The organism is Flavobacterium difficile (assembly GCF_011392115.1).
Lineage (GTDB): Bacteria > Bacteroidota > Bacteroidia > Flavobacteriales > Flavobacteriaceae > Flavobacterium > Flavobacterium difficile.
Window position 1 is genome coordinate 115,344 of sequence record NZ_JAAJBT010000007.1, and the last position, 57,671, is coordinate 173,014.

Here is a 57,671-nt window from a genome sequence, read left to right on the forward strand (position 1 = left end):
AATTGTCAAGCTGAACTCGTTTCAGCTTCTCCTTTAAATTAGATCCTGAAATAATCACGAAGCTTCGGGACAGGATGACAGATTGATGGTTTTACACTTCAAAAAAATCCACAATTTTTCTATCGTTACTCAATCTTGGCAATTTGTTTTGTCCACCTAATTTTCCGATGGATTTCATATAGTTTTGAAATCCGTTTTTACTAACTTTTGTTATAACAATTGTTCGTAATACGTTTCCTTTAATTAAATCGTCGTAATACACATTTTGTTGGCGCATTTCGTGATCTATTTTTAAAGCAAAAGCTTCCAAATTTTCTGGTTCCGAATCGAATTCTATGAACCATTCGTGATACGGCAATCCGTTTTTTGGATTAATTTGTGGTGCAACAGTAAATTCGTTAACGCTTATATTTGTTCCTGAAATCGCTTTTTGCAACGCTTCTTCCACTTCTTTTCCTATAACATGTTCGCCAAAAGCGGAAATATAATGTTTGATTCTTCCAGTAACGACAACTCGAAATGGTTTTATAGAAGTAAACGCAATTGTATCCCCAATATTGTAAGCCCAAAGTCCGGCATTGGTAGAAATAATCAAAACATAATTTACACCAACTTCTACTTCCTTGATTGTCAGTCTTTTTGGGTTATCTGTAAAAAATTCATCGGCTTTTATAAATTCATAGAAAATTCCAGAATTTAACAATAATAACATGCCTTTTTCTTTTTGAGAATCTTGATAAGCAAAGAAGCCTTCAGAAGCTGGAAATAGTTCAATAGAATCGACTTTTCTTCCTATTAATTGTTCAAATTTAGCGCGATACGGTTCGAAATTTACACCGCCATAAATGAACAAATTGAAATTTTTAAACAAGTCGCCAACCGGTTTATTAGCTTTAACTTTTAACTTTTCAAAATACATTTGCACCCAACTCGGAATACCAGAAATCACTGTCATGTTTTGAGTAAAAGTTTCTTCTACGATTGCGTCTACTTTCGTTTCCCAATCGGCAATGCAATTGGTTTTCCAACTTGGTAAGCGGTTTGTTTGTAAATATTTTGGAACATAATGCGCTACAATTCCAGAAAGTCGCCCTAATTTGATTCCGTTTTTTTCCTCCATTTCAGGACTACCTTGTAGGAAAATCATTTTTCCATCAACAAAATCGGCTTTTCCTGTTTCGTGAATGTAGCTTAAAATGGCGTTTTTTGCAGCTGTGATATGAAATGGCATTGATTCTTTTGTAAGTGGAATGTATTTCGCTCCTGAAGTGGTTCCAGAGGTTTTAGCAAAATATAAGGGTTTACCTTTCCACAAAATATCAGATTCACCTGCTACGACTTTATCCACATAAGGTTTCAATTGTTCATAATCTCGAACTGGAACTTGTTGAGCAAAATCTTCAAATGATTTGATAGTTGAGAAGTTATGGTCTTTTCCAAACTGTGTTTTTTCCGCTTGACGGATTAAATTTGCAAATACTTTTTGCTGCGTTTCAACAGGATTGTTAACCCATTTTTGAGTTTGATTATACACTTTTTTGGCTAGTATTCTGGCAGCTATAGCTTTTATTGACATGTTATTCGAAATTGATAAATTGAATTGGATTTATTGGAATTCCGTTTTTCCATAATTGAAAATGGATTTGATTTTGAGAAGCATTATCACCCGAAATAGCAATTACTTCACTAGACTTAACAGTATTTCCAACCGATTTAGTTGTAGAAGAAAGATTTTTATATACTGATAAAATCTCATCTTGATGGCGAATAATTACCACAAAACCACTTGATGGTGTCCATTCTGAAAAAATAATGGTTCCAGACGCAATTGCCTTGACTGGTGTCCCTTTTGCTACAGCAATATTAACTCCAAAATTTTTAGAAGCTACAGTATAACCTTTTGTGATTTTTCCAGAAACAGGTGCAAACAACACATAAGAAACTTTCGATTCTGCTTTTTCGAAAACATTGTATTTGTCATCGTTAGCCACTTCATTTCTTAGTTCTTTTTCTTTTTCAGAAATGGAAATATTTATTTGTTCATTAATTTGTTCGGCAACTTGAATGGAATCTTTGTTTAACTTCGCGTATTCTAAATCGCCATTTAAAACTGCCTTTACTGAGTTGATATAAGCATTGTTTTCTTTGGTAACTTTTAATAACGAATCGGATTTTATAGTTAATAAAGTTGCTTGTTCTTTCAATTGTGTAGAAGCATAACCCGGAATGTATTCTCGTAATGGTGTAAAAGCGATAATGAAAGTAGTTACAAAAATGATTAAAATGGCACCTAAAGAGGCCACAACAAATACATTCATTAAGGTTAATTTTAGCGAAAATGATTCTGCCAAAGTATCTTCATTATAAATAATGAAACGTCTTTTACTCAGTAATTTTTGCTTTAGTGCTTGAAATTTTAGTCTTTTTTGAGACATACCACCTGATTTTATACAAATATAATACAATTCGCCAATGTGCCAATTAGTTAATACACCAATAAAAATATTCTTTTTTATTGGTGTTTTGATTTTTTATGTACCTTTGTAGTATATTTTTACATTAAAAAATAATTCAATCATGGGAAAATTAGGAACATTTGAAATTATATTAATTATAGCGGCTGTTTTATTACTTTTTGGAGGTAAAAAAATTCCAGAATTAATGAAAGGACTTGGTGGAGGAATCAAGGAATTTAAAAAAGCAGCTAAAGGAGAAGATGAAGCTCCAACTGCAAAAAAAGAAGAAGAAACCACAAATTAATACTTTATATATGGACGTTTTATTTTTATTAAAACGCCTAGTAATTTTTCTGAATTATTGTTTGCCCGCTCTAACAATTCTACTTCTATTTTCTTTCGACATTGTTCGATGGATTAAGAAAAAATTAAATACAAAAAAACCATTAGTGTACAAATACTAATGGTTTTTGTTTTTTACAAAATCATCGTCAACTGAATACGCTTTCTAGCTTCGTCTACCTCAACAACTTTCACTTGCACGTGTTGGTGGAGTTTTACGACTTCATTCACATCAGAAACGAAACCTGCTTTTAATTGGGAAATGTGTACCAAACCACTTTCTTTGGTTCCGATATCCACAAAACAGCCAAAAGCGGTAATATTATTCACAATTCCAGGTAAAATCATGCCCGTTTTTAAATCTTTTATCGTGCGAACATTTGGGTCGAATTCGAAAACTTTTGCTGCTTTTCTTGGATCTAATCCTGGTTTTTCAAGTTCTTTGAGAATATCTTTTAAAGTTAGAATTCCGATTTCTGAAGTAATATATTTTTCTGGAGAAATTTGTGTGATTTTTTCTTTATTTGCGATTAACTCATGGGTTTTGATGCCTAAATCTTTGGCCATTTTTTCAACAATTGTATAAGCTTCTGGATGAACTGCCGAATTGTCTAACGGGTTTTTTCCGTCTTTAATTCGAATAAAAGCTGCTGCTTGTTGGTACGCTTTTTCACCTAAACGTGGTACTTTTTTCAGTTGTTTTCTGTCTTCAAACGGGCCATTTTCGGAACGATAAGCGACAATGTTTTCGGCCATTTTTTCACCAATTCCGGATACATAACTCAATAATGATTTACTAGCTGTGTTGACGTTAATTCCGACTGAATTTACACAACTCATCACTACATTATCTAATTCTTCTTTTAATTTATTTTGATCGACATCGTGTTGGTATTGTCCAACTCCGATGGATTTCGGATCGATTTTTACCAATTCTGCTAACGGATCAGACAATCTTCTTCCAATAGAAACGGAACCACGAACGGTAACATCATAATTTGGAAATTCATCTCGCGCAATTTTACTAGCAGAATACACAGAAGCTCCAGCTTCAGAAACCACAAATACTTGAACGGGTTTATCGAAAGCAATTTTCTTAATAAAAAATTCGGTTTCACGAGACGCTGTTCCGTTTCCAATAGAAATCGCTTCAATATTATACGCGTTAACCATCGAACGAATTTTTTTCATGGCCATGGCGCTGTCATTTTGTGGCGCGTGTGGATACACCGTTTCGTTGTTTAGTAAATCGCCTTTTTCATCTAAACAGACCAATTTACAACCACTTCTGTAACCTGGATCAATCGCTAAAATTCGTTTTTCACCCAAAGGTGGCGCTAACAATAACTGACGTAAGTTTTCCGCAAAAACATCAATCGCTTTGATATCCGCTTTGATTTTCGCTTCTTGTAAGGTTTCATTTGAAATGGCTGGTTCTAACAATCTTTTATAACTGTCTTTTATCGCTTTTTCAATTTGTTCAGCACAATCGTTATTCGTTTTAATTAAATTGTCTTCCATAAAACGAATGGCTTCGTCTTTGTCATCGTCATTCAAACCTACATTTAACTTAATAAAACCTTCAGCTTCAGCTCGTAACATCGCTAATAATCGGTGCGATGGCGCTTTGGCTACGTTTTCAGACCAATCGAAATATTGTGAAAATTTTTGTGCTGCTTCGTCGTCTTTTTTAGTTTTTACGACTTTCGTAGTGATTTCCGCTTTACGCTGAAACGTTCTTCGTAACGACTTTCGAATGAAAATATTTTCGTTAATCCATTCGGCAATGATGTCGCGAGCGCCTTGTAACGCTTCGTCTTCATTTGTTACTTTATCATTTAGATATTTCGAAGCTAAAAATTCCACATCATCACTTTTCTGACTCATGATGATTTTCGCCAAAGGTTCCAATCCGTTTTCACGAGCGGTGTCGGCTTTAGTTTTTTTCTTCTTTTTATAAGGTAAATAAAAATCTTCCAATTCTTGTAAATCAAAAGAAGCTTCAATTTTTTGTTTCAATTCTGGTGAAAGGGCATTTTGTTCTTCTATCGATTTTAAAATGCTTTCTTTTCGTTTTATGATTTCGATAAATTGCTTGTTCAATTTGGCAATTTGCTCAATTTGAACCTCATCTAAATTTCCAGTTTGGTCTTTTCGATATCGAGAAATAAACGGAATCGTACAATCTTCATTTAATAATTGAAGTGTGTTTTCAATGCTTTTTACAGCAATATTGGTTTGATTTTGAATGAATTGAATGGTAGTCATTTATGCTATATTTTAACGCAAAGATGCAAAGGATTTCGCAAAGTTCGCAAGGATTTTTATTTTTTCTATCAAATGATTCTAGTGCTAAAATACTATCTTTGTTGGAATATAGGAACATTAAAATGAAACTCTTTTTACTTTATCTTTTATCAATAAATACTATTAGTTTTTTACTTTTTGGTTTTGATAAATTTTTAGCCTTAAAAAATAAAAGAAGAATTCCTGAAAAAGAACTATTTACAGTAACTACTATTGGCGGTGCTTTTGGTGGCTTGTTTGCGATTTTAGTTTTTAACCATAAACTATCCAAAACTTCATTCATGTGGCGTTTTATGTTTTTGTTTTTACTGAATACAGTTGGTGTTTATTTTTTGTTGCGTTAATAGTAAAACTACTATTTTTGTATACTTATTAATCCTTTTCATTTACTACTGTGGATATTTTACAACTGTTAAGTTATTTAGGCATTTTTGTTTTTGCGGTTACTGGTGTTTTAAAAGCAAGAACGAAACGTTTTGATTTACTTGGTGCTGTAATTTTATCTTTTGTTATGGCTTATGGTGGTGGAACTACGCGCGATTTATTAATCGGAATTCGCCCGGTAAGTTGGATCAATGATAATTTTGCTATTGTAATTGTATTGGTTGCAACGATTATTACGTTTTTCTTTAAATTGAATTTTAAAGTAATTAAAAAATTACTTTTTTGGACCGATGCTTTTGGAATAGGATTTTTTACAATTGTAGGTTTACAAATCGCGCTTCAAGCTGGAATTAGTGAAGGATATGCTTTAATAATGGGTGTAATTACTGCCACTTTTGGCGGTTTAATTGCCGATGTGTTATGTAATTCTGTACCGAATTTATTAAAGCCTGGAGAACTTTATGCTACTGCGTGTTTATTTGGTGGTGCTTTATACTTAGCTATGAAGTATTTCAAAATTAATACCGAAACCAGTATGATTATTTGTGTTTTGGTTACCGCTACTATTCGAATTTATTCCATTCGAAAAAAATTGCAATTGCCTGTTATTTAAATTTCGCCCAAGAATTAAATAATTGAGCGAAATTATATCAAAGTTTATTTACAAGCAATTTTATTCACTCTGTTGGCGTGTCTTCCACCTTCAAATTTAGTATGTAAAAAAGTAGCAACCATTTCAACCGCTTGTTCAATTGAAGTATATCGCGCAGGAATTGAAATAACATTTGCATCGTTATGTTGTCTTGCTAATTGGGCAATTTCTTTGGTCCAACATAATGCGGCACGAATGTCTTGGTGTTTGTTGGCCGACATGGCGATTCCGTTTCCAGAACCACAAATTACAATTCCGAAATGTGCTTTTTTACTTTCCACATCGTACGCAACCGCATGTCCGAAATCTGGATAATCTACACTTTCAAACGTGTTGGTTCCGTGGTTAATAACTTCGTGTCCGTTGCTTTCTAAATAGTTAATAATGGCTTTTTTGTAATCTGGACCAGCGTGGTCGTTACCAATTGAGATAATCATAAGTGTGTGTTGTGTTGTTAATATTGTTTGACAAAAATAATCAATATCCTCTGTATCAAGAAGTAAATTTGTAATTATTATTTCATTTTGCTTTTAGTGAGAATTATTAAAAATTTTAACAAAAAAAGTGCATTGTTAATAGAAAATCGTAATTGCTTGATAATCAGTTAAACTTAATTTAACATAACTTGTTAATAACTAAAGATAGAAAATAAGAACTTTTTTTTGGAGGTATAAATAAAAATTGTAATCAAAAATCGGAATGGAAAATCCTAATAAAGTTTTAAAAGGTTATTGTTTTTTTATGAATAGTTATTGTGTAGTTATTAACAAAAATTTAAAAGTTAGTTTTTTACAAAGCATAACTGTTTTTAGATTTTAACAGTTGTTAATAAGATTTTAATTTAAAATTCAATCCATTTGAAAACAAATGCTTTACCTAAAATTAACATTGTTTATTACTTTGTATAACTTATTATAAATGTAAAAAACAAGTTTCTAAAATTATTTTATCGTACATATTAACACACTATAATAACCATCAATAATTTAAATTTAATTAAAATCTTTTTTTGTTGTTTTTAATATATGTTGAAAACTTTCAGATTTTAAAAATTAATATTTTATTAAATCTATTCGCTATTTTCTATATTCTAATTAGTTCTTCGTACTTTTATCGATATTAAGTAAGGCAACTGTAATTACAGAAAGAAAAATGTAATGCTAAGAAATAATACAGTGCCAAAAAATGAAAAGAAAAAATGAAAAAGAATTTTAGAAAAATGACAAAAAAAGCCAAAGATTTTTCGGCTCACGTTTATAAAATACTCTCTAAAGAACCTACCAAAGCTTTTAATTACAAACAAATTGCTGCTATTATTGAGGTTAACGACACGCAAAGTAGAAATGAAATTATTAAAGAATTAGGCATTTTAAAGAAAGCAGGAAAAATTGAAGAAACCGAACGCGGAAAATTTAAAATAGTTTCTAAAGCGGAATATTACGAAGGTATAGTAGACATGACTTCCCGAAAATCGGGTTATTTTGTTTGTCCGGAATTAGAAGACGATGTATACATTCCGTTTATCAACTTGAATCATGCTCTAGATGGTGACAAAGTCAAATGTTATATTTATAACCGTAGAAGTTCTCGTAAACCAGAAGCTGAAGTTTTAGAAATTTTAGAAAGAGCGAAAACCGAATTTGTAGGAGTAATAGACATTCAAAAGAATTTTGGATTTGTAACTACTACCAATGCTAAAATGTACACTGATATTTTTATTCCAAAAAATGAAATAGGTGCAGCGGAACATGGTGACGTAGTTTTAGTTTCGATGGTCGATTGGCCGAAAAAAGCTGATTCTCCTTTCGGAAAAGTGATAAAAGTTTTAGGAAAACCTGGTGAACACAATACAGAAATTCATGCCATTTTAGCTGAATATGGTTTACCATACGATTTTCCAATTGAAGTGGAAGCGTATGCCAATCAGATTGATACGTCTATTACTGAAGAAGAAATTGCCAAACGAAGAGATATGCGAAATATCCTAACGTTTACAATTGATCCAAAAGATGCTAAAGATTTTGATGATGCATTATCTTTTCAAGTGTTGCCGAATGGAAATTATGAAATTGGAGTACATATTGCAGACGTTTCTCATTATTTACAAGAAGGTACTATTTTAGATGAAGAAGCATACGAAAGAGCTACTTCTGTGTATTTAGTTGACCGTGTGGTTCCTATGTTACCAGAAGTGTTGTCTAATTTCGCTTGTTCACTTCGACCTCATGAAGAAAAATATACGTTTTCTGCAATTTTTCAATTGAATAACAAAGCAGAAGTGGTTGATTCTTGGTTTGGAAGAACCGTGATATATTCGGATCAACGTTTCGCTTATGAAGAAGCTCAGGAAATTATCGAAAGTAAATCTGATATTATTCCAGCTCATATTTCGTTAACTGGAAAGGAATATCATGTACCCAAACCAATTGTGGAAGCGACTTTAAAAATGGATGAATTGGCTAAAATTCTTCGTCGCAAAAGAATGAATGCCGGTGCGATTTCTTTCGATAAAGTAGAAGTAAAATTCAACTTAAATGAAAATGCTGAACCGGTTGGTGTATATTTCAAACAAAGTAAAGATGCCAATCATTTGATTGAAGAATTCATGTTATTAGCGAACAGAAAAGTAGCCGAATTTATTGGAAAACAAAAGAAAACGTTTGTATACCGAATTCACGATGAACCTAATGAAGATAAATTATTTGGTTTACAAAATGTGATTTCAAAATTTGGTTATAATTTAAATTTGAGGTCGAAACAAGATATTTCAACTTCTTTAAATAAATTATTAACAGAGGTTCAAGGTAAGAAAGAACAAAATATGGTAGATACGCTTACAATTCGTTGTATGAGTAAGGCAGCCTATTCAACGAATAATATTGGGCATTACGGATTAGCGTTCGATTATTATTCGCATTTTACTTCGCCAATTCGTCGTTATCCCGATGTTATGGCACACCGTTTGTTACAGTTTTATTTAGATGGTGGCAAAAGTGTGAGTGAAGAATTGTTCGAAGAAAAATGTATGCATTCTTCTGATAGAGAAAATTTAGCAGCAAAAGCAGAAAGAGATTCTATCAAATACATGCAAGTGAAATACATGCAAGACCATAAAGATCAAGAGTTTTTAGGTGTAGTTTCTGGAGTGACCGAATGGGGAATTTATGTAGAAATTATCGAAAACAAATGTGAAGGAATGGTGCGTATCAGAGAAATTAAAGACGATTATTACACCTTTGACGACAAACAATATGCCTTAGTAGGTGAAGTTTCTAAAAATTTAATACAATTAGGAGACGAAGTGTACGTTAAAGTTAAGAATGCCGATTTAGTGAAAAAACAATTGGATTTTCATTTTGTTAGAGAGAATAAATAGTTTTTAGTCGAAGTATTCAGTCACAGTTACAGTGTTCAGTCGCAGTTTTTAGTGTTCAGTTTAAATAGAATATTAATACACAATTGTCATTCTGTCCCGAAATTTCGGGATTATTTCAGCATCTTTAAATATATAATTTATGAAAACCAATTTTTTAACTTTTTTAGCTTTTTCTATTTTTTCAATTTCTTTCGCTCAAACCGAGAAATCTGTGGGTGATTTTAATAAAGTCACTTCATTTGATCAAATTGATGTGTTATTGCTTCCAGGTACTGAAAATAAAGTTATTTTACAAGGCACTAATTCAGAAGAAGTTGAATTGGTAAATAATAACGGCGAATTAAAAATTCGTTTACCTTTAGGAAAAATTTTAAAAGGTGACGACATTTCTGCAACAGTATATTATAAAAAATTAGATGCAGTTGAAGCCAACGAAGGCAGTAGAATATCGTCTTCAAATGAAATTAAAGCTATTGGTTTCGATATTATTTCAAAAGAAGGCTCAGAGGTAGTTTTAAAAAATTTAGTCGCGGATAAGTTAACCGTTCGTTGCGGCGCTGGTAGTATTGTTACTGTAAAAGGCAATGTAAAAAACCAGGATATTTTATCTAATTCGGGTGCTAAATATGATGGACAAGATTGTATTACACAACAAACTGTAGTTACAGTAAATGCTGGTGGTTTAGCTAATGTTTATGCTTCTGATTTAGTAGATGCTAAAACAAGAGCTGGTGGAACGATTACCATTTTTGGAAAACCCAAACAAATTAATCAGAAAACGGTTGCTGGAGGAAAAATTATTCAAGCGAAATAAAATATAAATTTTGTACATAAAAACCCATAAGTTGAATCTTGTGGGTTTTTTTATTTAATTTTTATTAACTTCGTATTTCAAACTTCAAACTTCGAACTTTTAAATGATTCACGATATATTACTAGCCATTCCTTGGGCATTTTTGTTAGCCATTTCAATTGGACCGGGTTTTTTTATGTTATTAGAAACCAGTATCACTAAAGGTTTTAAAGCGGCTTTTACATTCGATTTGGGAATTGTTTTTAGTGATTTTATTTTTATATTAATTGCTTATTTTGCTACCAATCAAATACTTGCTCAATTAAAAGATAATCCTGTTATTTATATTATTGGTGGCTTAATTATGTCTAGTTATGGAATCGTTTCTTATGTGGCTCTAAAGAAAAAATTCAACGAAAAATTAGAGGATGAAGATGAAGATATTTCTAAAAATAATTATTTAGGTTTATTTTTTAAAGGTTTTTTTCTTAACATAATTAATATTGGAATTCTTGGTTTTTGGATGATGGTTATCATTACACAAGGTCCACAATTAGAAATGAAACCGTTTAGAATATTTACTTTCTTTACTTTTACTTTATTGTTTTATTTAGGTATTGATGTGTTTAAAATATTGTTAGCGAAGCAGTTAAAACACAAACTAACTCCCACTAATATTTATAAAATTAAACGAATTATAAGTATTGTCATTTTAATTTTCGGTGTGTTTTTGATATTGCAAGGCATTTTCCCGAAAGGAAAAGATATTGTAGAAGATAGATTAGGAATTGAACATGTTGGGGAATAATATTTACCATAAAAAAAGAGCTACTATTTCTAGTAACTCTTTCTGAGGCATCGTCCGGATTCGAACCGGAGTAGACGGTTTTGCAGACCGGTGCCTAGCCGCTCGGCCACGACGCCATAATTGGATTGCAAATATACTAAAAAAGTTAAAAGTTAAAAGTTAAAAGTCAAAAGTTTTTAAATTTATTTTAATTTCTAAGTTACCTTTTTGTAACTATTCATTAATTACTTTTCACTTTATTCTAAAAAAACTATCTTTTTTTCTTCATTATAATCGTAACTCCTTCAACATCACCACCAATTGGCGGATTTAGTTTTGTAACTTCAACTTCAATTTTTGTTACCATATGAAGTTCTTTCAACACTCTATCTATAATTCTTTTGGCTACATGTTCTAAAAGTTTGGCTCTTATTGCCATTTCTTCTACCACAATTCGGTTCAAATCAACATAATCTACTGTGTCAGTTAGTGCATCTGTTTGTGCCGAAGGTTCTAAATTGGTTTTTATCGTTAAATCTACTCGGTAATCACTGCCAATTTTTGCTTCCTCTTCTAAACAACCATGGTAAGAAAAAGTACGAATATTTGTTAATTTTATGGTTCCCATTTTTTTACTTTGTAGTTACATTTTACAGTTACAGTTTACAGTCTTTTAAACTCATAAACATTTTAAACTTATAAACTTATTGTTATCTTTGTCAAAATTACAAATTCTTATGTCTACAGAAGAAAAATCTTTAAATTTTATAGAACAAATTATTGAAGACGATTTAAAAAACGGTTTGTCTGCTGACAAATTACGTTTCCGTTTTCCACCAGAACCAAATGGGTATTTACACGTAGGTCATGCCAGTGCGATTTGCCTTAATTTTGGCTTAGGTATAGATTATAAAGCACCAGTTAATTTACGTTTTGACGATACAAATCCTTCAAAAGAAGAACAAGAATTTGTAGATGCGATTAAAAAAGACGTAGAATGGCTAGGTTTTAAATGGGATAAAGAATGTTATGCTTCTGATTATTTCCAACAGTTGTATGATTGGGCTGTAGAATTAATCAAAAAAGATAAAGCGTATGTGGACAGTCAATCTTCTGAAGATATGGCTATTCAAAAAGGAACACCTACTACACCGGGTACAGATTCTCCTTTCAGAAATCGTTCTATTGAAGAAAATCTTGACCTTTTTACCCGTATGAAAAACGGTGAATTCGAAAAAGGAACGCATGTGTTACGTGCTAAAATTTCTATGGGCGCGAACAACATGTTAATGCGTGATCCAATTATTTACCGCATCATGCACGCCCATCATCACAGAACGGGTAACGATTGGTGTATATATCCAATGTACGATTGGGCACACGGTGAAAGTGATTATTTAGAACAAATTTCACACTCATTTTGTACCTTAGAATTTTTACCACATAGAGAATTATACGATTGGTTTTTAAATCAAATTTATGACGAATCGAAAGTTAGACCAAAGCAAAGAGAATTTGCACGTAGAAATTTATCACATACGGTAGTTTCTAAACGTAAATTAGCCCAATTAGTTGATGAAAAGCATGTTACAGGTTGGGATGATCCTCGAATGAGTACCATTTCTGGTATGAGAAGACGTGGAATTACTGCTGCTGCAATTCGAAATTTTGCCAAAACTATTGGTATTGCAAAACGTACGAATTTAATTGATGTTTCTTTATTAGATTTCTGTATTCGTGAAGATTTAAACAAAGTAGCGCCTCGTGTAATGGCTGTTTTAAACCCTGTAAAGTTAGTAATTACTAACTATCCTGACGGTCAAGAAGAATGGCTACAAGCTGAAAATAATCCGGAGGAAGAAGTTATGACGTACAGACAAGTACCTTTTTCTAAAGAAATTTATATCGAAAGAGAAGATTTTCAAGAAGAAGCACATAAGAAATTTTTCCGTTTGACTTTAGGAACAGAAGTTCGTTTAAAAAACGCATACATCATTAAAGGTGAATCTGTTGTAAAAGATGCAGATGGAAATATTACAGAAATTCATTGTACATATGATGTTGATTCTAAGTCGGGAAGTGGAACAGAAGCTAGTAATAGAAAAGTTAAAGGTGTGATTCACTGGGTTTCTATTGCACATGCAAAAGAAGCAGAAGTTAGAGTTTACGACCGATTATTCACTCATGAAAATCCAGATGGAAACAAAGAGGTTGATTTTAAAGAATTTATCAATCCAAATTCTTTAGAAATCATTACGGGTTATGTAGAACCAAGTTTACAAACTGCTAAAGAATTAGATCATTTTCAATTTCAACGATTAGGTTATTTTTGTGTGGATAGAGATTCTACTGCTGAAAAATTAGTATTTAACAAAACAGTTGGTTTAAGAGATACTTGGGCCAAAGTTTCAGAACAGTAAAAAATACGTTTGTCATGCTGAACTCGTTTCAGCATCTTTATATTTAAACCTACAAGAAAAAATCTTGTAGGTTTTTTTTATTCTAAATTTTTTTTGGAATCATAATTATAAATATACATTATTTAAATCTTTTGTATTATATATATAACCTATTATTTATAAAAACTATAATAAAGTTAAAAATTATAATTAAAAACTTAATAAAACGACTTTCATAAATTAATTATAAAGGAATATTATTTTTACTTAAAGTATTTTTACATCTATAAATAAAAAACTTTCTTAAATCGCTTTATTTTAGTTTTAGATTAAAAATAGCTCAAAAAAATACGTTTTCAGGTTTAACTACGATTTAACACAACTTCATAATGAATTTTGTAATTTTATTAATATTAAAAAAAAAGTTATGGCAAACAACAATGGAAATAATGCAATCGCACTTTTACTTGGTGCAGCAATCGGAGTTGGAGTAGGAATTTTATTTGCTCCAGATAAAGGTTCAAAAACCAGAGCCAAATTGAAAAATAATTTTGACGATTGGAAAATTGATGTTAATAATAAATTAGCCGATTATGAAGAAGACATCAGAGCTAAACTTTCGGGTTCAAAAGAAGACTTAAAAGAAACTGTTGAAAATTTTCTTTCCAACTCAAGTTATAAAGCGGAAGAAGCCATTTCATTTCTAGAAGAAAAATTAGCTGAATTAAAGATACAAAACGCTAAACTTCAAAAATAATGGCTTTTGAAGAATTAAAAGAAAATACTGAAGCTATTCAAGAAAATGCAAAAGCATATCTTGAAAGTAGTATTGCGTACTATAAACTTTGGGGTTTTAAAGTCGCCATGAAGTCTACTACTTTGATGCTAAAGTTTTTTCTTATTGCTATTTGTTTATCTATAGTATTACTTTTTGTTTCAGTTGCTGGCGCCTTTGCTTTAGCTAATGTTTTAGGAAGTTATCCTTTAGGTTTTTTATGTGTTGCTGGAATTTATTTAATTTTAGCTTTACTTTTATTTTTAGTAAAAGACAAAATTGTAGAAGGAACTATTTTAGAAAAATTCTCAGAAATATTTTTTAACGATTAAATATGGAACCTAAAAAATATTCCTCATATGCTGAGATCGAACGCGATTTAGAAATTCTTAAATTAGAAAAAGAGATTTCTTATCAGAAAATGTTATTAAGTATTGATAAAACCAAGGAAAGTATTATGCCTTCCAAATCGGCAAGTTTAATTGGAAATATTTATCAGAAAGTATTTACGGGTACTTACGGCACCCTTTTAAAAATGATAATTCCTTATGTTTTCAACTGGTATCTAAATAAAAAAAGAGGCAATTAAGCCTCTTTTCTGTTATTTAAACGTAACGTTTATGCTTCTGGACCACTAGTGTCACTAGGATTATAATCTGTTGAAGTATGGTTGTCAGATTTTTTTGCACGTTTTGGTTGGTTTTTCATCGTTTCTCCAATTTGGTTACTGGCTGTAAAACTTGCCACCATATTGTTTAACATGTCACTTCCCGCTTGTGGCGAATTTGGTAATAAAATCAAATTACTATTAGTATCTGCACCAATTGCTTGTAAGGTATCATAATGTTGCGTAACCACAATTAATGCTGAAGCTTCTTGAGAATTAATTCCCACATTGTTTAAAACTTCTACACTTTCTACCAATCCACGAGCAATTTCACGTCTTTGATCCGCAATACCTTGACCTTGTAATTTTTTACTTTCTGCTTCCGCTTTAGCTTTAGCTACAATTCTAATACGTTGTGCTTCTGATTCAAATTCAGCAGCTGTTTTTTCACGGTCTGCCGCATTAATTCGGTTCATCGCATTTTTTACTTGAATATCTGGATCAATATCTGTTACTAAAGTATTGATAATATCGTAACCATAAGTAGTCATCGATTCATTTAATTCGCGTTTTACTGCAATGGCAATATCGTCTTTTCTTAAAAATACATCATCTAAAATTAATTTAGGAACTTCTGCTCGAACTACATCAAATACATAAGCTGTAATTTGATCATGCGGATATTCTAATTTATAAAAAGCTTCATACACTTTAGTTTGAATCACATTAAATTGTACAGATACTTTCATTTTAATGAAAACGTTGTCTTTAGTTTTCGTTTCGATAATTACATCTAATTGTTGAATTCTTAAGTTTACTCTACCTGCAATTCTGTCAATTACCGGAATTTTCAGTTGTAAACCCGAACTTCTAATACTTGTAAATTTTCCGAAACGCTCAATTACTACAGCGGTTTGTTGTTTTACAGTGAAAAAAGAACTTAATAAAATAAATAATCCCAAGACTAGGATTATGATTAATAATGGCGTCATAGTGAATAATTTTTTAGTTATACTTGTTATACGTTTGTTTTTAGTAAAAGTTACAATAATTAAATTATTATGTTACTTTTACGCCCTAATTTATATTTATGAAAAAACTTTTAATTGCAACTTGTACCTTATTTTCAATTATTGGAATGGCACAAAGAGGCTACAAAGACAGTAATCGTATTGGTATTAGTGGCGGTTTGACCCAAATGAGTATTTTTACCAATAACTTTTCCGTAACACCACAACAAGGTTGGACAGGTGGTTTTCACGTTCGTGGTAATTTTTATAACAACTGGCAAATGAGTTTTGGTATGTTTTTTACCGACAGTAATTTTTCAGTTCAAACCAGAAAAGTAGTTTCAATTGTAGAAACCAATTATAAATTATCAGCGGTTCAAATTTATTTAATGCCTGGTTTTGTGGTGAGTCAGAATCATTTCAACATAGAGTTTGGTCCGGTTTTACAAATTAATGACAAGTTAGTTATCGATAAAGCGGATGAAAATAATTTATTGGTTGATCAGCCTTTGTTAACTGCAAAAGATATTACCGATGTAACTAAAATTAATGCGAACATTTATGCAGGTGTAAATTTAGGAGTTAAAAATTTAAGATTGCGTTTAGGCTACCAATATGGCTTGAATAACTTTTTTGGCAATTTAAATAACAATTCAAAAGTTCCTGTTATTGATGAAAAGTTCAAAGGAAATCTTGGAATCGCAAGTGGACAATTGACTATCTATTTATAAACTATTATAGTACTAAAAAAGCCCCAATAATCTCAGGGCTTTTCTTTTATAAACTAGCTATCGCTTTTTCTATTCTACTAATCGTCTCTGCTTTACCAATCATTTCAATAATATCAAACAAATGTGGTCCTTTTAAAGCGCCTACTAAACTCAATCGTAACGGTTGCATCACTTTTCCCATTCCAATTTCGTTGGTTGTCATCCAGCCTTTTAAAAGCGTTTCAATGTTTAACGATGTGAAATCTTCTATATTTTGTAATTGTACCATCACTTGTTTCATTAATTCTGGCGTTTCTTCTTTCCAGTTTTTAGCTGCTTTTTCATCGTAAGATGTCGGTGCTTCAAAAAAGTAATCGGATAAGTCCCAAAATTCAGTTACAAAATTAGCACGTTCTTTTATCGAACCCACTACTCTTTCAATATCTAATGAAGTAGTTATTCCTTTTTCATTTAAGGTAATTTGAAACGCTTTCGCTAAACTTTCATTTGTTTGTTTTTGTAAATATTGGTGATTGAACCATTTGTTTTTTTCCGGATCAAACTTCGCACCCGATTTATGAATACGTTTTAAATCGAATTTATTTACCAATTCTTCTAAAGAAAATATTTCTTGTTCTGTTCCGTCATTCCAACCTAATAAAGCTAAAAAGTTTATCACTGCTTCAGGGAAAAATCCAGCTTCTTTATACCCTTTTGAAGTGCCTTCTGCCGTTGTCCATTGTAGAGGAAATACTGGAAATCCTAATTTATCTCCATCACGTTTGCTTAATTTTCCGTTTCCAACAGGTTTTAAAATCAAAGGCAAATGTGCAAATTCTGGTGCTTCCCAACCAAACGCTCTGTACAACATTACGTGTAAAGGCATTGATGGCAACCATTCTTCACCACGAATAACGTGTGATGTTTCCATTAAATGATCATCTACAATATTTGCCAAATGATACGTAGGCATACCATCCGATTTGAATAAAACTTTATCGTCTAATAAATTCGTTTCAAAATTTACTTCACCACGAATGATATCTTGTAAATGTAAGGTTTCATTAACTGGAGTTTTAAAACGAATCACATAATGTTCTCCATTCGTAATTCTTGCTTCCACAATTTCACGTGAAACATTTAAAGAAGTATCTAAAGTTTCCCTTACCGTATGATTGTAGATAAAAGTTTTACCATCTGTTTCTGCTTGTTTACGCAATTCATCTAATTTTTCAGAGGAATCAAAAGCATAATACGCCCAACCGGATTCAATTAATTCATCAGCATATTGTTTGTATATGTGTTTTCTATCCGATTGACGGTATGGTCCGAATTTCTCATTTTTTCCAATGGTTTCATCAGGCGAAATTCCTAACCAATCTAAAGCTTCAAAAATGTAGTCTTCTGCTTTTGCAACAAAACGAGTTTGGTCTGTGTCTTCAATTCTAATATAGAAAGTTCCACCATGTTTTTTAGCAAAAAGATAATTAAAAAGTGCGGTTCTCACCCCACCAATATGTAACGGTCCTGTTGGACTAGGAGCAAATCGTACTCTAACTGGTTTTGACATTGTTATAATTTTTTGGCAAAGATAAAAGTTAGAAGTCAGAAGTTAGAAGTTTTTTTCAGTTTAATCACATTATTAACAATATTATGAAGCTATTAACTTTTTACTCTTGACTAATTACTAAAAACATTGTACTTTTATCAGTTATAAACAATTGATTAACAATTTTGGAAAAGAAAGCGCTTATTTACGATAAACTGGAAGGTTTTATTAAGAAGTTTTACACTAATGAGTTGATAAAAGGAGTTATTTTTTTTATTGCTATTGGTTTGTTATATTTTATTTTCACTTTCTTAATTGAATATTTTCTTTGGTTTTCCACTCAAGGTCGTACTATTTTGTTTTGGTTGTTTATTGCTGTAGAAGTTTTTTTACTATCTAAATTCATTTTGCTTCCACTTTTCAAATTATTCAAAATTCAAAAGGGTTTAGATTATACCGAAGCTTCAAAAATTATCGGAACACATTTCGATGAAGTCAAAGACAAATTATTAAATTTTTTACAATTAGCCAACACAGCTACTCCTACAGAATTGGTTTTGGCATCTATAGAACAAAAAGCAAACAATTTACAACCGATACCCTTTTCTAATGCAATTAATTTTAATAAAAATAAAAAGTATTTACCTTTTGCTCTGATACCTTTATTGTTTTTATTATTCTTTTATATTTCTGGAAATTCTGATGTGATTTCGAATAGTTTTGCTCGTGTGGTACAGTACGATAAAAATTTCGAAAAACCAGCTGCATTCAAATTTGAGATTGTTTCTTCTAATTTAAACGTGGAACAAAACAAGTCTTTCAAACTAGAAGTTAAAACTATTGGATCTGTAATCCCTGAAAATGCCTCGATAATTATAAATAACGAAGAATATTTCCTAGAAAGTACTTCACCGGGAAAATTTTCATATCAATTTGATAATGTTCAAAAAGATATCTCCTTTCATTTTAAATCTAATGAAATTACATCTGCTGATTATGTGTTAAATGTGGTAAACGTACCAACCATTTCTTCTTTTTCTATGCAATTGAATTTTCCAAGTTATTTAGGAAAAAAACCTGAAATCATTCAGGGAACTGGAAACGCTGTTATCCCAGAAGGTACTTCAGTTACATGGAAATTAAACACGTTAGCAACAACAGAAGTTAAGTTCAAAAAAGATTCATTGTTATCCATGTTTTCCAAAAATAATAATCAGTTTTCGCTTACAAATAGAATTGTGAATAATACCGATTATCAGATTTCAATTTCTAATACACAATTAAAAAACTACGAAAACTTACAATACAAATTAACCATTCTTAAAGATCAATTTCCTAGTATTTCTGCTACTGCTACGCCAGACAGTTTAAAGTTAAAGCAAAAAGTGATTATTGGTCAAGTTTCAGATGATTATGGTTTGTCTAAATTACAAATTGTTTATTATGATAAAAATAAACCTACTATTGTTTATAGAAAAGGTTTGGTTTTAAAAAGTAAAGTGATGGATCAGTTTGTGTATTCATTTCCTGATGGAATTGCCTTACAACAAGGTATAAATTACGATTATTATTTCGAAGTGTTTGATAATGATGTAGTTAATGGTTTAAAATCATCCAAATCAGCTGTTTTCTCTCATTCTGAATTAACTCAAGAGCAAAAAGAACAAAAATCGTTACAAGAACAGCAATCTAATATCAATAGTTTACAAAAAGCATTAGATAATCAAGACAAACAATTTGATGAATTAGAAAAATTAAAAAAACTAGACAAGCAAAAAGACAATCTTGATTACAAAGACCAAAAGAAGATTCAAGATTTTATTAATCGTCAGATACAACAAGACGAAATGATGAAAGAATTTTCTGAAAAGATGAAAGAAAATTTAGAACAATTCAAGCCTGAACAAAAAGACGAATTGAAACAAGAGCTTCTTAATCGTTTAGAAAAAAATGAAAAAGAGGCTGCGAAAAACGAAAAGCTTTTAAAAGAATTAGAAGAACTTACGAAGAAATTAGAAAAAGAAGAACTTTTTGACAAAGCAGATAAACTTAAACAGCAAGCTAAGACGCAACAAAAATCATTAGAGCAATTGGTAGAATTAACCAAGAGGTATTATGTAGAACAAAAAGCAGAACAACTAGCTGATAAGTTAGATAAGCTTTCAGAGAAACAAGATAAACTTTCAGAGAAAGAGAATCCTTCCAAAGAAGAGCAACAAAAACTTTCTAATGAATTTGATGATTTAAAAAAGGAGTTAGATGCCTTAGATAAAGAAAATAAGGAATTAAAATCTCCTTTAGATATTCCAAATGATAAAGGTGACCAAAAAGATGTTGATCAAGAACAACAAAAAGCTGAAGATAATTTAGATAAAAAGGATACTAAATCAGCAAAAAAAAATCAAAAAGCGGCCGCTCAAAAAATGAAGCAAATGAGTAAATCAATGTCGTCTTCAATGGCTTCTGGTGAAATGGAAGACAATCAAGAAGACGCTAAAGTCCTACGTCAAATTTTAGATAATTTATTATCTTTTTCTTTTGATCAAGAAAAGTTAATGAAACAATTTAAATCAGTAGCTTCTTCCAAATCTAATGTTAGTGCATTATTAAAAAACCAACAAGAATTAAAATCGCAATTCAAACATATTGATGATAGTTTGTTTTCATTATCTCTACGTCAACCTAAATTGTCAGAATTAGTGTTAAAAGAAGTTGAAGAAATTCATTACAATTTAGACAAATCAATTGAAAATTTAGTTGCTACTAATCGTGCGAAAGGTATATCACACCAACAATTTACTTTATCTTCCGCTAACAAATTAGCTGATTTTTTAAGTAATGTTCAAAGCAATATGAGTATGAGTATGTCTTCTTCTGGAGGTGCGGGAAAACCTAAACCTGGCAAAGGTCAAGGTAAACAATTATCTGATATTATTTCCAAGCAAAAAGGTTTGGGTGAAAAAATGAAAGACGGTATGCCTAAACCCGGACAAGGTGATAAACCTGGTGAAAGTGAAAAACCAGGACAAGGAAAAAAACCGGGTAAGCAAGGAGAAGGTGGTTCTCAAGGAAATGAGGGTAAAGATGGAGAAGGTGATGCAGGTAAACTATTAGACATAATTAAGGAACAACAAGAATTGCGTGAATCGCTTCAAAATGAATTAGAAAAAAATGGAATGGGTGGAAACGGTCAAAATGCCTTGAAACAAATGAAGGAATTAGAAAAGCAATTAATCAATAAAGGTTTAACACAAGAGAATGTCAATCGTGCGTTACAAATTAATTATGAGTTGTTAAAATTAGAATCAGCATTAAAGCAACAAGGTCAAGACACCAAAAGAGAATCTTATACAAATAAAAAAGATTTTCTTGGTACAAACAAGCCCTTACCTCCTGCTCTTTTAAATTATTTAAAAAGTGTTGAAATATTAAACAGACAAAGCCTACCTTTGCAGCCCAATTTTAATAATAAAGTACAACAATATTTTAAGAGCAATGATTAGTTTTAATTACGAATCTGAATTTAGTTTAGAACAGGAAGATTTATATGCATCTTGGATTGAAAATATTGTTTTATCTGAGAATAAAATTTTAGGTGAAATTTCTTATATTTTTTGTGATGATGATTATTTGCATACTATTAATATGCAGTATTTAAATCATGATACACTTACTGATATTATTAGTTTTGACTATACTGAAGGTGACGTTATTAGTGGAGATATTTTCATATCAGTTGAAAGAGTTCACGACAATGCTTTAGATTTTAATGTATCATTTGATGAAGAACTTAAACGCGTTTTAGCACATGGTGTGTTACATTATTGTGGCTATAAAGACAAGACTGATTCAGACGCTATATTAATGCGCTCTAAAGAAGAAGAAAAAATAAAATTGTTCCACATGGAACTTTAATATAATAACTCAATTTTTTTGTTCCACGTGGAACAAAAAAAATTAAAAATTATCCATGTGTTTCACGTGGAACAATAGATATGTTTCAAGAAAAATATGATGTAATTGTTGTTGGTGCAGGTCACGCTGGATGTGAAGCTGCTGCTGCTGCCGCAAACATGGGATGTTCAACTTTGTTGGTCACGATGAATCTTCAAAACATTGCACAAATGTCTTGTAATCCTGCTATGGGTGGAATTGCAAAAGGACAGATTGTTCGTGAAATTGATGCATTGGGTGGTTATTCGGGAATCGTTTCTGATTTGACTGCAATTCAGTTTAAGATGTTGAATCTTTCAAAAGGTCCCGCGATGTGGTCGCCAAGATGTCAATCTGATCGAATGCGTTTTGCTGAAGAATGGAGAATGATGTTAGAAGGAACTCCGAATTTGGATTTTTATCAAGAAATGGTTTCTGGAATTTTATCAGAAGGCAACGAAATTATTGGTATCAAAACATCTCTTGGTTTAGAAATTAAAGCAAAAACTGTTGTTTTAACCAATGGTACTTTTTTAAACGGATTAATTCATATTGGTGATAAACAATTTGGAGGTGGTCGTGCTGGAGAAAGTGCTTCTTTCGGAATAACAGAAGATTTGATAAAAATGGGATTTGAATCAGGAAGAATGAAAACAGGAACTCCTCCTCGTGTTGATGGACGTTCTTTAGATTATTCTAAAATGATCGAACAACCAGGTGATGTTAATCCGTCTAAATTTTCATATTCGGATATTACTAAACCTTTAACTGAACAGCGTTCTTGTTATATGACTTACACTTCTGAAACGGTTCATGATTTATTACGTCAAGGTTTTGATAGAAGTCCGATGTTTAACGGTAGAATTAAATCAATCGGCCCAAGATATTGTCCCTCTATAGAAGATAAAATTAATCGTTTTGCTGATAAAGATCGTCACCAGTTATTTGTCGAGCCAGAAGGATGGCATACTTGTGAAGTGTATGTTAATGGATTTTCAACTTCGCTTCCAGAAGAAGTACAGTTCAAAGCATTACGTTCTGTAGAAGGTTTTGAAAAAGTTAAATTTTTCCGTCCGGGTTATGCAATTGAATACGACTACTTTCCTCCTACCCAATTGAAACATACTTTAGAAACAAAATTAATCAACGGTTTGTATTTTGCAGGACAAATTAATGGAACTACTGGTTATGAAGAAGCAGCTTCTCAAGGTTTGATGGCTGGAATTAATGCCGCTTTAAAAGTTCAAGAAAAAGAGCCTTTAATTTTAAAACGTGATGAAGCTTACATTGGTGTTTTGATTGACGATTTAATTACTAAAGGAACAGAAGAACCTTATCGCATGTTTACTTCTCGTGCAGAATACAGAACTTTATTGAGACAAGATAATGCGGATTTACGTTTAACTCCTAAAGGTTTTGAAATTGGTTTAGCTAAAGTTGATCGTTTAAAACGTATGGAATATAAATTAGACGCTTCAGAAAAGTTTGTAACATTCTTTAAAGAAACAAGTGTGAAAGCTGCAATTGCTAATCCTATTTTAGAAGCAAAAGGTTCCAGTTTGATGACGCAAGGTGATAAAATGTTTAAAGTGTTCTCTCGTCCGCAAATAGATTTAGAAGATATTTTAAAATTTGAAGCGGTTACCGATTATATTTCTGAACACAATTTAGATCAAGAAGTTATTGAACAAGCAGAAATTCAAGTAAAATATGCTGGTTATATTGAAAAAGAAAAAGTGCATGCAGATAAAGTGAATCGCTTAGAAGATGTTCGTATTCCAGATAATTATGATTTTGAAAAGATTAAAGCCATTTCTATTGAAGCACGTCAGAAACTTTCAAAAATTAGACCAACCTCTATAGCACAAGCTTCAAGAATTAGTGGTGTTTCTCCAAGTGATATTTCTGTATTGTTAATTCATATGGGACGTTAATAGTTTACAGTCTCAGTCTGAGTTTACAGTTTCAGTTTTTGTTTATGCATTATTCTTGATAAATAAATACTGAAACTGAAAACTGCGACTGAAAACTGCGACTAAAATCTGCAACTGAAAACCGCGACTGAAAACTGTGACTGAATACTAAAAGAAAAGTTCCACGTGAAACAACGTTGTGAAAGCCTATAAATAAAGACCAAAACATAAAATGAATTTTTTAGAAGAAAACCAATTTATAATAGTTAAAGATCATTCGGTTTCAAAAGAAACCTTTTCTTTGTTACATAACAAAGAATATGATTTACTAAAAACAACACCTACTCCATCTTTAGCTGTTTTACCAAAGTATTACGAAAGTGAAGATTATATTTCTCATACAGATGGAAAACGCACACTATTTGAAAAAATTTATCATTTAGTAAAAAGAAATGCGATTAAAGGAAAAGTCGCTTTAATTACATCAGAACAAAATCAAAAAGGAAAACTTTTAGATATCGGTTCCGGAACTGGAGATTTTTTAGTTGAAGCCAAAAATCAAGGTTGGGATATATTAGGTTTCGAACCAGATGCTGGAGCTAAAAAACTAGCAGTAAATAAAGGCGTGATTTTTACCGAAGATATTTTTAATTTACCAGACAACTCCTTTGATGTTGTTACGATGTGGCATGTTTTAGAACATGTTCCTAATTTACAAGAATACATTAGCAATTTAAAAAGAATTGTAAAACCTAGCGGAACTTTAATAATTGCGGTTCCCAATTACAAATCGTACGATGCTAAATATTATAAACGTTATTGGGCCGCTTATGATGTACCTCGACATTTATGGCATTTTTCTAAAACAAGTATCAAAAGATTATTTTCTGATGTAGATATGGAATTGAAAAAAGTAAAACCCATGTGGTTCGATAGTTTTTATGTGTCACTTTTATCTGAAAAATATAAAAATGGTAAAATGAGTTTTGTAAAAGGTTTTAGTATCGGATTACTTTCAAATGTGTCAGGTATCTTCAAAAAAGAGTTTTCTTCACACATTTATATCATAAAAAACAGCTAAAAAGCAAAATAAAGCGATTTTAAAGCTGATTTTACATAAAAACATCAAAATATATTACCAAAAAAAGATGTTTTATAATAGTGTTGTTTAAATAAGTGACTTTTAATAGTAAATATTTATCGTTATTTTAAATAAACATAAAGTTTTGTTATAGTTGGTTTTTTGAGTATTTCTACATTTTAAACGCACAGAAATGCTATAAAATAAAAAATCGATTCTCTTATAAGTTAAATGATGCCAATAAGTATAAAAGCTATTTTTACTACAAGCATTTTTTAATTAGTTTTAGGTTGAGAACATGAGTTTCAGTTTTAATTAAATTATTTTCAAAAAAGAATTAAAATTAAAAAGAAACCTATTATTTTTACCAAAATTAAAAAATTGATTTCCTGTAAGGATTTCATACCAATAAATGTTAATTAAATAAAAATGAAAAAAGTATTAGTATTAGTTGCCTTAAGTGTAGCTATGATTTCTTGCCAAGAAACGGCAACTGCAAAAAAAGAAGACTTTAAAACAGGTTATATTGACTCTGGTGTTTTGTTAAAAGACTATGAAAAATTTAAAGACGAAAACGAAAAATTTAAAGTAAAAGCTGAAGAAATTGGTCGCCCAATTGAAGCTAAAATGAGACAATTGCAAGCAGAAAAAGACGCTTTCCAAAGAAACGCACAAGCTAACGGACAGGCTTGGGCACAACAAAAATATGCCGAGTTACAACAAAGATCTCAAATACTAGCTCAAGAAAAAAATGAAGCTTATGGTAAAATCGATCAAGAAGCTGCAAAATTACAAGATACATTAGTTAAACAAGTTAAACAGTACATTAAAAATTATGGTAAAAAAGAGAAATTTGACTATATTTTTACTACTTCTGATGATATGCCGACTGTAATTTATGCTAAAGATTCTTATGATTTAACTAAAGCGGTTTTAACTCAGTTAAATGATGAATATAAAAAGACTAAAGAAAAGAAATAACATCTAAGTCCTGAGTAATCAGGGCTTTTTTTATATTTTATTATTTTGAATTTGTTTCAGAATCTATTTTAAATTAATTTTGTTTGACAACGAAGCAAACAAGATTTTTTAACTAAAAATCTTTTACTAAAATTATACGCCACGTGGAACACTTATCTAAAGCCGCTCAATACACCCTTCAATTTATCAACCAAACGAACAAATCTGTTTTTTTAACAGGTAAAGCTGGTACAGGAAAAACCACGCTTCTTAAAGAAATCATAGCTACATCACACAAAAACACGGTTGTTGTTGCTCCTACTGGAATAGCTGCATTGAATGCTGGCGGAGTAACCATTCATTCCATGTTTCAACTGCCTTTTTCTGCTTTTATTCCTGATTATAAAGTAGTTACTTCGAGTCAACATAAATTCGAAACCAAAAGTACGATCTCTAAACATTTCCGAATGAATGGCACTAAAAAACAAGTGCTTTTAAATTTAGAATTGCTTATTATCGATGAAGTCTCCATGCTTCGTCCAGATGTTTTGGATGCCATTGATTTTATGCTTCAAAAAGTAAGAAGAGTGGATGCGCCTTTTGGTGGTATTCAAGTGCTTTTTATAGGAGATTTACTACAATTACCACCCGTTATCAAACAAGAAGATTGGTTCGAATTGAAGAAGTATTACCAAGGAATGTTCTTTTTTCATTCGCAAGTAATCCAGCAAAATCCGCCGATGTATATCGAATTAGATAAAATTTATCGTCAAGATGATGAAACGTTTATCTCAATTTTAAATAATCTTCGAAACAATAAAATTACAACAGAAAATATAGCCGTCTTAAATCAGTACGTAAAACCCGATTTTAATATCAAAAACCATAACGGTTGTATTATTGTGACTACTCATAACGCTAAGGCCGATGAAATTAACAAAGAAGCTTTAGCCGAATTGAAAACAAAAACTTTTTCTTATTTTCCAGAATTGGTTGAAGATTTTCCAGAAAAAATATATCCGATTGAACCTAAAATGGATTTAAAAGTCGGCGCGCAAGTGATGTTTATTAAAAACGACACGTCTTTTGAAAAAAATTATTTCAATGGAAAAATCGGAACCATTACTTCTTTGGCTGAGAAAGAAATTTTAGTTCATTTTCCTGACGAAAACAAAACGGTTGAAGTAGATTTATACACTTGGGAAAACATAAAATATACGGTAAATCCTGATACCAAAGAGATTGAAGAAACCGTTGTGGGAACTTTTAGCCATTATCCGTTGAAATTAGCTTGGGCCATTACGGTGCATAAAAGTCAAGGTTTAACTTTCGACAACGCTGCGTTAGATGTTTCGCGTGTTTTTGCGCCCGGACAAGCTTATGTAGCTTTATCCCGACTTCGTTCGTTAAAAGGCTTAATTTTGCTTTCTCCGATACAATTAAACGGTATTTCTTCAGATTCGGAAGTGCTGAATTATGCGAATAACAAAGCTGATGAAACGATTTTAGAACAATCCTTAGCGCTTGAAACCAAACATTTTTTACGTTTAGAATTGTGTAAAAGTTTCGATTTCAGACAATTGGCTCAAGAATGGCGCAATCATTTGTTTTCGTATAACGATGAAGTTTCGAATTCTACAAAATCTAAATACCGAACTTGGGCACAACAAAATGAAAGTATTGTTGCTGCTTTATTCGAAACGTCTCAGAAATTTATCAATCAAATTCAGAAAATTTGTTACCAAGAAACGATTGATATTCCTTTTTTAGCAGAACGATGTGAAGCCGCATATCACTACTATTTCAAAACGTTAGATTATCAGGTTACGGATTTACTTTTAAAAATCGCAGAAGTGAGTAACTTGAAGAAAGTCAAAACCTTCCACGACGAACTTTTAGAGTTAGAAGAAATTCAAGTCAAAACCGTTTTGCAATTGAAAAAATCAATGTTGTTGATTAAGAATTTAGTCAACGGAATTGAATTCAATAAAAAAACCATGTCTTCCGATGATATGAAGTTTTATAAAATCAATAAAATTGGCTCATTATCCGAAAAATTCAAGCAAATAGATGGTTTCATAGAAAAAGATCATTCGGAAACCTTCAGTAAGAAAACCAAATCGAAAAAATCCAAATCGACAGAACCAAAAAAATCCACAATCGAAATCACATTAGAGCTTTGGAAAGAAAACTTATCAATAGAAGAAATCGCAGCCAAACGAAAATTAACGGTAGCCTCTATTTACAACCATTTTACTAAACTCATACAAATGGAAGTGTTAACCATTTCTGATATTATGTCGGATGAAAAAATTGCCGCGTTACATGAAGTTTTTAAGGATTATAACGGTGAAGGTTTAGGTCTTTTGAAAGAAAAACACGGCGATACTTTCTCTTGGGAAGAATTGCGATTGTTTAAAGTGGGATTGGAGAATTAAGCGAAATCATTTTACGTCAAGTATGTCACACTGAAAGGTCATGATTAATTTTGTGTCAGATGCTTTCAGCAAGACAAACGGTGCGTGTAAATTTCATTCAAAACCTATAGTGTTGATCTACTTCGTAAATCCCAAATAATCTACAACCAATACACACCAATAAGAGCTGGAATTAGATAAATCACAATTGTTCTTGCGCCATCATAATCTTTGGCTACGCGTTGTCCGAATAGTAATAATAACAAAGTTACACATGAAACCATACATGCATAATCGCCCATAATAGTGGCGCCACTCATAATGTTTTCTACCATTCCAACTATTGCTAATACACCGGCTACGATTTCTAAAGCCAAAACAGTTAATAAAGCGGCTGGAACTTGGTTTTTTAAGAAAGTTTGAGCAAAATGTTCTTTTAACCAACTCACATTTCCGTTCCAATCTGCTATTTTATCGTATCCCGATTGTAAAAATGTAATGGCTAAAAAAGCTAGTAAAATTAGAGCAAATGCATTCATGTTTTTTATTTTTAAGTTAGTGTTTTTTAATATTTACCGCAGATTCGCAGATTTTTTTAAATTTTATTTTTAATAATCTGCGAATCTGTGGTTATTTTTTTAGAATAAGCTTCGAAATTAAATTTCTTTTTTATGCAACAATCGCGTCAACTTAATCGATAAATCGGTTAAAATCACGTTGCTGTTTCCGTTTCTTTCTATATGATAAATGGCGTCTTCTAATTCTTTGAAAATATCCATTATATTATTTCCGTGAATAAAAGGCGCAAACTTTTCCAACTTAAAATTTTCGAAATTCGGTTCTAAATATACCAGATCTTTCGTTTGATAATTCAACAACAAAGCTTGACGAAAAAACTGTATACAAAATTGTAAAAAGTTCTTTTGTGTTTCTCTTCCTTCTTTCGCAATGGTGGTGCTCCAAGCAATTAAATCGGAAATCACACTTGCATTTCCTTTGGCTTTAAATGCCGCTCGAACCCAATTGATAAACCACTCTTCAAAAATGCTATCATCGTCATCTTTGTGTAATAAATGCAACGCTTTATTATAATTACCTTCACTTTGATGTGCAATTTTTTTAGCTACATTCGCCTCTACTTGATGGGCAGAAATTAATTTTTCTGTAATCACTTGTTCGGGCAACGCTAAGAAATCAACTACTTGACAACGGGAAATAATCGTTTGTAATAAATCGTCAATACTTTCAGAAATTAAAATGAAAACGGTTTTTTCTGGCGGTTCTTCCAATAATTTCAGTAATTTGTTGGCTGCGTCAGTTCTCATTTTATCGGCCATCCAAATGATCATCACTTTGTAACCGCCTTCGTAGGCTTTTAAAGATAAATTTTTATTAATCGCCGCCGATTCTTTAACGCTTATAATCCCTTGTTTTTTCGGAATTTCTAGTTTTTTGTACCAATCAAATAAACTGGCATATGGATTTTCCTTTAAAAAACTTCTCCATTGATCTAAGAAATTTGAACTCACCACACTGTCGCCTTTTACATCATCCGTTGAAGTAACAGGATACACAAAATGCATATCGGGATGCGAATAATTTTCAAATTTTAAATTACAAGCCGCATTTCCAGTATTGTTTTCCCCATTTGTATTGCTACATAAAATATATTGCGCATAAGCAATAGCCATGGGCAACGTTCCAGAACCTTCCGGACCAATAAACAATTGGGCATGTGGAATTCTTCCTGCGTTGGCAGTAGTAATTAAGTAATTTTTAATGTGGTCTTGACCAAGTATGTCTTGAAATAGCATTGAGCAAATATAAGAGATTTTTGTCTTGGTTTAAAATCAAACTTTTATATTTGCAATTCTCTTAATGTAAAAATAACAAACAACATAATCCTATGAAAACTATTTTCGACATCAATTTTAACAACAAAAAAGCTTTAATCCGTGTAGATTTTAATGTGCCTTTAGATGAAAATTTTAAAGTTACAGATGCGAACCGTATTGAAGCCGCAAAACCAACAATTGATAAAATTTTAAATGATGGTGGTTCAGTAATTTTAATGTCGCATTTAGGAAGACCAAAAGGAAAAGAAGACAAATATTCGTTAAGTCATGTCGTTTACAAAATTGAAGAAGTTTTAGGAAAAAAAGTAACATTTGCTTCAGATTGTAGAGGAGAAATTGCCAAAGAAGCAGCTGCCAATTTACAAAATGGTGAAGTTTTATTGTTAGAAAATTTACGTTTTTATGCGGAAGAAGAAGCTGGAGATGTTGGTTTTTCTAAAGAATTAGCAAGTTTGGGTGATGTGTACGTAAATGATGCTTTCGGAACAGCGCATAGAGCTCACGCTTCTACAACAATTATTGCGAACGAATTCCCAAATGACAAATGTTTTGGAGCTTTATTAGCAAAAGAAATTGAAAGTATAAACAAAGTATTGAAAAACTCTGAAAAACCAGTTACAGCCATACTTGGAGGAAGTAAAGTTTCTTCTAAAATTACGATTATCGAAAACATTTTAGATAAAGTAGACCACATGATTATTGGTGGTGGAATGACGTTTACCTTCATCAAAGCGATGGGCGGAAATATCGGAGATTCAATTTGTGAAGACGATAAAATGGAATTGGCTTTAGACATCATGAAACAAGCCACAGCAAAAGGCGTAAAAATTCATTTACCTGTTGATGTACTTGCTGCCGATGCGTTTTCAAATGAGGCGAATACACAAATTGTAAATGTAGCAGAAATTCCGGCTGGATGGCAAGGTTTAGATGCTGGTCCGAAAACTTTAGAAATGCTAAAAGACGTGGTTTTAAACTCAAAAACTATCCTTTGGAATGGTCCGATTGGTGTGTTTGAATTACCAGCTTTTGCTAACGGAACGATTACTTTAGGAGATTTCATTGCAGAATCTACCAAAAACGGATGTTTCTCTTTAGTAGGCGGCGGTGATAGTGTGGCGGCCGTAAAACAATTTGGCTTAGAAGACAAAATGAGCTACGTATCTACAGGCGGTGGCGCGATGTTAGAAATGTTAGAAGGAAAAACATTACCTGGAATTGCGGCAATTTTGAAGTAGAAAATAATTCTATTAATAACATTACCCTCCAAGTGTTCAAAACTCTCTGAGGGTTTTTTAAATATTTCCCAAACCTCTAAATAAACGTTAAATTCCAAATTTAAACGTTAAAAATTGGGTGCTTAACAATAAATAAAATATATTTGCGTTTCTACAAGTAATTGTATATTAATGATTTAGATAAAATGCTCCGGTAGTTGTGGAGAAAAAACATAGAAATAAATGAAGAATTTAATTGTACTTGCTGCGGGTTTTCTGTTTTCGAACGGATTGTTGGCACAAGAAAATATAGAAACAAAACCTGCTTTTTTTGAACCTAAAATTTCTTATTTAGATTCGCTTAAAAAAACATTTAAAAATCACGAAACTAGTGCTTGTATCGACCAAAGATGGATGAAAGAGCTATCTGATGCGAGTTTATCAAACGAAATGTTTTTCGATATTGAAAACCTAAACATTGATGAAAAAGTATCCTACGATTTAGACACCGAATTACTAAAAAAACGTTTACACAATTTAGATGTGCAGTCGCCTTTTGATATCAATTATAATCCAGCGTTAGAAAATGTTATCAAATCGTTCTTAAAAAACAGAGCTAAAAGTTTTGAAAGACAAATGGCTATTGCTGAATATTATTTTCCACTTTTCGAAGAAAAATTATCAAAATACAATTTGCCATTAGAAATTAAATATTTAGCGATTGTAGAATCGGCTTTACAACCAAAAGCAAAATCTAAAGTCGGTGCCGGTGGTTTATGGCAATTTATGCCAGCTACTGGAAAACAATATAAATTAGACATCACAACGTATGTAGATGAACGTCATGATCCAATAAAATCAACCGAAGCAGCTTGTCATTATATGATGAACATGTATGAAATTTTTGGCGATTGGAGTTTGGTTTTAGCATCATACAATTGCGGACCAGGAAATGTTTCGAAAGCGATTAGACGATCTGGCGGAAAAACCGATTATTGGGAAATTAGAAAATATTTACCACAAGAAACAGCCAATTATTTACCAGCATTTTTAGCTACAATGTACATATACGAGTTCAAAAAAGAACACGGTTTAGTGCCTCACAAAGCAGAAATGAAGTATGCGGAAACGGATACTGTAATGGTAAAACATGCTATGACTTTCAAACAGTTATCAGATTTATTAGACATTTCTGAAGAACAATTAGAATATTTGAATCCAATTTACAAATCGAAATACATTCCTTCCATTGGTAACGAACATTTCTACTTGCGTTTACCTAAAAGTAAAATTGGGATTTTTGTTTCCAATGAAGAAAAAATTTATGGCTATTTAGCGTATCTAGAACAAGAGAAAATTAGAAATATGGAATTGGCTCAACTAAGAAAGCGAGACAGTATTGCTAAAAAAGATTCTATTGCTTTAGCCTCTGCTTCTACTGTAAATTTCAAAAATAATGACACTATAGAATTCGAAGAAGTGATAAAAAAACGCACCAAAGAAGTAGTGTCCAAAAATTATCATAAAGTCAAATCTGGTGAATCGTTAGGTGTAATTGCAGAAAAACACAATGTTTCTATTACAGACTTAAGAAAATGGAACAACATCAAAGGAAGTACTATCAATGCGGGACAAAGTTTGGTGATACAGACCACTAAAAAAGTCACGGTTAATGAAGTGGTTAAAAAACCGAAAAAGAAAACGGAACTTATAGCTCCAGAAGTAGAAAATGCGGTTGCTGAAAACACAGAACTTTCCAACACAGAACCAGTTAAAGCTAAAACAGAAAACAAATATGCTTCTGCGAAAAGCAAAATTGACATAAAAGAAGATTATTACATTGTTCAAAAAGGCGATTCTATTTTTTCTATCACTAAAAAGTTTCCCAATTTGACGGCTGACGATTTAAAAAAGAAAAACGATTTAAAATCAGATAACATTCAACCAGGAATGAAATTGAAAATTCAGGGTTAACCTTAAAATAAAAGTTCTTAAAAACCGCAATATTCTCATCGATATTGTGGTTTTTTATTTTAATTTAGCCACATTAAAATCTCCCAATTGAAAAAAATAATTCTTTTCCTTTTCACTTTCAGCTTAGTTTCTTGTTTTAATAACGAACAAGAGAAAAAAGAGGTTATAGCTAAAAACCCCTATTTGAATCAGAATTCCGTAACGGTTTTCATTCCGATTTCCCTTTGGAACGGAAAAGTGGGTGATAAAATTAGAGAAAAATTCGCGGCTCCAGTTGTTGGTTTACACGATTCGGAAGCCGTTTTTACTTTACAACCCATTCATACGAATTATTTTCCTGCAAAGGCAAAAGTTTCAAGAAATATTTTAATTGTTTCTCCGAGTTTTAAATCGCAAACTTCGCATGTAAAAAACAAATATGCGCCCAATCAGCACATTTATTCGCTTCAAGGAAAAAACGAAGCAATTTTATTGGAACAACTGCAATTAGCTTCTAAAGAAATTATGAATACGTTTTATAATTCGGAACTTAATTTCCTTTTAGCCAAGCATAAAGTTAACAAAAAGTTACACCAAAAAATTAAGAAAAAGTTTTTAGTTGATGTTCAAATTCCAGCCGAGTATCATAAAGGCTTAGAAGGAGATAATTTTTTGTGGTTACGAAAAGATGTTGGTTCAGGTAATAATAATTTACTGATTTACACGGCAAGTTTTTCGGCAATATATAACAAGAATGTAGTAGTTACTAATAGTTTGTTTATCAGAAATCAGGTTTCTAAAAAGTATGTTTTAGGGAAAACAAAAGGAAGTTATATGATTACAGAGCAAGCCTATTATCCTAGCTTTCATACTACAGAAATTCAAAATAATTTAGCTTATGAAATGCGAGGAAGTTGGGAATTTCACAAAGATTTTATGACCGGACCCTATATAAATTTTGCCATTAGAGACAACAAACGAAAAAGATTTATTATTATTGATGGTTTTGCATTCAACCCAATTCACAATAAAAAAGACTTATTATTTGAAATGGAAGCGATAATTAAATCTACTAAAATTTTATAAATGATACAATTTAAAATAAAGCCGTTTAACGAGCTTTCTACAACAGAACTATACGAAATACTACAACTGCGTTCAGAAGTCTTTGTAGTGGAGCAAAATTGCGTGTATCAAGACATTGATGGTAAAGATGAAAAAGCTTTTCATGTTTTAGGATATCACGATGGGGTTTTAGCTGCTTATTCTCGACTTTTTAAACCAAAAGAATATTTTAACGACAGTTCTATAGGTCGTGTAATTGTTAAGGCAATACATCGAGATAAAAAATTTGGACACGATTTGATGCATGCTTCTATTCAAGCCATAAAAGACTTGTATGCTGCAACTAACATTACCATTTCTGCACAATTGTATTTGCAAAAATTTTATGAAAGTCATGGTTTTGTTACTGTTGGCGAAAGTTATTTAGAAGACGACATTCCGCATATTGAAATGAGGAAAGTGTAGTTTTGGTTCACAAAAAACCCTATCAAGTTTTGTTTTGATAGGGTTTTTTGTTTTTGAATTATTCTAACATCAAATCTTCGTAACTACTAATTCGACTCTTCGGTCGTATTCTGAGCCTTTACCTAAAGGTTGTGTGTTGCCATAACCTTTGAAGGTTAATCGAGCTTTACTAATGCCGCGTGTTTGTAAATATTTGTACACTCTTTCCGCTCGGTTTTTAGATAGTTCTCTTTTTTTGGTATCTTTATCAATAGCTTCTTTATGAAACGTTGGCGTACAACACACATGGCCTTGAATTTCAACGTTTAGTGTTGGATATCTTTTTAAAAGAATGGTTATTTTTTCTAATTCTTTTTTGGCACTTTCTTTCAGTTTGCTACTTCCGGCATCAAAAAGTAATTTATCTAAGTACACGCGGTCGCCAACTTGAGCGTTTTTTCGAATAGTAGAATAGAGCCCTGGAATATTTAATTCTTCGACAACAAAAGGTTTAAAATTTAAAACGACATCTACTCGACGGTTTTTAGAACGTGCTTCTGGAACATTTTCTTCCAAATCTTCATCGATCATTACTTTTCCTTTTCCTTCAATTTTTACAATAATTTTGTATTTCACGCCTTTTTTCACCAACATATTCTTCACACTATTGGCTCTGTCTTGCGATAATTTATAGTTATAATCGACTTTTCCAACATCATCACAATATCCAAAAATGGAAACACTTTCTAAACGGGTGGTGTCAATTAAACTTAAAAAATGTACAACTGCATCCGATTGTAATTGTTTAATTTCTCTTACATCTGTTTCAAAATAAATAGAATGTACCGTTTGTTCTTGAGAAAAACCAATTCCAGTAGCAAATAAAAGCAAGGCTAATACAAATTTTTTCATAGATGTAGAAATTATTTTTTAGTGGTCAGATATGCAATCGCTTTTTTATTTAGTTGCGTTTGCAAAAGCAAAGTTTTTATGGTTAGCGATGTCATCTTATTTCTTTAAAATTTTGTTGTATTCTGTTGTATTATTTAAAATTTGTTGTGCTTTAATAACATCAGAATATTTGGAAGATACATAGTCGTAAAAAGCAGTTTTATATCCGTATCTTAAAAGTAATTCTTGTAAAAGTAGGCGTTTAATTTCTTCTTTATTCTTATCCAGTTCTTTGTCTTTTGTTTTTTCAATAGCGGCTTCTAATTGCTTTATTTCTACACTTAAGTCGGCATCAATTTTATCTTTTTTCGCGGCTTCTAAAAGGTTTTTTAAAGACTTGTCGATATTAGTGTTGATTTCAACCTTTTCTTTCTTTAAATACGCTTTAAATTCGTTGTATTCGGCATCTGATATGTTAGTGACACTTTTTGCATTCGGATTTCTGTAAAATAGAATAGTAGCAAATTCGAAAACAGCATCAGAATTGGCAATACTTAAACTGATGGCACTTTTTTTCATGTCGGCAATTTCCACATCTGGTAAAACGCCACCACCATCATAAACCGTTCTTCCACCTTTTGTTTTAAAAGCGTTAAATTCTTTTTCCGATGTTTTTATGGCCTTACCATTAGCATCTTTCTTGCTGTAATCTGTAGCTTGAATACATCTTCCTGAAGGCGTGTAATATTTCGAGATTGTGACTTTTACTTGGGTTCCGTAAGTTAAATTAAACGGACGTTGCACCAAACCTTTTCCAAAACTTCTGTTACCCACAATTACCGCTCTATCTAAATCTTGCAATGCACCAGAAACAATTTCAGATGCAGAAGCACTTCTGTCATTTACAATAATGGCTAAAGGAATTTCTGTGTCAACTGGTTCGTTTTTAGTTTTGTAAATATGATTGTGTATTTTGTTTTGCGATTTTGTAGTAGTGATAATTTCATCTTTAGGCACAAATAAATTACAAATATTTACTGCTTCATGTAATAAACCACCTGGGTTGTCTCTTAAATCTAAAATAATTTTTGTAGCGCCTTGTTCTTTAAGCGTTAATAAAGCAGCTTTAGTTTCTGCTGAGGCTTTCTCGTTAAATTTTTGAAGTACGATATAACCCGTTTTATCATTTAATAATTTAAAATAAGGAACGGCTTTTATTTCAACTTCATCTAAAATAATTTGTCCTTTTTTTTCAATTCCTTGACGGAAATAAACAATATCAATTTTAGTGTTTTTTGTACCTTTTAATAATTGCGAAGCGTCATCTTTGAAGTCTTTTAAAACTACATCTCCAATTTGAGTGATGATGTCACCAGCTTTAAAACCAGCCTTATCAGCGGGCATGTTTTGATAGACTTCTTTGATAATGATTTTATCGTCTTTTCTGGTAATCATGGCGCCAATTCCGGTATATTCTCCAGTATTGTTAATTTTAAATTTTAATACATCTTGTTCGTCAAAATATACCGTATACGGATCTAATTCGGTAAGCATGCTTTTTATCGCCACATCCATTAAATTACCCGGATTGGTTTCATCTACGTAATTTTGATTGACAGTTTTGTACACATTGGTAAAGATTTCAATTTGTTTGGCTAATGCGAAAAAATCATTTTGAAAACTTACTGCGAGAAACAAAAATCCACCTAAAAGTGTTGGAATAAGTACCTTTTTTTTATTTAGAAAACCCATGAGTTGTATTTTTTTTACGAATTTAATTAAAATCTTCAAAAACTAATCCAAAGTTGTGATTTACTTCACAGTTTCTACAAATTTTTGGAATAATTGTTTGGTTTTTTCTTCAATTTCTTGATAGGAAAGTTTTTCTTTGGTTTGATAAAAAAACATGATGGCATAATTTTTTTGAAGGTTATCTTTAAGAAGATGCTGATTCAAACGGTAGCATTCTCTTAAAACTCTTTTAAAATAATTTCTGTCAACTGCTTTTTTAAAATATTTTTTCGAAACAGAAACCCCCATTTTTAGTTTTTCAGAATTATTTTCATCTGTATTTTCAACATAAACCAATCGCAGCGGATATTTCGACACAGATTTCCCTTCAGAAAACAAACGGTCAATTGTTTTGTGGCTTTTTAGTTTTTCGTTTTTTGAGTAAGAAAATTGCATGAGGCAAATGTATAAAAAATGAAACGGTATAAAAAAAGAAAACCTGTCATTCTAAATTTAGTTCAGAATTTCAGGTTTTCCGTTATTTTAAGAATTTGAATCGATATCGAAACGTCGAAACAATGTAACAAATTGGTGTTTTGTTTACCAAATTTTCACCCTTTTTTCAGGAGCGATATACATTTTATCACCTACTTTAATACCAAATGCTTTGTAAAAATACTCGATGTTTTGAAGCGGTACATAAGCTCTGTATTGACCTGGAGAGTGTGTATCGGTTTTTACTTGATTTTTAATAGCCTCGTCACGCATTTTACTTCTCCAAATTGTAGCCCAAGAAAGGAAGAAACGTTGTTCTGGCGTGAAACCATCAATTAAACCAGGACTACCTTTTTCTTTTAGGTAAATTTGTAATCCGTCATACGCAGCATTTACTCCACCTAAATCGCCAATATTTTCTCCTAATGTAAATTTTCCATCTACATAAATTCCAGGTAAAGGTTGTAAAGCTGAATATTGATCTGCTAAAGCGGTTCCTAACGAAGTAAATTGTTTTAAATCTTCATCACTCCACCAGTTGATCAAGTTTCCTTCTGCATTATATCTAGATCCAGAGTCGTCGAAACCATGAGAAATTTCATGACCAATTACGCCGCCAATTCCACCATAATTAACGGCTTCATCTGCTCTATAATCATAAAATGGCGGTTGTAAAATCGCAGCAGGAAATACAATTTCATTGTTTGTTGGACTGTAGTACGCATTTACAGTTTGTGGCGACATTCCCCATTCTTCTTTATTTACTGGTTTTCCTAGTTTTGCCACATTTTCTTGGTTGCTCCATTTGCTAATGGCTAAAGCGTTTTCAAATAAAGTTCCGCCTTGTTCAGGACTCTTAATTTGTAAGCCACTGTAATCTTTCCAAGTATCTGGATAACCAATTTTTACGCGGAATTTTTTAAGTTTTACTATGGCATTTGCTCTAGTAGCTGGCGTCATCCAAGGTAAATTATTAATTCTGTTTTCGTAGGCTTTAAAAACATTGGCAATCATAGCTTCTGCTTTTGCTTTTGCTTCTGCAGGAAATTTTTTCTCAACATATAATTTACCTAAAGCTTCTCCTAATACGCCATTAACAGTTGCTAAAGCTCTTTCTGTTGCCGGTCTTTGTTTTAAGGCACCCGATAGTGTTTTGCTGTAAAAATCCCAATCTGTTTTTTCAATTTCAGTTGTTAATTCATCTGCGTAAGAGCGTAAGAGCGTCCAGCTCATATAAGCTTTCCAATCTTCTACTTTATTTTCTTTAAGAATGGCATCTAATTTTGCAATGTATTTTGGTTGAGAAACAATTACGGAATCTAAACTCGTAAAACCTGATTTTTCAAAATAGGTTTTCCAATTGTTTGAAGGCGCCATTTTTTGTAAATCAGCTACCGACATTGGATTATACGTTTTTCTTCTGTCACGTCTTTCTACTCGGTCTAAAGTCGGTTCAGATAAAGAAGTTTCAAATGCTAGAACTCTAGCCGCTTTTTCGGCAGCCGTTTTGGTATCCATTCCTAAATAACCAAACATTTTAGCTATGTGAAGCACATATTTTTCTCTTTTCTCTTTAGTATCTGGTTTATCAGACATGTAGTAATCTTTATCTGGTAAACCTAAACTTCCAGTTCCTACATATACCACATTTTTATTACTATTTTTTGCATCAGCACCCACATAAGCCCCTACAAAACCTAAATTGGCTTCAGCTTTCACTTCTACAAGTAAATTCATTAAATCGGCACTGTTTTTTACGCCGTCAATTTTACTTAATAACGGCATGATAGGTTTTACACCTAATTTATTTCTGGTAACCGTATCTAAGATGCTTTTGTATAAATTTACAGCTTTGGCTTGGTCTGATTTTGGGTCGAGGTTTTTGTTGGCAACTGCTTCGTTTAAAATAGCCATTACGTCGTCGTCAGTGTTTTTTCTTAGTTCGTCAAAACTTCCCCATCGTGATCTATCAGCTGGAATTTCTGTATTGTCTAGCCAAGTTCCGTTAACATATCTAAAGAAATCATCGTTTGGTTTTACAGAAGTATCCATAAATCCGGTATTTATACCATATTTTTTTGTCGTTTCTGTTTGATTTCCTGATAATCCGTCTTTTCCTGGTTGTCCGTCTTTTCCAATTGTAGAAGAGCAACTTTGAAAAATAATGACTAAGGCTAGGCCACTAAGTATTAAATTTTTTTTCATAGTTAGTTTGTGTCTTTTTTTGTTTTTAATGTTGATTAATTTTTGATGATTCTTTTTGTAATGGTATTATTTTCTGTAGAAATTTTTACAAAATAAATACCTGTTGCACCAGCAGACAAATCAATTTTGGTTTGATTACTTGCCTCAAATTGGTTTTTGATTTGAATTAATTTACCACTAATATCATAAATTTCAATTTTTTCTGGACTTAAGTCACCGAAATCTATGGTAAAGATTCCATTCGATGGATTAGGAAATACAGCAACTTGATTCGTTTCGAAACTTTCAGCAGATAAAACACCACTTATTACAAAGTCATCAACTTTAACCCCTAATTGAGTTACACTTTGATCAGAATGAAACACAATTCTAAAAATAATATTCGTTTCCGAATTTAAAGCTGTCAATGGATAAGAATAAGTTGAAAAAGTCGTATTTGTACCTGTCCATTGCGCACCAACACAGTTATTACAATCTGAACCTGATGTTAAAGGAGTTCTGTCACTGTTGTACCAGTTTGGAGCCATTTCACCAAGTACAGTCCAATTAGTGCCTAAATTTGTAGAATATTCAACATATACAATATCCCAGTTTTGTTCTAAACTGTATGCTAGTTTAAAACTAATTTCTGGGTTAGTAATATTAGATAAATTGTAACATTGTGAAACTAAAAAAGTTTTAGTAGCGTCTGCATAGTTTCCTGATAAGTTAGATAAATAGGCTGTGTTTCCTGAAGTTTGTAAGGCATCACTTGTTCTATTGCCTCTTACCCAACCATTGCTTCCTTCTGAAACTACAATAAGTTCATCTGAAGCATTTGAGAAAGTATTTACTACGCTTGATGTACCAGAATCATTCGCATAAAATGAGGTTTCGCCAGTGTTATTGTCTATGTAAGCATCTCCAGTGGTTGTCACATTGAAAGTTAAACTATGTGCACCACGAGTAACAGTTAAATTGGGTAAACTTACGGTCTGATTTTGCCCAGAAGGGATGTTACCTGTCCAGTTAAATACATACGGAGTTGTATCTACTGTGTAATTTATGTTTAAACTAGTAATGGCATTTAATCCACCGTTTTTAACAACAATTTGAGGATTAAAAACAGCTTGACAATTGATATTTAAAGTTGGGTTATTAATCGCCACAAATTTTACATCACTTGGTGGCACTTGTACCGGAATATCTGATTGCCAAATACCACGACCATAAGTAGCCGCAATTATTTTAGAGTCTTCTAAATTGATTTCTAAGTCTCTAACAGGAACATTTGGTAGATTGGTGTCAAAAGGTTGCCATGTTGTCATGGTATCATCTGTGTAATAAACTCCTAAAGTTGTTCCAACATATAAAGGATTTTCTGTATTTCTACCTTGGTGCACGATACAGTTTTTTCCAATAGAAGGAAGGCCAGGTGCGATACTTGAAAAACTAAATCCACCATCAGTAGATTTAAAAGCATCACCACTTGCACCACCAGTAGTTATGTAAACAATATTGCTATTGGTACTATGTACTTGAATTCCAGTAATTGTAACTCCTGCATTATAAGCATAATCAAAAGTGATTCCTGCATCTGAACTTTTGTAAAGATCTGCTCCGTTTGTTACATAAATAATATTGTCATTTGAAGGATCTATAGCAATGTTTTCAAGATTTCCACTTCCTACAGAGTTAATGTTTTGTAACACCCAAGCATTATTTACCAGCTTGTATAATCCAGCAAAACCTGCATACATATTTCCTAAACGATCCCCTTTTAAAGGTGTAATCCAATTTCCACTTGCTCCTCCAGGAGATCCTACACTTCCAGTAATACTGTTACCACCATTGTTAGAAATGTACATCGAACTTCCGTTTTGAATAAAGCCATAGTATAAATTACTATTATTCTGACTTACAGCAGCATCCATTCCATCAGCACCATAATAGTTTTTCCATGCGGCATCACTAAAAGCATATCCACCATTGTCTTGTAAACCACCTACCATTTTACTTGCTGTTGTTTTTGATACAGAAAGTCTGTAAAATTGACCAATTTGTAAACCAGCAGTTAAATCAGTAAAAGAAGTTCCGTTATCTTCACTTTTGTAAATTCCACCATCACTTAAACAAAACAATTTACCGTTAATATACTGTAAACCATGTATATCAGCATGAGTATAAGTTGGTGAAAACGGACTACTCCAATTGTTTATTTTAGTAACTGCGGCGCCACCATTAGATGAACTCCATACATTTAAACAACCTGTAAAAAGTAAATTTTTATTGGTATCTGAAACAGCCAATGCTAAATCATACCAAGCTTGAGTAGATTCTAAAATATTTGTAGTTCCTGATGTTTTTGTAAAAGTAACACCACTATCTATAGAACGATAAATTCCGTTTAATGCATAATTTGGCGAAACACCCACACTTAAAACATATACATAGTTGTTGTTTGCGGGAGTAACATCTAAAATCATTCTACCTGTTGAGGTCACAGCTGATAAACCTGATGTAATGCTTGTAAAAGTATCACCTGTGTTAGTAGATTTGTAAAAACGATTGTTAGTTGTAGCATAAACTACTGTTGGGTCATTAGGTTTGAATCGGACTGAACCTTGAGAAAAATCTCCAGTTTGTTCAACGGTCCATGTGGTTCCTCCATTAGTAGTTCTGAATAAACCAGCACTTGTAGCACACAATAAAATTTGTTTATTCGTTGGATGAATAATTAAATCTCCAGCGAGTGTACCAGTTCCAGTGAATGATAAACCTGCACTAATCCAAGGTCCACCATTAACAGATTTTAAAACTCCAACCGAATAGGTATCTGAGGCGTCTTTGTCTCCTGTTGCTATATAAACAGTTAAATTACTTGGTGTTGGATGATCTATAGCAATTCCAGAGACTCCGATTTGCGGTAAATCGTCTGCTAATGGCACCCAAGTAGCGCCACCATTTGTAGATTTCCAAATTCCACCTGCAGGAGCTCCAACATAAATAACGTTGGCATCAAGTGGATCAATCGCTACTGCACTTGTTCTTCCCTGACCAGATGACCATGAGCCAGTGTTGGTGTGTGTGAACGGTCCAACTGGTTGCCAATTACTAGGTGGAAGCGCTTGAATTGCGTTATTTTTAGTGTTTTTAGCATTGTTTTTAGCTTGCCAAACCGCCCAAATTTGTTGTGGTGTAAGAATCGTTCCGTCTGGATTTAATTGGTTTTCATGGAAACTTTCCCATCTTTTAAAAGGTTTATATCCACTACCTTTTTGGTTTTTGTCGTGGATTTCCCAATATTCATTAAAAGCCTTAACTTCTTCTTGAAACGTAATAGTTTTAGTAGTTCCACTTGTATTTTTCCATGGTGAATTCGTGTTAAATTGCGAATATCCAACGAATGAAAAAATCAAAAATAACGACAAGTAATTGTTTTTCATGGTATTAGTTATTTGTTTGGATAACAAATCTATTAAAAAATCTAATAAAAAACAGAAATACAATTGTTAAATACGCATATTTATACCTGAAAGATTATTATTTTTGTGGTAAAATCTCATAAAATGCTTAAAAATAAAAAAATATCGTTTTTTTTCATTATAATTCTAGTGGTAATATTTGTATCAATTTATAGCTTAATGAATCGAAAAAATTTACCCGTAATTACGCCTCGGGATGTTAATCCAGAATTAGTAGACTCTTTAGTACAACATATAGGTTATAATCATAAAATAGCTCCTTTTTCTTTTACGAATCAAAACGGTCAAACCGTTACCAATAAAGACTATGAAGGGAAAATTTATGTAGCCGATTTTTTCTTCACAACGTGTCAAACCATTTGTCCGAAAATGACGGATAATATGGCTTGGTTGCAAGATAAAATTAAAGATAATCCGAAAGTAAAATTATTATCACATTCCGTTTTTCCGGATGAAGATACGGTTGAGGTATTGAAAAAATACGCTAAAGAAAAAGGCGTAATCGATTCCAAATGGAATTTAGTAACTGGTGATCAAAAAGAAATCTATAAAATAGCACGTCAATCGTATTTAGTTGTAAAAACAGGTAAACCTGAAGAAATGTTCGACATGGTGCATACCGAAAATTTTGTTTTAGTTGACCAAAAAGGAAGAATTAGAGGATTTTACAACGGTTTAAATATCGATAAAAAGGTAAAAGGCGAACAAAACTTAACGCAGTTATTGGAAGATATTGAGTTTTTGAGTGAGAAGGATTAATTATATTTCATCTTTCTCAAAATTCGCAAGCTTTCTTTAAAAGAGCTAAATACCAAAGGATTTTTATAGGCTTTTAAAACACTTTTGGCTTCAATCAATTTGTGTTTGGCTTCTCTAAAATCGTTTAAATAACAAATCATTAGTGTATGAGGAATACGTAGTACTTCTAATTCTGAAACTTCTTTGTTTTTATGTAAATTTTGTATCGTAATTAAAACCGAATTGTAAATATGATGGAGTAGTTTCTTGTTGTATTGTGGCGGTTCAAATAGCATTTGAGTTTCCATTTTATAATAGCCATTATCATAAAAAGAGAAGGTTAGTTTTTCTAATGGATAATAGCTGGTTTTGTCATTCAAACCTAGTTTTACATATTCGGTAATGGTAAAACTTTCTTCATTATAACTAATAATTACTTCATCTTGATTCGAATAAAATAGCTTAATTTGTTCATTAATTAATTCAATATCTACTCGAGAATAATAGGTTTCGTTTCGAACTGTGTTTTTTTTCCCAGCCCAACACACCACAAAATTTTCTTTAAAAACTTGATACTGATTGTCTAAGTCTTTATGTCGAACCGAAATAAAATCTAACACACCCGCTAAAGTATGTTTGATGTTATTTCTGGAATTATTTTCGATGCTAATTACCGTTTCTACATTTGATTTCGAAGCAGAAATTTTTTCTTCAGTAGGCTGCGTATTGCTTCCAATTCTTATGAATGTACTTCCTGCATAAATGGTATAAATGTTTTTTTTAAAAAATGAAACCTTATTTTTAGGTTTTATCGTGACTAAACCCACCACTTTTTCCTTGGGTAAATTCGGAAATGGAATATTATCATAGGTTATTTTAGGTGGATTTTCTAAATAAGCATTCACTAAATTTTGAATGCGACTGTCATCAAAAAAATCGTCACCTACAATTTCATTATCATCGTCTTCCACACCAACCACAATGTACGAATTGTTATACGGATTCGAATTCGAAAGGGCACAAATGTGTTTTAAAAATTTCCCTTTTCCTTCTTTCGTATGCAAATTCAATTGGCGCTTTTTGTCATAAAAACTGTTTTCGTTATTATGAGCCAATAAATTCTTTACTAGAAGCCGTTTGTTTATCATTTTTTATTTGATGTAATTATTATGATTGTCAGCTTGAGCGTCCCTAAGTTTCGGAAGTAGATCTTTGTAATTAAATTTCGAAAATAACTTTGCCACGAATTCACTAATTTTTATGGTTAACTATTCGATTTAATTCGAATTTTCATCAACGATGAACTAATTATTACGTTTTCATTTTAAAAAACTCGAAAATTTGTGGCTAATAATCCAAAAACACAATCAACGGAAATTTTATATAAAAACCAACACGTCAACTTTTTTACCTTTAATTAAGTAATATCTAACCTAAATGAAACTTAATTTTTTTAAATATTTATTTAAGGAATTTTAGTTCCAATGCTTTCGGTCCAAATCGCAAACCAATCTTCTAGTTCTAATTCGAAGCCATTTAGTTTGTGAAAGGTTTTAATACGTTCCACACTCGTTGTTCCCACAACCGGTTTAATTTGTGCCGGATGTTTTAAAACCCAAGCTAACAGTAAAAGATCTTCGGGTAAATTGTATTTTAAAGCGAGTTTTTTCAACAATTCTTTTAACCGAATGGTTTGTGGAATTGCTTCTTTATAAAAAGCACCTAACGGATTCCAAGCCATAGGTTTAATACCGTGAAGTTGCATATAATCCAATTCGCCATTTAACATAGGATCTAAATGCGTGGCCGAAAATTGTATTTGATTGTAAGTAACAGCCGTGTATTTTCGAATCAAATCGGTTTGTGAAGGCGTAAAATTCGACAAGCCAAAATGTACAATTTTACCAGAAATTTTTAGTTCTGAAATGGCTTCTGCTACTACTTCGGTTTGCAATAACGGACTTGGTCGATGCAATAGTAATACATCAATATAATCGGTTTGTAAGTTTCGTAAAGAATTTTCTACGCTCGAAATAATATGTTCTTTGCTGTAATCGTAATGTTTTATCGAATAATTTCTATTGTCAGAAATCATTTTTATGCCACATTTGGTTATAAAACCCACTTGTTCTCTGTCAAGTTTCATTTCGGCCCAAGCCTTTCCAAAATCGGCTTCTGTTGTATAACCGCCATAAATATCGGCATGATCGAAAGCATAAATCTTTTCAGACAAACAGGTTTCAATGAGGTTCTGAATGGCAGCAGTATTGTACTTTTTTCCCCAATCGCCCCAATTCATAGTTCCGGCAATAATTGTTGAGGTTGGTATCGGCATAAGTGTAAATTTTTATTAAAATTAGTGAGTATTTTTTAATTATGCATGAAAAAAAGCTAATTAGGTATAATTTAACCGTCTATTAACATTTAGAAAGTTTGTTTTGATGTGAAGTCACCCTATTTTATATTTTTCTTCTTTGCGACTTTGCGAAATTTTGTAGAAACAACCATTCTAAAAAATTAATTTCAAAAGTATTAATTCATGTTAATTTGAAAAATCCCTGGCAAACCAAACTAAACTCTTAATTATTCAATAAAATTTCACCTTTTCCTTATAATTTAACGGACAATTAACAACAAAAAATAATTTTATATAGCAACTTGCATTGTTAAAGTATTTTTTTAAAATTTACACCCAAATTACACATATAAAAATGCAAGAAAATAATACAAGTATCGACATAAGCGCCATCAATGAAAAGATTGAAAGAGAAAGCGCTTTTATAGATTTATTAACTTCCGAATTAAGTAAAGTTATTGTAGGTCAAAAACCTATGATTGAACGTTTACTGATTGGGTTGTTAGGTCAAGGTCACGTTTTGTTAGAAGGAATGCCTGGTTTAGCCAAAACACTTGTAATAAATACACTTTCTAAAGCGGTTCACGGAAGTTTCCACAGAATTCAATTTACACCCGATTTACTTCCTGCAGATGTAGTAGGAACGATGGTGTATAATTTTAAAGAAAACGAATTCACCGTTAAAAAAGGTCCAATTTTCGCCAATTTTGTGCTAGCTGATGAGATTAACCGAGCACCAGCAAAAGTGCAATCTGCCTTGTTAGAAGCGATGCAAGAAAAACAAGTTACGATTGGAGAAACGACATACAAATTAGACAATCCGTTTTTGGTTTTAGCCACACAAAATCCTGTAGAGCAGGAGGGAACCTATCCGTTGCCAGAAGCGCAAGTCGACCGATTCATGCTAAAAACCATTGTCGATTATCCGAAAATGGAAGAAGAGCAATTAATTATTCGCAACAGTTTAAAAGAAAGTGCGGCTACAATCAATCCAGTTGTAAGTATTGCTCAAATTATCAAAGCACAACAAACGGTGAAAGAAGTGTACATGGATGAAAAAATTGAAAAGTATATTTTAGACATTGTTTTCGCCACTCGTTATCCAGAAAAATACCGTTTAGATAGTTTAAAACCTTTAATTAGTTTCGGAGCATCACCTCGAGGAAGTATCAATTTAGCGTTAGCCGCGAAATGTTACGCCTTCATCAAACGAAGAGGTTATGTGATTCCAGAAGATGTTCGCGCCGTGGTTCACGATGTGTTGCGTCACAGAATCGGAATTACATATGAAGCAGAAGCCGAAAATATTACTTCAGAAGATATTATCAATAAAGTTTTAAATCAGGTTCAAGTACCTTAATTTAGTAAAGAGTTTTTTGCTGAACACTAAAAACTGAACACTGAACACTGACATGGAGACCAAAGAGTTACTTAAGAAAGTCAAGAAAATTGAAATCAAAACCCGAAGATTGAGTAATCATATTTTCTCGGGCCAATATCACACGTCGTTTAAAGGACGCGGTATGACATTTTCTGAAGTACGACAATATCAATACGGTGACGATTTTAGAGCCATTGATTGGAATGTTTCCGCCAGAAACAACGATGCTTTTGTGAAGGTTTTTGAAGAAGAACGCGAATTGACCATGATGTTGATGGTCGATTGTTCGGGTTCACAAAACTTCGGAACTTCCGCTCAAAATAAAAAAGATATTGTGACTGAAATTGCTGCAACTTTAGCCTTTTCAGCCACACAAAATAACGATAAAATAGGTTTGATTTTATTTACCGATGAAATTGAATTGTTTATTCCACCCAAAAAAGGAAAATCACACGTGTTACGCATCATTCGTGAACTAATTGAATTTCAGCCTAAAAGTCAAAAAACTAATGTTTCTAACGCTTTAGAATTCTTGTCAAGTGTAATTAAAAAACGCGCGATTGTATTTGTAATTTCCGATTTTATGACTTCCGATTTTCAGAAAACATTACAAATTGCTTCTAAAAAACACGATGTTACAGGAATTAGAATTTACGATTCACGTGAGAAAAGTTTACCAAATGTGGGAATGATTCAAATGCAAGATGCCGAAACTGGCGAATTGGTTTGGATCGACACACAATCCTCAGCATCACGTTTGGCATATGAGAGAAATTACCAATCAAAAGTAGCCACTTGTCAAAATATGTTTAGTAAATGCGCTGCTGGATTGGTGGAAACCGAAACAACTGAAAGTTACGTAACTAAGTTATTAACCTATTTTAAAAGTAGAACGTAATGCTATTTCGCTGCTTATTTTTACTGCTTTGTTCTGTAACTGTTGGGTTTTCTCAAACTGTTGGCACTTCTGTATCTAAAAAAGAAATTAAAATCGGCCAACAAATTCAGTTGACTTTACAAACAAAAGTAAACGAAAAAGATTTGGTAGTTTTTCCCGATTTAGATTCGATAGGTAAATTAGAAGTTGTGGAAGCGTTTCCTGTAGAAAAAATAAAAAAAGGGCAACAAGTTGAATGGAGAAAAAAATATAACTTAACCCAATTCAATCCCGGAAAATATAAAATTCCGTCGTTGGAAGTTGTAGTGAATAAAAAGAAAATTAATTCGGAAAGTATTGAAATTTCTGTAGTTGATGTGATTGTCGATACAACGAAACAAAAAATGTACGACATCAAAGAAGATGAAGTAATCAATTTGGAAAAAACCGAGCAAAAACCGGAATTGTCAGATAAAGAAGTTATTTTGGGTTTGCTATTTGCTTTAGTTTTTGCCTCGATATTTTATTTGATTCTAAAACTAAAACATCGAAATAAAAAGAAATCGGAAACTTACATTACACCATATAATAAAGCGTTTTTAACTTTTTCAGACATCAAATCTACATCAAACGCTAAAGAATATTATTCGAGTTTAACGCAAATTATCAAATCGTATTTCGAGAAAACTTTAGAATTTTCAGCCTTAGAAAGCACAACTGAACAATTTATTTTCAAGTTGAAAACTGCCGTTGCAGAAAAACAATTCGAAATTTCAGAAACCACGATTTCTCAAATAGAAAAGTTATTTACGAAAGCCGATTTGGTTAAATTCGCAAAAATTTCAGTGGCTGAAGAAGAACAAAATGCAGACAAATTAGTTTCTGAAAACATCATTAATGTATTTCATAAAACATTACCAACATCTGCTGAAGAGCAACGTTTTGCTTTTGCAAAATTGATGGAAGCAGAGAAGCAGCAAAAACAAAAAAACACAAGACAGTCAGTTTTTATAATCACTTTTTTAGTCTTCATCGTTTCCATTGTTTTCTTTTTCGGTTGGGAAAATGTAACAAATTATATCAATGCGAAAATCAACGGAAAAGATGCCGAATATTACTTGAGAAAAGAATGGCTTGTTTCTGAATACGGTTTACCAATTTTACAGTTAGAATCGCCTGAAATTTTAGTTCGAGATTCTATCGAAAGTAAAAACCCGAATGTGAAGAATATTTCGCAGTTTTCATGGCAAAACGTTTCAGATAAATTGTCCATTTCTATACAAACCGTTGCGTATAAAGATTCTTTACAACCCGATTTAAAAGTGTTTTTTGATGCCGAGCTCGATAATTTAATGCAATTACAAGCCAAAAACATCAAAACCACCGCTAGAAAATTCAAAAATGTAAAAAATCTTTCAGGAGATATTTTAGAAGGCAGTTACGATATTAATGAAGGTTCTGAAATCAAATCTATGCGTTTTTTAACTGTTTTTCTTTCGGATAGTTACGGTTTACAAAAGATACGAATAACACACGATGCCAAAGACAAAAACGCGAAAAGTTTCATAGAACGTGTTACGAATAGCCTCGAACAACTAAATCAGGAAGAAGATGAGTAGTAGTTTCATGCATCCCCACTTTTTATGGTTGTTGTTGGTGCTTCCTGCAGCAGTATATTGGCATTATTTTGTAAAAAAACAACAAGATGTAGTGATAAAAATGAGTTCAACAGAAGGTTTTTCGATGGAGAAAACACTTTTGATGAAACTGAGACCGTTTTTGTATGTGTTGAAAGTGTTGGTATTGGGTTGTATCATTATCGCTTTGGCACGACCAAGAAATACGCAAAAATCGAGTTATACCGATCATACTAACGGAATTGATATTGTTATTGCTACTGATGTTTCAGGAAGTATGTTAGCTACAGATTTTAAACCGAATAGGTTAGAAGCCATTAAAGAAGTAGCTTTCAATTTTGTGCAAAAAAGAACCAACGACAGAATCGGATTAGTGGTGTATGCCGGAGAAAGTTACACCAGAACACCAGTTACATCAGACAAAACGATGTTGTTAAACTCATTAAAAGAAGTACAATATAACGGAATGGTGTTGCAAGATGGAACTGCAATTGGTATCGGTTTAGCTACAGCAATTAATCGAATTAAAGACAGTAAAACCAAATCGAAAATTATTATTTTGTTAACCGATGGTGTAAACAACCTAGGAAGTTTAGATCCAATTTCTGCAGCCGAAATTGCAAAATCGTACGGAATTAAAGTGTATACCGTTGGAGTAGGAACTAACGGAATGGCAAATTTTCCGGTAGCCAAAGACGCGAACGGGAATATTGTTTTTCAACCTCAAAAAGTAGAAATCGATGAAAAACTGATGCAAGAAATTGCAACAATTACCAATGGTAAATATTTTAGAGCCACAGATAATAAAAAGTTAGAAGCGATTTATGATGAAATTGACCGTTTGGAAAAATCGAAAATTACCGAAAACCGATTCATGATGTTCGACGAACAATTTCGACCTTGGTTGTTATTCGGGTTGTTTTTATTGGTATTAGAAATGGTGGTTAGTCGCACGTTATTTAAAAGCTTTATTTGATGTTTGAATTTGAAAATCCATATTATTTTATCTTGCTGTTGCTGATTCCACTCGGATTAGTAGCACAAAATAAGTATGTGCAATGGCAAACCAATAAACAAGCAGAATTTGGGAACGAAAAAGCGATACAAAAACTCCTTATCAACACATCAAACCAAAAGCAACGGCTACGATTCACATTACAGTTGATGGCGATTTTCTTTATTGTTTTGGCATTAGTAAACCCGAAATTAGGTTCAAAAGTCGAAACGGTTAAAGCCAAAGGTGTGGAAATTGTATTTGCCATTGATGTTTCCAAAAGTATGTTATGTAAAGATGTTGCGCCGAATCGATTAGAAAAAACAAAGCAAATTATCACACAAATAATCAACTCTATTGGAAGCGACCGAATCGGAATTGTGGCGTATGCAGGAAGCGCTTATCCTGTTTTACCAATGACTACCGATTACGAATTGGCTAAAATGTTTACGCAAAGTGTCACTACCGATTTAATTTCATCGCAAGGAACCGCTATTGAAAGCGCTGTTCAAACTAGTGTCGATTTTTTTGATAATCCAACTTCCGGAAAAGCTATAATTTTGTTTTCTGACGGAGAAGATCATGAGAATGCCGACTTTAATGTATCGAAATTAACCAAAGAAAAAAACATAAAAATTATTACGGTTGGAATCGGAACTAAAAACGGCGGTAACATTGAATATGTAGATGAATTCGGTTTTCAACAAGTTAAAAAAGACCAAAACGGACAAGTAGTTATTACCAAATTAAACGATGCTGTATTACAGAAAATAGCTTCAGATTCTAATGGAACTTATGTGTATGAAAACCAGATTTCTACTGCTGTTTCAAGTATTAAAAAAGCCTTGTCTAATGTACAACAACAAGAGTTTAAAGCGCAACAATCGGCACAAAAACAATCTCAGTTTCAGTGGTTTTTAGGTATTGCTTTTTTACTTCTTTTGGTTGATTTCTTTATGTTGAATGAGAATTTTAAAGGATTTCATCTAATTAACAACTTGTTTTCAAAAAAAGTTCATTTGGTGGTATTCGTATTTCTTACATCAACAGTTACTTTTGCACAAGAAAAAAATACGGTAACATCACAAAAAGAAAAACAATTACGAATTGTAAAAGCAAAGGAAAAAGCGCAAAAAACAAAGGCAGAATACAATTTAGGAAACACGATTTATAAAAACAAAAAATATTGTGAAGCCATAACCAATTATAAAAAAGCAACAGAATTAGCTAAAACAAATACAGAAAAACACAAAGCGTTTCATAATTTAGGCAATGCGTACATGCAAGATAAAAATTATCAATCGGCAGTAGAAGCTTATAAGATGGCACTAAAGTCGAATCCAAACGATGAAAAAACGAGATATAATTTAGCTTTAGCCAAAGAAATGTTGAAGAAAAATCCGCCCAAGCCAAAACCTAAAAACAAGAATAAAGACAAGAAGAAAAAGGAAGACAAAGAGAAAAAAGGAGAAGGGGAAAATAAAAAAGACCAGGATAAAAAAGGGGACAAGGAGAAAAAAGATGGAAAGAATAAAAACCAGCCAAATGCAAACAAGCAACGCATGGATAATGTTTTAAAAGCGATTGGTCAAGAAGAAAAAAAAGTACAAGAAAAAGTCAACGCTAATAAATCAAAAACCACCACAAAAATTACAGAAAAAGATTGGTAACATGAATGCACTAATGAAAATAATATTAACTTTTATTTTGCTTCCTATTTTAGCTTTAAGTCAAGTTAAATTGGATGTAAAAATGGAGAAAACGAACCTGAAATTAGGCGAAGTGACTCAGGTTAGTTATGTTTTTAATGCAGAAGGAAGAAACTTTATTCCGCCGAGTTTTGCAGGTTTTAATAAAGGTGGTTCTTATGTTTCCTCGAATGAAATTGACAATTATGGCGAGGTTTATGTTCAACAAATTTACACTTTTGTAATTCAGGCTGCAAAGGCAGGAAAAATTACAATTTCTCCCGCAAATATTAGGTATGAAGGAAAAATTTATACTTCTAAACCTGTTGTGGTTTCTGTATCTAAAGAAAAAGCTTCTGATGCGATTCAGAGAAATCAGAATCCGGTTGTTACTACTTCAAAGCCAAACACTACCTCAAAATCGGTGGTTGGAGCCAATAATTTACTGTTTGTAGATGTTGAAATGAATAAAACTTCCGCTTATGTAAATGAACCAGTTGAAGTGTATTATCGCATATATTTAGCGCCCAATTTAGAAGCAGAATTAAACAAAAAAATTGCTACTAAATTTAATAATTTTTGGAGTCAAACTGAAGACATTCAAGGTGGTTGGGAACGTTCTGTGGTCAATAATCGAGTATTTAAATCGAAAATCTTTAAAAAGGCCATATTGTATCCTCAAAAAACTGGAAAGTTAGAAATTACGCCTATTACCTTAGATTTAAACATTCAGTATCCAACTGGCAATTTTGATTTTTTTGGTGAACCAGAATATAGTGTAGCGAGAAGAGAAATTGTTTCTAATACTAAATATATTCAAGTAAATCCGTTACCTGAAAAAGGGAAACCCGAAAATTTTACAGGCGCGGTAGGAAAATTTGAATTTGATGTAACCGTTCAAAATAACGAATTAAAATCAGGTGAATCTTTACAGTTAGATGTAATTGTTTCAGGAACAGGAAATTTAAAATTATTCGAAATTCCGAAACCAAACTTACCAGCCAATTTTGAAATTTTTGAACCAAAACACCAAGAATTTATCAATGAAAACATGAATGGAATTTCCGGAAAAATTATGGATAGTTATACGGTTATTCCTCAAGAAAAAGGAAATTTTAAATTAAAACCTCAGCAGTTTTCTTTTTTTGATGTGCAGTCTAAAACCTATAAAACGATTTCTTCCGATGCGATTGATTTGACCGTTTTGCAAGGTGAAAACCAAGCGAATGTGACTTCAGTTCCAAAGGAAAAATCTTCAGTTACAGTAAAGAAAGATGAGGCTAAATCTGGTTTCGAATTTACCTTTACACATTTTATTGGAACCGTTGCATTAGCAGGAATGATGTTATTGTTTTTTACTTTAAAAAGACACAAAAAACCAATTGAAGAAGAAGATGTAATTACAGAAAAACCTGTAAAAAAAGAGTTTTCAGTAACAGATATTCAAGATTTTATTTCCAATAAAGAATTATTTTATCAGAAAATGGAATTGAAAATTGCCGAATTTTTACAGTACAAATTTTCATTAGAAAAAGCGGAATTAAATAAAGAAAACATCATTCAAAAATTCCAAGAAAAAGGCATTTCGGATGCGGATACAAACGCTTTCATCGCTTTGTTGCAAAACTGCGAAAAAGCAAGATATATGCCAACTTCTGAAGGAAATATGCAAGTAGATTTTGAAAAATTACAACAATTAGTTCGAGTTATTGGTACATAAACTCAATAAAATTCAGATATTTACGTTTATTGTATATTTGTAATTCGGTAATTTCATAAAAAAGAAAATAGTAACCAAAATCTGTTAAAAGGATTACAGTTGTTTGCCAATCAAATTAGATCATAAAAACAATAAACACTTACAAATGAAAAAGTTATTGCTTTATATTTTTTTAAGTTTTACATTAATTTCTTTCTCACAACAGAAATTATGGAAAGGCTATTTTTCATTTAATGAAATTACAGATGTTTGTGTTTCAGAAAACAAAGTGCATTCAAGTACTAAATATTCTGTTTTTAATAAGGATATGTCTTCCAATGTTTTAGCTACTTTTACATCGGTGAATGATGTGAAATCTGATGAAATTTCTGCCGTTTTCCAAACGTCTAACAACCATACTTTAATTGGGAATAAAAACGGGTTAATTATTATTATAAAACCAGACGGAACCACTTTAGATAAAGTAGATATTATTACAGATGTTCCTGTTCCTGCAAACACTAAAAAAGTAAACGATTTTTATGAACATAACGGAAAAGTTTATGTGTCTACACAATACGGAATTAGTGTTATAAAACTATCTAATTTTGAAATAGAAAGTAATTTTTATATTGGGAATTCAGGTGAGTTTTTAGACGTGCTGCAAACAACGGTTTTTAATGGTGAAATTTATGCAGTAACCCGAACCCAAGGGATAAAAAAAGCACTTTTAAGCAATCCTTTTTTATATGATTTTTCTCAATGGTCTGTTTTTAATACTTCAGCTTGGTTGAGTATAGTAACATTTAACAACCAAATTGTGGCCTTAGGAAATGATGGTTTTACCTACAGATTTACTGGAAATGTAGCACAACAGTTTTCGGTTCAATCTGCTTCGGGTTTAAAATTACGAACCGATAACACGTATTTAACAATAACTAACTTGTTTCAAATTGTAGTTTATAATCAAAGTTTTTCTTTGGTTAATATTGTTAATCAGATTCCTAATTTTTCAGATTCTTTTACTTGTGCTATTACCAAAAACGAAAAATTATATATTGGTACTACTCGAAACGGACTGTTTGAAACTAATGTAGCCAATCCCACAGTTTTTAACTCTATTTCTCCAAACGGCCCTATTGAAGACTACGCTTTTAAAGTAACTAAAACCACTACAGATTTGTGGTTAACACACGGAAATTATGACAGAACTTACACGCCAAATTATAAGCTTCAAGGAATAAGTGTTTATGATACAAATTTAGGTTGGGAAAAAATTCCAATTGCTGAGGTTCAGAACGCTCTTTCTTTGGCTGCAATTGTTCAAAATCCAAGAAATTTAACGGAAGTTTTTGTTGCCTCAGGACATAGTGGTTTGTTAAAATACACCAATCAAGCCAATCCCATATTGTTTAATGAAACCAATTTTTTAGAATCCCAGCAATTGGTTCCAAATTTTATTTCTGTTAGAATTAATGGAATGAAATATGATAAAGATGGAAATTTATGGCTTACGAATGCTTTAGTAGACAACGCAATCAAAGTTTTGAGAAACAACAATACTTGGCAATCTTATAATTTAAACAACATAATTCAGAATCCAAGAGGTGTTCATTATGGGAATATTGATATTGATAAGAACAATACAAAATGGATAGCTTCTTACGCTAGAGGTGTTATTGCTTTTAATGAAAAATTTAACAACAAGTATATTATTATTAACGAGGAAAATGGGAATTTGCCTAGTAACGATGTTCGATGTGTGGCTATTGATAACAGAAATCAACTTTGGATTGGAACATTTAAAGGCTTAAGAATTCTAAATAATATTGACAGTTTTATTACAGAAAACGAACTTTCTACTACAAATATTGTCATTCAAGAAGGCGATTTAGCACAAGAATTATTTAATCAACAAGTTATTCAGGATATCAAAGTAGATGGTTCAAATAATAAATGGGTTTCTATTGCAGACGCGGGTGTTTTTTTAGTAAGTCCGAACGGACAAACCACTCTAAGACGATTCACGAAAGAAAATTCGCCTTTACCAAGTAATAATGTTTTTGATATTGAAATAGATGAGGTTTCTGGTGAAGTTTTTTTTGCTACAGATAAAGGTTTGGTTTCTTATTTAGGTTCTTCAACCAAAGGAAGTGAGAACTTAGAAGCGGTTTATGCTTATCCCAATCCGGTTCGTCCTGGATACTCTGGCACGGTAAAAATCTCTGGATTAATGGATAAAGTTAACCTTAAAATAACAGATATAGAAGGGAATTTAGTTTTCGAAACTACTTCATCTGGCGGAACAGTTGAGTGGGACACTACCGCTTTCGGAAAGTATAAAGTTGCTTCAGGTGTGTATATGGTTTTTGTAACTTCAAGCGATGCTTCAGAAACTACTGTTAAAAAAATTATGGTGGTTAGATAATGCAAATTAAAACGCAAGCTATTGTTTTAAGCGCTATTAAGTTTCAAGAAAAAAGTTTAATTGTAAAGTGCTTTACTAAATCAGATGGATTAAAATCGTAT

Annotated in this window: 46 protein-coding genes and 1 tRNA gene (1 of these 47 only partly in view); 30 read left to right on the forward strand and 17 right to left on the reverse strand. The window is 32.0% G+C overall.

Annotated elements, in window-relative coordinates; genetic code table 11:
• Positions 1-91 precede the first annotated feature (91 nt).
• The gene (locus tag G4D72_RS11595; protein ID WP_166077875.1) at positions 92-1,576 is read right to left on the reverse strand and encodes a GH3 auxin-responsive promoter family protein; all 1,485 of its coding nucleotides are present in this window, start codon (positions 1,574-1,576) and stop codon (positions 92-94) included.
• A 1-nt stretch (position 1,577) separates the two neighbouring features.
• Positions 1,578-2,435, reverse strand: a complete 858-nt coding sequence (locus tag G4D72_RS11600; RefSeq protein WP_166077876.1) for a murein hydrolase activator EnvC family protein — start codon at positions 2,433-2,435, stop codon at positions 1,578-1,580.
• Positions 2,436-2,577: 142 nt separating this feature from the next.
• Between G4D72_RS11600 and G4D72_RS11605 the strand changes: the two genes are divergently transcribed.
• Positions 2,578-2,760: a Sec-independent protein translocase subunit TatA/TatB gene (locus tag G4D72_RS11605; RefSeq protein WP_166077877.1), complete on the forward strand. Its 183-nt coding sequence runs from the start codon at positions 2,578-2,580 to the stop codon at positions 2,758-2,760.
• Between the two features lie 173 nt (positions 2,761-2,933).
• On the opposite strand, the gene G4D72_RS11610 is transcribed toward G4D72_RS11605, so the two are convergent.
• A complete protein-coding gene (locus tag G4D72_RS11610) occupies positions 2,934-5,066 on the reverse strand; it encodes a Tex family protein (protein ID WP_166077878.1) in 2,133 nt (710 codons plus the stop codon).
• Between the two features lie 122 nt (positions 5,067-5,188).
• On the opposite strand from G4D72_RS11610, the gene G4D72_RS11615 reads away from it, so the two are divergent.
• Both G4D72_RS11615 and G4D72_RS11620 read left to right on the forward strand, forming a co-directional pair.
• Complete coding sequence (locus G4D72_RS11615) at positions 5,189-5,449, forward strand: DUF1294 domain-containing protein (protein WP_166077879.1); 261 nt, start codon at positions 5,189-5,191, stop codon at positions 5,447-5,449.
• Positions 5,450-5,499: 50 nt separating this feature from the next.
• Positions 5,500-6,102 (forward strand): trimeric intracellular cation channel family protein, encoded by a 603-nt coding sequence (locus G4D72_RS11620; RefSeq protein ID WP_166077880.1) that lies wholly within the window; start codon positions 5,500-5,502, stop codon positions 6,100-6,102.
• A gap of 44 nt (positions 6,103-6,146) precedes the next feature.
• Here the strand turns inward: G4D72_RS11620 and rpiB are convergent, their stop codons facing one another.
• Positions 6,147-6,578 (reverse strand): ribose 5-phosphate isomerase B, encoded by a 432-nt coding sequence (gene rpiB, locus G4D72_RS11625; RefSeq protein WP_166077881.1) that lies wholly within the window; start codon positions 6,576-6,578, stop codon positions 6,147-6,149.
• Between the two features lie 761 nt (positions 6,579-7,339).
• Between rpiB and rnr the strand changes: the two genes are divergently transcribed.
• From rnr to G4D72_RS11640, 3 genes are all read left to right on the forward strand, one after another.
• Positions 7,340-9,517, forward strand: coding sequence for a ribonuclease R (rnr, locus tag G4D72_RS11630; protein ID WP_166077882.1), 2,178 nt, complete (start codon positions 7,340-7,342; stop codon positions 9,515-9,517).
• A 139-nt stretch (positions 9,518-9,656) separates the two neighbouring features.
• Positions 9,657-10,331: a head GIN domain-containing protein gene (locus tag G4D72_RS11635; RefSeq protein ID WP_166077883.1), complete on the forward strand. Its 675-nt coding sequence runs from the start codon at positions 9,657-9,659 to the stop codon at positions 10,329-10,331.
• A 103-nt stretch (positions 10,332-10,434) separates the two neighbouring features.
• Complete coding sequence (locus G4D72_RS11640) at positions 10,435-11,118, forward strand: LysE family translocator (protein ID WP_166077884.1); 684 nt, start codon at positions 10,435-10,437, stop codon at positions 11,116-11,118.
• 45 nt (positions 11,119-11,163) lie between these two features.
• On the opposite strand, the gene G4D72_RS11645 is transcribed toward G4D72_RS11640, so the two are convergent.
• Positions 11,164-11,234: transfer RNA gene (locus tag G4D72_RS11645), tRNA-Cys, on the reverse strand.
• A gap of 134 nt (positions 11,235-11,368) precedes the next feature.
• Complete coding sequence (folB, locus tag G4D72_RS11650) at positions 11,369-11,725, reverse strand: dihydroneopterin aldolase (protein ID WP_166077885.1); 357 nt, start codon at positions 11,723-11,725, stop codon at positions 11,369-11,371.
• A 109-nt stretch (positions 11,726-11,834) separates the two neighbouring features.
• Between folB and G4D72_RS11655 the strand changes: the two genes are divergently transcribed.
• The 4 genes from G4D72_RS11655 to G4D72_RS11670 all read left to right on the forward strand — a co-directional run bounded on the left by G4D72_RS11655 (position 11,835) and on the right by G4D72_RS11670 (position 14,860).
• On the forward strand, positions 11,835-13,517 hold the full coding sequence (locus tag G4D72_RS11655; RefSeq protein ID WP_166077886.1) for a glutamine--tRNA ligase/YqeY domain fusion protein: 1,683 nt from the start codon (positions 11,835-11,837) through the stop codon (positions 13,515-13,517).
• 406 nt (positions 13,518-13,923) lie between these two features.
• Positions 13,924-14,253, forward strand: coding sequence for a YtxH domain-containing protein (locus G4D72_RS11660; RefSeq protein WP_166077887.1), 330 nt, complete (start codon positions 13,924-13,926; stop codon positions 14,251-14,253).
• Positions 14,253-14,603 (forward strand): competence protein, encoded by a 351-nt coding sequence (locus tag G4D72_RS11665; RefSeq protein WP_166077888.1) that lies wholly within the window; start codon positions 14,253-14,255, stop codon positions 14,601-14,603. The genes G4D72_RS11660 and G4D72_RS11665 overlap by 1 nt, the downstream gene beginning before the upstream one ends.
• A gap of 2 nt (positions 14,604-14,605) precedes the next feature.
• Positions 14,606-14,860, forward strand: a complete 255-nt coding sequence (locus G4D72_RS11670) for a DUF6327 family protein (RefSeq protein WP_166077889.1) — start codon at positions 14,606-14,608, stop codon at positions 14,858-14,860.
• 29 nt (positions 14,861-14,889) lie between these two features.
• Here G4D72_RS11670 and G4D72_RS11675 read toward each other — a convergent pair whose 3' ends face one another.
• A complete protein-coding gene (locus G4D72_RS11675) occupies positions 14,890-15,870 on the reverse strand; it encodes an SPFH domain-containing protein (protein WP_166077890.1) in 981 nt (326 codons plus the stop codon).
• 98 nt (positions 15,871-15,968) lie between these two features.
• Here G4D72_RS11675 and G4D72_RS11680 point away from each other — a divergent pair, with 98 nt between their 5' ends.
• Entirely contained in the window at positions 15,969-16,619 is a 651-nt protein-coding gene (locus G4D72_RS11680) for a PorT family protein (RefSeq protein WP_166077891.1), read from the forward strand.
• 46 nt (positions 16,620-16,665) lie between these two features.
• On the opposite strand, the gene gltX is transcribed toward G4D72_RS11680, so the two are convergent.
• Entirely contained in the window at positions 16,666-18,168 is a 1,503-nt protein-coding gene (gene gltX / locus G4D72_RS11685; protein WP_166077892.1) for a glutamate--tRNA ligase, read from the reverse strand.
• A gap of 164 nt (positions 18,169-18,332) precedes the next feature.
• Between gltX and G4D72_RS11690 the strand changes: the two genes are divergently transcribed.
• From G4D72_RS11690 to G4D72_RS11715, 6 genes are all read left to right on the forward strand, one after another.
• Positions 18,333-21,650, forward strand: a complete 3,318-nt coding sequence (locus tag G4D72_RS11690; protein WP_166077893.1) for a DUF4175 family protein — start codon at positions 18,333-18,335, stop codon at positions 21,648-21,650.
• Positions 21,643-22,062, forward strand: a complete 420-nt coding sequence (gene ybeY / locus G4D72_RS11695) for an rRNA maturation RNase YbeY (protein WP_166077894.1) — start codon at positions 21,643-21,645, stop codon at positions 22,060-22,062. Before G4D72_RS11690 ends, ybeY begins: the two co-directional genes overlap by 8 nt.
• A gap of 80 nt (positions 22,063-22,142) precedes the next feature.
• Positions 22,143-24,014, forward strand: coding sequence for a tRNA uridine-5-carboxymethylaminomethyl(34) synthesis enzyme MnmG (gene mnmG / locus G4D72_RS11700; RefSeq protein WP_166077895.1), 1,872 nt, complete (start codon positions 22,143-22,145; stop codon positions 24,012-24,014).
• 211 nt (positions 24,015-24,225) lie between these two features.
• Positions 24,226-25,074 (forward strand): class I SAM-dependent methyltransferase, encoded by an 849-nt coding sequence (locus G4D72_RS11705; RefSeq protein ID WP_166077896.1) that lies wholly within the window; start codon positions 24,226-24,228, stop codon positions 25,072-25,074.
• A gap of 429 nt (positions 25,075-25,503) precedes the next feature.
• The gene (locus G4D72_RS11710; protein WP_166077897.1) at positions 25,504-26,055 is read left to right on the forward strand and encodes an OmpH family outer membrane protein; all 552 of its coding nucleotides are present in this window, start codon (positions 25,504-25,506) and stop codon (positions 26,053-26,055) included.
• A 143-nt stretch (positions 26,056-26,198) separates the two neighbouring features.
• Positions 26,199-28,472, forward strand: a complete 2,274-nt coding sequence (locus G4D72_RS11715; RefSeq protein WP_166077898.1) for a helix-turn-helix domain-containing protein — start codon at positions 26,199-26,201, stop codon at positions 28,470-28,472.
• 140 nt (positions 28,473-28,612) lie between these two features.
• On the opposite strand, the gene G4D72_RS11720 is transcribed toward G4D72_RS11715, so the two are convergent.
• A complete protein-coding gene (locus G4D72_RS11720) occupies positions 28,613-28,990 on the reverse strand; it encodes a DoxX family membrane protein (protein ID WP_166077899.1) in 378 nt (125 codons plus the stop codon).
• Between the two features lie 117 nt (positions 28,991-29,107).
• Positions 29,108-30,265, reverse strand: coding sequence for a DNA polymerase III subunit (locus G4D72_RS11725; RefSeq protein ID WP_166077900.1), 1,158 nt, complete (start codon positions 30,263-30,265; stop codon positions 29,108-29,110).
• Positions 30,266-30,357: 92 nt separating this feature from the next.
• Between G4D72_RS11725 and G4D72_RS11730 the strand changes: the two genes are divergently transcribed.
• From G4D72_RS11730 to G4D72_RS11745, 4 genes are all read left to right on the forward strand, one after another.
• Positions 30,358-31,545, forward strand: coding sequence for a phosphoglycerate kinase (locus tag G4D72_RS11730; RefSeq protein ID WP_166077901.1), 1,188 nt, complete (start codon positions 30,358-30,360; stop codon positions 31,543-31,545).
• Positions 31,546-31,767: 222 nt separating this feature from the next.
• A complete protein-coding gene (locus G4D72_RS11735) occupies positions 31,768-33,498 on the forward strand; it encodes a lytic transglycosylase domain-containing protein (RefSeq protein WP_166077902.1) in 1,731 nt (576 codons plus the stop codon).
• Between the two features lie 87 nt (positions 33,499-33,585).
• The gene (locus G4D72_RS11740; RefSeq protein WP_166077903.1) at positions 33,586-34,563 is read left to right on the forward strand and encodes a DUF4837 family protein; all 978 of its coding nucleotides are present in this window, start codon (positions 33,586-33,588) and stop codon (positions 34,561-34,563) included.
• Positions 34,564-35,007 carry a GNAT family N-acetyltransferase gene (locus tag G4D72_RS11745; RefSeq protein WP_166077904.1) on the forward strand — a complete coding sequence of 148 codons (444 nt, stop codon included), beginning with the start codon at positions 34,564-34,566 and terminating at the stop codon, positions 35,005-35,007. It abuts the gene before it with no gap.
• 69 nt (positions 35,008-35,076) lie between these two features.
• Here the strand turns inward: G4D72_RS11745 and G4D72_RS11750 are convergent, their stop codons facing one another.
• The 5 genes from G4D72_RS11750 to G4D72_RS11770 form a co-directional block, all read right to left on the reverse strand.
• Complete coding sequence (locus G4D72_RS11750) at positions 35,077-35,898, reverse strand: OmpA family protein (protein ID WP_166077905.1); 822 nt, start codon at positions 35,896-35,898, stop codon at positions 35,077-35,079.
• A gap of 96 nt (positions 35,899-35,994) precedes the next feature.
• Positions 35,995-37,629, reverse strand: coding sequence for a S41 family peptidase (locus tag G4D72_RS11755; protein ID WP_166077906.1), 1,635 nt, complete (start codon positions 37,627-37,629; stop codon positions 35,995-35,997).
• Positions 37,630-37,689: 60 nt separating this feature from the next.
• Positions 37,690-38,064 carry a ribonuclease P protein component gene (gene rnpA, locus G4D72_RS11760; protein ID WP_166077907.1) on the reverse strand — a complete coding sequence of 125 codons (375 nt, stop codon included), beginning with the start codon at positions 38,062-38,064 and terminating at the stop codon, positions 37,690-37,692.
• 144 nt (positions 38,065-38,208) lie between these two features.
• Entirely contained in the window at positions 38,209-40,308 is a 2,100-nt protein-coding gene (locus G4D72_RS11765; RefSeq protein ID WP_166077908.1) for a M13 family metallopeptidase, read from the reverse strand.
• 35 nt (positions 40,309-40,343) lie between these two features.
• Positions 40,344-43,733 (reverse strand): T9SS type A sorting domain-containing protein, encoded by a 3,390-nt coding sequence (locus G4D72_RS11770; protein ID WP_166077910.1) that lies wholly within the window; start codon positions 43,731-43,733, stop codon positions 40,344-40,346.
• Between the two features lie 123 nt (positions 43,734-43,856).
• Here G4D72_RS11770 and G4D72_RS11775 point away from each other — a divergent pair, with 123 nt between their 5' ends.
• The gene (locus G4D72_RS11775) at positions 43,857-44,531 is read left to right on the forward strand and encodes an SCO family protein (protein WP_166077911.1); all 675 of its coding nucleotides are present in this window, start codon (positions 43,857-43,859) and stop codon (positions 44,529-44,531) included.
• On the opposite strand, the gene G4D72_RS11780 is transcribed toward G4D72_RS11775, so the two are convergent.
• Positions 44,528-45,658 (reverse strand): ATP-binding protein, encoded by a 1,131-nt coding sequence (locus tag G4D72_RS11780; RefSeq protein WP_166077912.1) that lies wholly within the window; start codon positions 45,656-45,658, stop codon positions 44,528-44,530. The genes G4D72_RS11775 and G4D72_RS11780 overlap by 4 nt on opposite strands.
• Before the next feature lie 317 nt (positions 45,659-45,975).
• Entirely contained in the window at positions 45,976-46,845 is an 870-nt protein-coding gene (locus tag G4D72_RS11785) for an aldo/keto reductase (protein WP_166077913.1), read from the reverse strand.
• Between the two features lie 376 nt (positions 46,846-47,221).
• On the opposite strand from G4D72_RS11785, the gene G4D72_RS11790 reads away from it, so the two are divergent.
• The 8 genes from G4D72_RS11790 to recO all read left to right on the forward strand — a co-directional run.
• Positions 47,222-48,226, forward strand: a complete 1,005-nt coding sequence (locus G4D72_RS11790; RefSeq protein WP_166077914.1) for an AAA family ATPase — start codon at positions 47,222-47,224, stop codon at positions 48,224-48,226.
• Positions 48,227-48,278: 52 nt separating this feature from the next.
• On the forward strand, positions 48,279-49,145 hold the full coding sequence (locus G4D72_RS11795; RefSeq protein WP_166077915.1) for a DUF58 domain-containing protein: 867 nt from the start codon (positions 48,279-48,281) through the stop codon (positions 49,143-49,145).
• Positions 49,145-50,743 carry a BatD family protein gene (locus G4D72_RS11800; RefSeq protein WP_166077916.1) on the forward strand — a complete coding sequence of 533 codons (1,599 nt, stop codon included), beginning with the start codon at positions 49,145-49,147 and terminating at the stop codon, positions 50,741-50,743. Before G4D72_RS11795 ends, G4D72_RS11800 begins: the two co-directional genes overlap by 1 nt.
• Positions 50,736-51,737 (forward strand): vWA domain-containing protein, encoded by a 1,002-nt coding sequence (locus G4D72_RS11805; RefSeq protein ID WP_166077917.1) that lies wholly within the window; start codon positions 50,736-50,738, stop codon positions 51,735-51,737. The genes G4D72_RS11800 and G4D72_RS11805 overlap by 8 nt, the downstream gene beginning before the upstream one ends.
• Positions 51,737-53,425, forward strand: a complete 1,689-nt coding sequence (locus G4D72_RS11810; RefSeq protein ID WP_166077918.1) for a VWA domain-containing protein — start codon at positions 51,737-51,739, stop codon at positions 53,423-53,425. The genes G4D72_RS11805 and G4D72_RS11810 overlap by 1 nt, the downstream gene beginning before the upstream one ends.
• A gap of 13 nt (positions 53,426-53,438) precedes the next feature.
• Complete coding sequence (locus G4D72_RS11815) at positions 53,439-55,163, forward strand: BatD family protein (protein ID WP_166077919.1); 1,725 nt, start codon at positions 53,439-53,441, stop codon at positions 55,161-55,163.
• Between the two features lie 145 nt (positions 55,164-55,308).
• The gene (porZ, locus tag G4D72_RS11820; RefSeq protein ID WP_166077920.1) at positions 55,309-57,570 is read left to right on the forward strand and encodes a type IX secretion system anionic LPS delivery protein PorZ; all 2,262 of its coding nucleotides are present in this window, start codon (positions 55,309-55,311) and stop codon (positions 57,568-57,570) included.
• Positions 57,570-57,671: the 5' portion of a DNA repair protein RecO gene (gene recO, locus G4D72_RS11825; RefSeq protein WP_166077922.1), read on the forward strand. The gene runs 612 nt beyond the window's last position; the window shows 102 of its 714 coding nt (coding positions 1-102); the start codon lies at positions 57,570-57,572; its stop codon lies off the right edge, out of view. Before porZ ends, recO begins: the two co-directional genes overlap by 1 nt.

Excerpts from the sequence above, each read along its gene's own strand:
- G4D72_RS11635 (WP_166077883.1), top strand. The coding sequence starts at position 9,657 with ATGAAAACCAATTTTTTAACTTTTTTAGCTTTTTCTATTTTTTCAATT.
- G4D72_RS11675 (WP_166077890.1), bottom strand. The coding sequence starts at position 15,870 with ATGACGCCATTATTAATCATAATCCTAGTCTTGGGATTATTTATTTTA.
- G4D72_RS11660 (WP_166077887.1), top strand. The coding sequence starts at position 13,924 with ATGGCAAACAACAATGGAAATAATGCAATCGCACTTTTACTTGGTGCA.
- G4D72_RS11725 (WP_166077900.1), bottom strand. The coding sequence starts at position 30,265 with ATGCTATTTCAAGACATACTTGGTCAAGACCACATTAAAAATTACTTA.
- G4D72_RS11810 (WP_166077918.1), top strand. The coding sequence starts at position 51,737 with ATGTTTGAATTTGAAAATCCATATTATTTTATCTTGCTGTTGCTGATT.
- G4D72_RS11605 (WP_166077877.1), top strand. The coding sequence starts at position 2,578 with ATGGGAAAATTAGGAACATTTGAAATTATATTAATTATAGCGGCTGTT.
- G4D72_RS11765 (WP_166077908.1), bottom strand. The coding sequence starts at position 40,308 with ATGAAAAAAAATTTAATACTTAGTGGCCTAGCCTTAGTCATTATTTTT.
- G4D72_RS11640 (WP_166077884.1), top strand. The coding sequence starts at position 10,435 with ATGATTCACGATATATTACTAGCCATTCCTTGGGCATTTTTGTTAGCC.
- gltX (WP_166077892.1), bottom strand. The coding sequence starts at position 18,168 with ATGTCAAAACCAGTTAGAGTACGATTTGCTCCTAGTCCAACAGGACCG.
- G4D72_RS11785 (WP_166077913.1), bottom strand. The coding sequence starts at position 46,845 with ATGCCGATACCAACCTCAACAATTATTGCCGGAACTATGAATTGGGGC.
- G4D72_RS11780 (WP_166077912.1), bottom strand. The coding sequence starts at position 45,658 with ATGATAAACAAACGGCTTCTAGTAAAGAATTTATTGGCTCATAATAAC.
- G4D72_RS11720 (WP_166077899.1), bottom strand. The coding sequence starts at position 28,990 with ATGAATGCATTTGCTCTAATTTTACTAGCTTTTTTAGCCATTACATTT.
- folB (WP_166077885.1), bottom strand. The coding sequence starts at position 11,725 with ATGGGAACCATAAAATTAACAAATATTCGTACTTTTTCTTACCATGGT.
- G4D72_RS11745 (WP_166077904.1), top strand. The coding sequence starts at position 34,564 with ATGATACAATTTAAAATAAAGCCGTTTAACGAGCTTTCTACAACAGAA.
- G4D72_RS11755 (WP_166077906.1), bottom strand. The coding sequence starts at position 37,629 with ATGGGTTTTCTAAATAAAAAAAAGGTACTTATTCCAACACTTTTAGGT.
- G4D72_RS11770 (WP_166077910.1), bottom strand. The coding sequence starts at position 43,733 with ATGAAAAACAATTACTTGTCGTTATTTTTGATTTTTTCATTCGTTGGA.
- G4D72_RS11710 (WP_166077897.1), top strand. The coding sequence starts at position 25,504 with ATGAAAAAAGTATTAGTATTAGTTGCCTTAAGTGTAGCTATGATTTCT.
- G4D72_RS11600 (WP_166077876.1), bottom strand. The coding sequence starts at position 2,435 with ATGTCTCAAAAAAGACTAAAATTTCAAGCACTAAAGCAAAAATTACTG.
- G4D72_RS11795 (WP_166077915.1), top strand. The coding sequence starts at position 48,279 with ATGGAGACCAAAGAGTTACTTAAGAAAGTCAAGAAAATTGAAATCAAA.
- G4D72_RS11775 (WP_166077911.1), top strand. The coding sequence starts at position 43,857 with ATGCTTAAAAATAAAAAAATATCGTTTTTTTTCATTATAATTCTAGTG.
- ybeY (WP_166077894.1), top strand. The coding sequence starts at position 21,643 with ATGATTAGTTTTAATTACGAATCTGAATTTAGTTTAGAACAGGAAGAT.
- rnpA (WP_166077907.1), bottom strand. The coding sequence starts at position 38,064 with ATGCAATTTTCTTACTCAAAAAACGAAAAACTAAAAAGCCACAAAACA.
- G4D72_RS11655 (WP_166077886.1), top strand. The coding sequence starts at position 11,835 with ATGTCTACAGAAGAAAAATCTTTAAATTTTATAGAACAAATTATTGAA.
- G4D72_RS11665 (WP_166077888.1), top strand. The coding sequence starts at position 14,253 with ATGGCTTTTGAAGAATTAAAAGAAAATACTGAAGCTATTCAAGAAAAT.
- G4D72_RS11670 (WP_166077889.1), top strand. The coding sequence starts at position 14,606 with ATGGAACCTAAAAAATATTCCTCATATGCTGAGATCGAACGCGATTTA.
- G4D72_RS11615 (WP_166077879.1), top strand. The coding sequence starts at position 5,189 with ATGAAACTCTTTTTACTTTATCTTTTATCAATAAATACTATTAGTTTT.
- G4D72_RS11680 (WP_166077891.1), top strand. The coding sequence starts at position 15,969 with ATGAAAAAACTTTTAATTGCAACTTGTACCTTATTTTCAATTATTGGA.
- porZ (WP_166077920.1), top strand. The coding sequence starts at position 55,309 with ATGAAAAAGTTATTGCTTTATATTTTTTTAAGTTTTACATTAATTTCT.
- G4D72_RS11790 (WP_166077914.1), top strand. The coding sequence starts at position 47,222 with ATGCAAGAAAATAATACAAGTATCGACATAAGCGCCATCAATGAAAAG.
- G4D72_RS11750 (WP_166077905.1), bottom strand. The coding sequence starts at position 35,898 with ATGAAAAAATTTGTATTAGCCTTGCTTTTATTTGCTACTGGAATTGGT.
- G4D72_RS11815 (WP_166077919.1), top strand. The coding sequence starts at position 53,439 with ATGAAAATAATATTAACTTTTATTTTGCTTCCTATTTTAGCTTTAAGT.
- G4D72_RS11805 (WP_166077917.1), top strand. The coding sequence starts at position 50,736 with ATGAGTAGTAGTTTCATGCATCCCCACTTTTTATGGTTGTTGTTGGTG.
- G4D72_RS11595 (WP_166077875.1), bottom strand. The coding sequence starts at position 1,576 with ATGTCAATAAAAGCTATAGCTGCCAGAATACTAGCCAAAAAAGTGTAT.
- G4D72_RS11705 (WP_166077896.1), top strand. The coding sequence starts at position 24,226 with ATGAATTTTTTAGAAGAAAACCAATTTATAATAGTTAAAGATCATTCG.
- G4D72_RS11730 (WP_166077901.1), top strand. The coding sequence starts at position 30,358 with ATGAAAACTATTTTCGACATCAATTTTAACAACAAAAAAGCTTTAATC.
- rnr (WP_166077882.1), top strand. The coding sequence starts at position 7,340 with ATGAAAAAGAATTTTAGAAAAATGACAAAAAAAGCCAAAGATTTTTCG.
- G4D72_RS11800 (WP_166077916.1), top strand. The coding sequence starts at position 49,145 with ATGCTATTTCGCTGCTTATTTTTACTGCTTTGTTCTGTAACTGTTGGG.
- G4D72_RS11610 (WP_166077878.1), bottom strand. The coding sequence starts at position 5,066 with ATGACTACCATTCAATTCATTCAAAATCAAACCAATATTGCTGTAAAA.
- G4D72_RS11735 (WP_166077902.1), top strand. The coding sequence starts at position 31,768 with ATGAAGAATTTAATTGTACTTGCTGCGGGTTTTCTGTTTTCGAACGGA.
- mnmG (WP_166077895.1), top strand. The coding sequence starts at position 22,143 with ATGTTTCAAGAAAAATATGATGTAATTGTTGTTGGTGCAGGTCACGCT.
- rpiB (WP_166077881.1), bottom strand. The coding sequence starts at position 6,578 with ATGATTATCTCAATTGGTAACGACCACGCTGGTCCAGATTACAAAAAA.